This is a genomic window from Stenotrophomonas sp. 05N37, from assembly GCF_056397365.1.
This window is the reverse complement of record NZ_JBFTNG010000009.1, coordinates 55,832-110,501: the sequence shown is the minus strand read 5'-3', so window position 1 is coordinate 110,501 and position 54,670 is coordinate 55,832. Positions and strand designations below refer to the sequence as shown.

56 protein-coding genes and 1 tRNA gene (2 of these 57 cut by a window edge) are annotated in these 54,670 nt (G+C 68.6%); 32 read left to right on the top strand and 25 right to left on the bottom strand.

The annotated features are described in order from the left end of the window. The 4 genes in view from AC1DGC_RS18900 to AC1DGC_RS18885 are tightly spaced (at most 44 nt apart) and all read left to right on the top strand, a layout consistent with a single transcriptional unit that may run on beyond the window. A protein-coding gene (locus tag AC1DGC_RS18900; protein ID WP_478048583.1) for an MFS transporter crosses the window boundary here: on the top strand, positions 1-1,077 show its 3' portion. It extends 216 nt beyond the left edge of the window; the window shows 1,077 of its 1,293 coding nt (coding positions 217-1,293); its start codon lies beyond the left edge, outside the window; it ends in the stop codon at positions 1,075-1,077. 44 nt (positions 1,078-1,121) lie between these two features. Beyond that, entirely contained in the window at positions 1,122-1,877 is a 756-nt protein-coding gene (locus AC1DGC_RS18895) for an SDR family NAD(P)-dependent oxidoreductase (RefSeq protein WP_259206588.1), read from the top strand. 35 nt (positions 1,878-1,912) lie between these two features. Further along, on the top strand, positions 1,913-3,094 hold the full coding sequence (locus AC1DGC_RS18890; RefSeq protein WP_478048582.1) for a GDSL-type esterase/lipase family protein: 1,182 nt from the start codon (positions 1,913-1,915) through the stop codon (positions 3,092-3,094). Further along, complete coding sequence (locus AC1DGC_RS18885) at positions 3,091-4,194, top strand: sugar kinase (protein WP_478048581.1); 1,104 nt, start codon at positions 3,091-3,093, stop codon at positions 4,192-4,194. Before AC1DGC_RS18890 ends, AC1DGC_RS18885 begins: the two co-directional genes overlap by 4 nt. An 11-nt stretch (positions 4,195-4,205) precedes the next feature. Here the strand turns inward: AC1DGC_RS18885 and AC1DGC_RS18880 are convergent, their stop codons facing one another. Then, positions 4,206-4,796 (bottom strand): TetR/AcrR family transcriptional regulator, encoded by a 591-nt coding sequence (locus AC1DGC_RS18880; protein WP_259206591.1) that lies wholly within the window; start codon positions 4,794-4,796, stop codon positions 4,206-4,208. 112 nt (positions 4,797-4,908) lie between these two features. On the opposite strand from AC1DGC_RS18880, the gene AC1DGC_RS18875 reads away from it, so the two are divergent. The 3 genes from AC1DGC_RS18875 to AC1DGC_RS18865 are packed head-to-tail and all read left to right on the top strand — an operon-like array spanning position 4,909 to position 7,762. Further along, positions 4,909-5,964, top strand: a complete 1,056-nt coding sequence (locus AC1DGC_RS18875; RefSeq protein ID WP_478048580.1) for a sugar phosphate isomerase/epimerase family protein — start codon at positions 4,909-4,911, stop codon at positions 5,962-5,964. Next, a complete protein-coding gene (locus AC1DGC_RS18870) occupies positions 5,964-6,833 on the top strand; it encodes an alpha/beta fold hydrolase (RefSeq protein WP_478048579.1) in 870 nt (289 codons plus the stop codon). The genes AC1DGC_RS18875 and AC1DGC_RS18870 overlap by 1 nt, the downstream gene beginning before the upstream one ends. Then, positions 6,830-7,762, top strand: a complete 933-nt coding sequence (locus AC1DGC_RS18865; RefSeq protein WP_478048578.1) for an alpha/beta hydrolase — start codon at positions 6,830-6,832, stop codon at positions 7,760-7,762. Before AC1DGC_RS18870 ends, AC1DGC_RS18865 begins: the two co-directional genes overlap by 4 nt. A gap of 60 nt (positions 7,763-7,822) precedes the next feature. Here AC1DGC_RS18865 and AC1DGC_RS18860 read toward each other — a convergent pair whose 3' ends face one another. Together AC1DGC_RS18860 and AC1DGC_RS18855 are read right to left on the bottom strand one after the other, a co-directional pair. After that, entirely contained in the window at positions 7,823-8,251 is a 429-nt protein-coding gene (locus AC1DGC_RS18860; protein WP_478048577.1) for an NUDIX domain-containing protein, read from the bottom strand. Positions 8,252-8,383: 132 nt separating this feature from the next. Continuing rightward, complete coding sequence (locus AC1DGC_RS18855) at positions 8,384-8,956, bottom strand: OmpO family porin (RefSeq protein WP_394162950.1); 573 nt, start codon at positions 8,954-8,956, stop codon at positions 8,384-8,386. Between the two features lie 698 nt (positions 8,957-9,654). Between AC1DGC_RS18855 and AC1DGC_RS18850 the strand changes: the two genes are divergently transcribed. Further along, entirely contained in the window at positions 9,655-10,017 is a 363-nt protein-coding gene (locus tag AC1DGC_RS18850) for a DUF1428 domain-containing protein (RefSeq protein WP_394162948.1), read from the top strand. A gap of 88 nt (positions 10,018-10,105) precedes the next feature. Further along, on the top strand, positions 10,106-10,681 hold the full coding sequence (locus AC1DGC_RS18845; RefSeq protein WP_478048576.1) for a metal-dependent hydrolase: 576 nt from the start codon (positions 10,106-10,108) through the stop codon (positions 10,679-10,681). A gap of 51 nt (positions 10,682-10,732) precedes the next feature. Here AC1DGC_RS18845 and AC1DGC_RS18840 read toward each other — a convergent pair whose 3' ends face one another. From AC1DGC_RS18840 to AC1DGC_RS18825, 4 genes are all read right to left on the bottom strand, one after another. Further along, positions 10,733-11,407, bottom strand: coding sequence for a hypothetical protein (locus AC1DGC_RS18840; protein ID WP_394162944.1), 675 nt, complete (start codon positions 11,405-11,407; stop codon positions 10,733-10,735). A 96-nt stretch (positions 11,408-11,503) separates the two neighbouring features. Beyond that, positions 11,504-12,937: a DUF4932 domain-containing protein gene (locus AC1DGC_RS18835; protein WP_478048575.1), complete on the bottom strand. Its 1,434-nt coding sequence runs from the start codon at positions 12,935-12,937 to the stop codon at positions 11,504-11,506. Positions 12,938-13,445: 508 nt separating this feature from the next. Beyond that, positions 13,446-14,399 carry a histone gene (locus tag AC1DGC_RS18830; RefSeq protein ID WP_394162940.1) on the bottom strand — a complete coding sequence of 318 codons (954 nt, stop codon included), beginning with the start codon at positions 14,397-14,399 and terminating at the stop codon, positions 13,446-13,448. Positions 14,400-14,845: 446 nt separating this feature from the next. Further along, entirely contained in the window at positions 14,846-15,334 is a 489-nt protein-coding gene (locus AC1DGC_RS18825) for a hypothetical protein (RefSeq protein WP_478048574.1), read from the bottom strand. A gap of 420 nt (positions 15,335-15,754) precedes the next feature. Between AC1DGC_RS18825 and AC1DGC_RS18820 the strand changes: the two genes are divergently transcribed. The 10 genes from AC1DGC_RS18820 (at position 15,755) to AC1DGC_RS18775 (ending at position 24,414) form a co-directional block, all read left to right on the top strand. After that, positions 15,755-17,182, top strand: coding sequence for a Do family serine endopeptidase (locus AC1DGC_RS18820; protein ID WP_259206606.1), 1,428 nt, complete (start codon positions 15,755-15,757; stop codon positions 17,180-17,182). A 133-nt stretch (positions 17,183-17,315) separates the two neighbouring features. Then, a complete protein-coding gene (locus AC1DGC_RS18815) occupies positions 17,316-17,681 on the top strand; it encodes a hypothetical protein (protein ID WP_256777031.1) in 366 nt (121 codons plus the stop codon). Between the two features lie 6 nt (positions 17,682-17,687). Beyond that, positions 17,688-18,188 carry a phage holin family protein gene (locus tag AC1DGC_RS18810; protein WP_259206609.1) on the top strand — a complete coding sequence of 167 codons (501 nt, stop codon included), beginning with the start codon at positions 17,688-17,690 and terminating at the stop codon, positions 18,186-18,188. Beyond that, complete coding sequence (locus tag AC1DGC_RS18805) at positions 18,185-18,643, top strand: protein sip-5 (protein WP_394162935.1); 459 nt, start codon at positions 18,185-18,187, stop codon at positions 18,641-18,643. Before AC1DGC_RS18810 ends, AC1DGC_RS18805 begins: the two co-directional genes overlap by 4 nt. Before the next feature lie 116 nt (positions 18,644-18,759). Continuing rightward, entirely contained in the window at positions 18,760-19,851 is a 1,092-nt protein-coding gene (locus tag AC1DGC_RS18800; RefSeq protein ID WP_394162933.1) for an AI-2E family transporter, read from the top strand. A gap of 85 nt (positions 19,852-19,936) precedes the next feature. Continuing rightward, the gene (locus AC1DGC_RS18795; RefSeq protein WP_478048573.1) at positions 19,937-20,413 is read left to right on the top strand and encodes a hypothetical protein; all 477 of its coding nucleotides are present in this window, start codon (positions 19,937-19,939) and stop codon (positions 20,411-20,413) included. Positions 20,414-20,478: 65 nt separating this feature from the next. Further along, complete coding sequence (locus AC1DGC_RS18790; RefSeq protein ID WP_449335549.1) at positions 20,479-21,189, top strand: HAD family hydrolase; 711 nt, start codon at positions 20,479-20,481, stop codon at positions 21,187-21,189. 28 nt (positions 21,190-21,217) lie between these two features. After that, positions 21,218-22,588, top strand: a complete 1,371-nt coding sequence (locus AC1DGC_RS18785; protein ID WP_478048572.1) for a leucyl aminopeptidase family protein — start codon at positions 21,218-21,220, stop codon at positions 22,586-22,588. 156 nt (positions 22,589-22,744) lie between these two features. Further along, on the top strand, positions 22,745-23,857 hold the full coding sequence (locus tag AC1DGC_RS18780; protein ID WP_394162927.1) for a catalase family peroxidase: 1,113 nt from the start codon (positions 22,745-22,747) through the stop codon (positions 23,855-23,857). After that, positions 23,854-24,414, top strand: a complete 561-nt coding sequence (locus AC1DGC_RS18775) for a cytochrome b (RefSeq protein WP_259206617.1) — start codon at positions 23,854-23,856, stop codon at positions 24,412-24,414. The genes AC1DGC_RS18780 and AC1DGC_RS18775 overlap by 4 nt, the downstream gene beginning before the upstream one ends. A 19-nt stretch (positions 24,415-24,433) precedes the next feature. Here the strand turns inward: AC1DGC_RS18775 and AC1DGC_RS18770 are convergent, their stop codons facing one another. The 5 genes from AC1DGC_RS18770 to AC1DGC_RS18750 are packed head-to-tail and all read right to left on the bottom strand — an operon-like array spanning position 24,434 to position 28,953. Further along, on the bottom strand, positions 24,434-25,399 hold the full coding sequence (locus AC1DGC_RS18770; RefSeq protein ID WP_478048571.1) for a hypothetical protein: 966 nt from the start codon (positions 25,397-25,399) through the stop codon (positions 24,434-24,436). 40 nt (positions 25,400-25,439) lie between these two features. Next, positions 25,440-26,042, bottom strand: a complete 603-nt coding sequence (locus tag AC1DGC_RS18765; RefSeq protein WP_259206619.1) for a response regulator transcription factor — start codon at positions 26,040-26,042, stop codon at positions 25,440-25,442. Further along, the gene (locus tag AC1DGC_RS18760) at positions 26,039-27,265 is read right to left on the bottom strand and encodes a sensor histidine kinase (RefSeq protein ID WP_478048570.1); all 1,227 of its coding nucleotides are present in this window, start codon (positions 27,263-27,265) and stop codon (positions 26,039-26,041) included. Before AC1DGC_RS18760 ends, AC1DGC_RS18765 begins: the two co-directional genes overlap by 4 nt. 18 nt (positions 27,266-27,283) lie before the next feature. Continuing rightward, positions 27,284-28,057 carry an ABC transporter permease gene (locus tag AC1DGC_RS18755; protein WP_478048569.1) on the bottom strand — a complete coding sequence of 258 codons (774 nt, stop codon included), beginning with the start codon at positions 28,055-28,057 and terminating at the stop codon, positions 27,284-27,286. Further along, the gene (locus AC1DGC_RS18750; protein ID WP_394162917.1) at positions 28,054-28,953 is read right to left on the bottom strand and encodes an ABC transporter ATP-binding protein; all 900 of its coding nucleotides are present in this window, start codon (positions 28,951-28,953) and stop codon (positions 28,054-28,056) included. Before AC1DGC_RS18750 ends, AC1DGC_RS18755 begins: the two co-directional genes overlap by 4 nt. Before the next feature lie 206 nt (positions 28,954-29,159). Here AC1DGC_RS18750 and AC1DGC_RS18745 point away from each other — a divergent pair, with 206 nt between their 5' ends. From AC1DGC_RS18745 to AC1DGC_RS18725, 5 genes are all read left to right on the top strand, one after another. After that, positions 29,160-30,401, top strand: coding sequence for an efflux RND transporter periplasmic adaptor subunit (locus tag AC1DGC_RS18745; RefSeq protein WP_394162915.1), 1,242 nt, complete (start codon positions 29,160-29,162; stop codon positions 30,399-30,401). Positions 30,402-30,585: 184 nt separating this feature from the next. Then, on the top strand, positions 30,586-31,275 hold the full coding sequence (locus AC1DGC_RS18740; protein WP_259206624.1) for an ABC transporter ATP-binding protein: 690 nt from the start codon (positions 30,586-30,588) through the stop codon (positions 31,273-31,275). Positions 31,276-31,289: 14 nt separating this feature from the next. Next, entirely contained in the window at positions 31,290-32,450 is a 1,161-nt protein-coding gene (locus tag AC1DGC_RS18735) for an ABC transporter permease (protein WP_449335555.1), read from the top strand. Positions 32,451-32,460: 10 nt separating this feature from the next. After that, the gene (locus tag AC1DGC_RS18730) at positions 32,461-33,771 is read left to right on the top strand and encodes an ABC transporter permease (RefSeq protein WP_478048568.1); all 1,311 of its coding nucleotides are present in this window, start codon (positions 32,461-32,463) and stop codon (positions 33,769-33,771) included. A gap of 764 nt (positions 33,772-34,535) precedes the next feature. Beyond that, the gene (locus AC1DGC_RS18725; protein WP_478048567.1) at positions 34,536-37,358 is read left to right on the top strand and encodes a TonB-dependent receptor plug domain-containing protein; all 2,823 of its coding nucleotides are present in this window, start codon (positions 34,536-34,538) and stop codon (positions 37,356-37,358) included. A gap of 652 nt (positions 37,359-38,010) precedes the next feature. On the opposite strand, the gene rarD is transcribed toward AC1DGC_RS18725, so the two are convergent. Together rarD and yedA are read right to left on the bottom strand one after the other, a co-directional pair. Continuing rightward, positions 38,011-38,916, bottom strand: coding sequence for an EamA family transporter RarD (gene rarD / locus AC1DGC_RS18720; RefSeq protein WP_259206629.1), 906 nt, complete (start codon positions 38,914-38,916; stop codon positions 38,011-38,013). Beyond that, a complete protein-coding gene (yedA, locus tag AC1DGC_RS18715; RefSeq protein ID WP_259206631.1) occupies positions 38,913-39,818 on the bottom strand; it encodes a drug/metabolite exporter YedA in 906 nt (301 codons plus the stop codon). The genes rarD and yedA overlap by 4 nt, the downstream gene beginning before the upstream one ends. 213 nt (positions 39,819-40,031) lie before the next feature. Here yedA and AC1DGC_RS18710 point away from each other — a divergent pair, with 213 nt between their 5' ends. Beyond that, positions 40,032-41,372, top strand: a complete 1,341-nt coding sequence (locus AC1DGC_RS18710) for an MFS transporter (RefSeq protein WP_259206632.1) — start codon at positions 40,032-40,034, stop codon at positions 41,370-41,372. Positions 41,373-41,495: 123 nt separating this feature from the next. Next, positions 41,496-42,077 (top strand): hypothetical protein, encoded by a 582-nt coding sequence (locus AC1DGC_RS18705; RefSeq protein WP_478048566.1) that lies wholly within the window; start codon positions 41,496-41,498, stop codon positions 42,075-42,077. A 6-nt stretch (positions 42,078-42,083) separates the two neighbouring features. On the opposite strand, the gene AC1DGC_RS18700 is transcribed toward AC1DGC_RS18705, so the two are convergent. From AC1DGC_RS18700 to AC1DGC_RS18685, 4 genes are all read right to left on the bottom strand, one after another. Beyond that, entirely contained in the window at positions 42,084-43,736 is a 1,653-nt protein-coding gene (locus AC1DGC_RS18700; RefSeq protein WP_394163032.1) for a M28 family metallopeptidase, read from the bottom strand. Between the two features lie 89 nt (positions 43,737-43,825). Continuing rightward, the gene (locus tag AC1DGC_RS18695; RefSeq protein ID WP_259206634.1) at positions 43,826-44,758 is read right to left on the bottom strand and encodes an MBL fold metallo-hydrolase; all 933 of its coding nucleotides are present in this window, start codon (positions 44,756-44,758) and stop codon (positions 43,826-43,828) included. Positions 44,759-44,788: 30 nt separating this feature from the next. Continuing rightward, positions 44,789-45,127, bottom strand: a complete 339-nt coding sequence (locus AC1DGC_RS18690) for a hypothetical protein (protein ID WP_259206635.1) — start codon at positions 45,125-45,127, stop codon at positions 44,789-44,791. A 130-nt stretch (positions 45,128-45,257) separates the two neighbouring features. Continuing rightward, positions 45,258-46,547 carry a tryptophan--tRNA ligase gene (locus AC1DGC_RS18685; protein ID WP_259206636.1) on the bottom strand — a complete coding sequence of 430 codons (1,290 nt, stop codon included), beginning with the start codon at positions 46,545-46,547 and terminating at the stop codon, positions 45,258-45,260. Positions 46,548-46,655: 108 nt separating this feature from the next. Between AC1DGC_RS18685 and AC1DGC_RS18680 the strand changes: the two genes are divergently transcribed. After that, the gene (locus AC1DGC_RS18680) at positions 46,656-47,489 is read left to right on the top strand and encodes a hypothetical protein (RefSeq protein ID WP_478048565.1); all 834 of its coding nucleotides are present in this window, start codon (positions 46,656-46,658) and stop codon (positions 47,487-47,489) included. A 96-nt stretch (positions 47,490-47,585) separates the two neighbouring features. Here AC1DGC_RS18680 and AC1DGC_RS18675 read toward each other — a convergent pair whose 3' ends face one another. The 3 genes from AC1DGC_RS18675 to rocF all read right to left on the bottom strand — a co-directional run bounded on the left by AC1DGC_RS18675 (position 47,586) and on the right by rocF (position 49,294). Further along, on the bottom strand, positions 47,586-47,807 hold the full coding sequence (locus AC1DGC_RS18675; RefSeq protein WP_256775189.1) for a CsbD family protein: 222 nt from the start codon (positions 47,805-47,807) through the stop codon (positions 47,586-47,588). Between the two features lie 192 nt (positions 47,808-47,999). Next, positions 48,000-48,137: an entericidin A/B family lipoprotein gene (locus AC1DGC_RS18670; protein WP_038691079.1), complete on the bottom strand. Its 138-nt coding sequence runs from the start codon at positions 48,135-48,137 to the stop codon at positions 48,000-48,002. A 236-nt stretch (positions 48,138-48,373) separates the two neighbouring features. Then, positions 48,374-49,294, bottom strand: a complete 921-nt coding sequence (gene rocF, locus AC1DGC_RS18665) for an arginase (protein WP_394162899.1) — start codon at positions 49,292-49,294, stop codon at positions 48,374-48,376. 307 nt (positions 49,295-49,601) lie between these two features. Between rocF and AC1DGC_RS18660 the strand changes: the two genes are divergently transcribed. From AC1DGC_RS18660 to AC1DGC_RS18640, 5 genes are all read left to right on the top strand, one after another. Further along, the gene (locus AC1DGC_RS18660) at positions 49,602-50,054 is read left to right on the top strand and encodes a roadblock/LC7 domain-containing protein (RefSeq protein ID WP_478048564.1); all 453 of its coding nucleotides are present in this window, start codon (positions 49,602-49,604) and stop codon (positions 50,052-50,054) included. Between the two features lie 76 nt (positions 50,055-50,130). Continuing rightward, positions 50,131-50,490: a roadblock/LC7 domain-containing protein gene (locus AC1DGC_RS18655; RefSeq protein ID WP_259206647.1), complete on the top strand. Its 360-nt coding sequence runs from the start codon at positions 50,131-50,133 to the stop codon at positions 50,488-50,490. A 95-nt stretch (positions 50,491-50,585) separates the two neighbouring features. Further along, the gene (locus AC1DGC_RS18650) at positions 50,586-51,542 is read left to right on the top strand and encodes a hypothetical protein (RefSeq protein WP_478048563.1); all 957 of its coding nucleotides are present in this window, start codon (positions 50,586-50,588) and stop codon (positions 51,540-51,542) included. Further along, positions 51,539-52,078, top strand: coding sequence for a GTP-binding protein (locus AC1DGC_RS18645; RefSeq protein ID WP_259206649.1), 540 nt, complete (start codon positions 51,539-51,541; stop codon positions 52,076-52,078). Before AC1DGC_RS18650 ends, AC1DGC_RS18645 begins: the two co-directional genes overlap by 4 nt. 298 nt (positions 52,079-52,376) lie before the next feature. Beyond that, positions 52,377-52,685 carry a hypothetical protein gene (locus AC1DGC_RS18640; RefSeq protein WP_478048562.1) on the top strand — a complete coding sequence of 103 codons (309 nt, stop codon included), beginning with the start codon at positions 52,377-52,379 and terminating at the stop codon, positions 52,683-52,685. A gap of 82 nt (positions 52,686-52,767) precedes the next feature. On the opposite strand, the gene AC1DGC_RS18635 is transcribed toward AC1DGC_RS18640, so the two are convergent. The 4 genes from AC1DGC_RS18635 to birA form a co-directional block, all read right to left on the bottom strand. Then, positions 52,768-52,843, bottom strand: a tRNA-Thr gene (locus AC1DGC_RS18635). A 16-nt stretch (positions 52,844-52,859) separates the two neighbouring features. Next, a complete protein-coding gene (locus AC1DGC_RS18630) occupies positions 52,860-53,690 on the bottom strand; it encodes an SPOR domain-containing protein (protein WP_478048561.1) in 831 nt (276 codons plus the stop codon). A gap of 9 nt (positions 53,691-53,699) precedes the next feature. Next, entirely contained in the window at positions 53,700-54,437 is a 738-nt protein-coding gene (locus AC1DGC_RS18625; protein WP_478048560.1) for a type III pantothenate kinase, read from the bottom strand. After that, positions 54,434-54,670, bottom strand: the 3' end of a protein-coding gene (gene birA / locus AC1DGC_RS18620; RefSeq protein WP_478048559.1) for a bifunctional biotin--[acetyl-CoA-carboxylase] ligase/biotin operon repressor BirA. Its footprint extends 741 nt past the window's final position; the window shows 237 of its 978 coding nt (coding positions 742-978); the start codon falls outside the window, past its right edge — the gene reads right to left on this strand; it ends in the stop codon at positions 54,434-54,436. Before birA ends, AC1DGC_RS18625 begins: the two co-directional genes overlap by 4 nt.

The following is a 54,670-nucleotide window of genomic DNA, read 5'->3' as shown; positions in this document are numbered from 1 at the left end:
TTCGACATCATCGGCACGCGGCTGGGCTTCGCCCTGTCGATCGCGGTGTGGTCGATCTCCATCGCGCTGCATTCGGTCACCCACTCCATCCTGTCCTTCAGCCTGGTCCGGGCGATGCTCGGCATCAGCGAGGCCGGTGCATGGCCGGGGGCGGTGAAGGCCAACGCCGAGTGGTTCCCCGCCCGCGAACGGGCGCTGGCACAGGGCGTGTTCAATGCGGGCGCGTCGATCGGCGCGATCGTGTCGGCGCCGTTGATCGCGGTGCTGTTCCTCTGGCTGGGCTGGCGCGGCACGTTCATCCTGATCGGTGCGATCGGCTTCATCTGGCTGCTGCCGTGGCTGATCATCTACCGCGCGGGCCCGGACAAGCACCCCTGGGTGAGCGCGGCCGAGCGCGCGTTGATCCTGGACGCACCGAGCGAGCAGCCAGCCACGCCCAGGGCCGAGTACGTGCCCAGCATGCGCCAGCTGCTGGGCCATCGGCAGACCTGGGGCATCCTGATTTCGCGGTTCTTCCTGGACCCGATCTGGTGGCTGTTCGTGTCCTGGTTGCCGCTCTACCTGGCCGACACGTTCGGCTTTGACATCAAGCAGATCGGCATCTTCGCCTGGGTGCCCTACGTGGGCGCGATGATCGGCAGCCTCGGCGGCGGCTGGTTGTCCGGGCGCCTGATCGGGGCCGGCTGGAGCGTGGACAAGGCGCGCAAGGTGGTGATCACCCTGGGCGGGGCGATCATGGCCCCGGCCCTGCTCGGCGCGGTGCTGGCCACCGACCCGGTGTGGGCCGTGATCACCATTGCCTTCGTGCTGTTCGGCTTCCAGATCGCCATCGGCAACATCCAGACCCTGCCCGGCGACATCTTCAGCGGCAAGTCGGTGGGCTCGGTGGCAGGCCTGGGCGGCATGGCCGCCGTGGCCGGCACGCTGATCACCACCTGGCTGGTGCCGGCGATGACCCATGAATCCTATGCACCGATCTTCATCCTCGTGGCCGCCCTGGTGCCGGCCTCGTTGCTGGCGCTGTGGCTGGTGACCGGCCGCGTCGAAAAACTCGACGGCCCGGCCCGGCCGCGCTGAGCCCATCTCATTCCTTTTCCCCCAACGCACTACTGGAGCATTCCATGACCCAATTCAACGACAAGGTGGCCATCGTCACCGGTGGCGGCCGTGACATCGGCCGCGAGATCTCGCTCAAGCTGGCCGCCGCCGGTGCCAAGGTGTGCATCAACTACGCCAACGACGAGGCCAGCGCGCAGGACACCCTCAAGCAGATCGAAGCGGCCGGTGGCACCGCCATCGTGCACCGCGCCGACGTCACCGATGCCAAGGCGGTGGCCGGCATGGTCGCGGCCACCCAGGCCGCGTTCGGCCCGCAGATCGACGTGCTGGTGAACGTGGCCGGCGGCATGGTGCAGCGCCGGCCGCTGGCCGAGATCGACGAAGCGTTCTTCCACAAGGTGATGGACCTCAACATGAGCTCGGTCTACCTGACCACCCATGCGGTGGTGCCGCACATGCCCGACGGCGGTGCGATCGTGAACTTCGCCTCGCAGGCCGGCCGCGACGGCGGTGGCCCGGGCGCGGCCATCTATGCCACCGCCAAGGCCGCGGTGATGACCTTCACCCGTGCCATGGCCAAGGAACTGGGCCCGCGTGGCATCCGCGTCAACGCCCTGTGCTGCGGCATGATCGCCACCCGCTTCCATGACGAATTCACCAAGCCGGAAGTGCGCACCGCCGTGGCCGGCAACACCCCGCTGCGGCGCCAGGGCCGCCCGCAGGAAGCGGCCGACACGGCCGTGTACCTGGCCTCGGACGCGGCCGGTTTCATCACCGGTGCCAACGTGGACGTCAACGGCGGCACCTACTTCTCTTGATGGATATGTTCCGCTGACCGCCTGGGAGGGCTGCCATGCTGCGCTGGACCACTGCACTGTCGATTGCACTTGCCACCAGCGCCGCTGCGCTGCCCGCCCATGCCCAGGTCTGGGTGCCGGCATGGACCGCCTCGCCGGCACCAGACCGCCAGGATGGCACCCCGGAAGCGCCGGTACAGTTCGCGCACCAGACGGTGCGCCAGGACATGCGCCTGGCCAGCTCGGCCACGGCGCTGCGCTTCCGCATCAGCAATGAACTGGGCGATGCGCCGCTGACCATCGGCGGCGCATCGGCCCAACGCACCGGCACGGCCACCCCGGCCAAGCTGGTCACCTTCAATGGTCGCAGCGACGTGGTGGTGCCCGTGGGCGCCGCGCTGCTCAGCGACCCGGTGGCGATGACCGTGCCGGCACTGGCCGATGTATCGCTCACCGTGTATTTCCCCGAACCGACCAAGCCTGCCGTGCGGCGTACCGCGCTGCGCATCGTCGACGGCCGCCAGGCCGAGGTGGGCGACAAGGTCAAACTCGCCTACCGGCAGAACGTGGTATCGGCGGTGCTGGCCGAACGCGCCACCACGCCGGTGGTGGTGGTGGCCCTGGGCGATTCGATCACCGAGGGCGCCACCGCCACGCGCGGCAGCAACGGCGATTGGCCGGCACTGCTGTCCGCGCGCCTGCAGCAGGCCTGCCCGGACCGGGTGGTGGTGGTCAACGCCGGCATCAGCGGCAACAAGGTGATGGACCACGGCCGCAGCCACAGCGCGCTGGCGCGGCTGGACCGCGACGTGATCGCGCTGCCCCACGTGAGCAAGGTGATCGTGTTCGAAGGCATCAACGACATCCGCCACGACGGTGGCACCCCGCCCAAGGCCGGCCGCAACGCCGAGGACATGGTGCTGGGCTACCGGCAGATCGCCGAGCGCCTGCACGGCAACGGCATCGGCGCGATCGCGGCCACCATCACCCCGTTCGGGGGCTCGGACCGCTACGAGCCGACCGCCGCCGCCACCCGCACCCAGCTCAACAGCTGGATGCGCGGCGGCCGCAGCGGCTATGACGGCCTGATCGACTTCGACCAGATCCTGCGCGACCCGGCCAACCCGGAAAACCTGCCCGAGGCCATCACCCGCGACCACCTGCATCCCAACGATGAAGGTTACCGGCGCATGGCCGAGGGCATCGACCTGGGCCTGCTGGGGTGCAAGGCACGATGAGCACGCAGCAGTTCGCGCTGGCCGCATCGCACGGCCAGCGCTGGGATGCACTGGCGCTGGGCGAGGTGATGCTGCGCTTCGATCCCGGCGAAGGCCGGATCCGCAACGCACGCCAGTTCACCGTGTGGGAAGGCGGTGGCGAGTACAACGTCGCGCGTGGCCTGTGCAGCACCTTCGGGCACCGCAGCGGCGTGTTGACCGCGCTGCCGCGCAACGAGCTGGGTGCGTTGGTCCAGCAGTTGATCCAGGCGGGTGGCGTGGATGCCAGCCAGATCGTCTGGCGCGACTACGATGGCATCGGCCGCAACACGCGCATGGGCCTGAACTTCACCGAGCGCGGCTTCGGCGTGCGCGCCCCGCTGGGCATCTCCGACCGCGCCACCTCGGCCGCCTCGCAGTTGCAGCCGCACGAGTACGACTGGGACGCGCTGTTCGGCCGCGATGGCGTGCGCTGGCTGCATACCGGCGGCATCTTCGCCGCGTTGTCCGAACACAGCGCGCAGACCACCATCGCCGCGGTGCAGGCCGCACGCCGGCACGGGGTGGCGGTGTCCTACGACCTCAACTACCGCGCCAGTCTCTGGGACAGTCACCCCGATCCGGATGCGGCCCGGCATGCCAACTGCGCCATCGCCGCGGAATGCGACCTGCTGGTGGGCGATGAGTACTCGTTCGCGGCATGCCTGGGCATGGACCTGGCCGATCTGGGCCGGCGCGCGACGCCGATGGATGTCGGTCCGGCCGACGCCGCCGCGCAGCGCGCACTGCAGCGTTTCCCGACCCTGCAGGCGGTGGCGTTCACCCTGCGAGACGCCAGCAACGCCGCACGCAACGGCTGGGGCGGCGCGTTGCGTACCCGCGAAACCTTGTTCGTCTCGCGCACGCGCGAGGTGGACCTGCTCGACCGCGTGGGTGGCGGCGATGCGTTCGTGGCCGGCGTGGTGCATGCCCTGCTCAGTGGCAAGGGCGAGCAGGCCGCGGTGGAACTGGGCGCCGCACATGGTGCGCTGGCGATGTCCACGCCGGGGGACAACGCCTGTGCCAGCCTGGACGAAGTGGAAGCCGTGGCGCGCGGCGACAGCGCCGCCGCGAAACGCTGACCCTGCCGGGCTCAGTCCCGAGTCGGCAGTGCGCGCATCGCCTGCGCCACCGCTGCCAGCAACCGCGCCCGGCTCACACCATCGCGGGCCTGGGTTGAAATGCCATGCAGCACGGTGGCGTAGTAGTCGCCGAGCGCCTGGACATCCGCGCCGTCGGCCAGTTCGCCGGCGCCGGCGGCCTGTTGCAGGCGCGCGATGATCGATTGGGTGCGCTGGCGGCGATGTTCGGCCAGCCAGTCCATCACCGTTTCATTCTCCGGTGCGGTGGCGGTCGCCGCCGAGACCACCAGGCAGCCCTGCGCGCGACCGCGCCGGGTGTAGGTCAGGACCGCATCGTGCAGCATGCGCTCGATCGCCGGGCGCACGGCCTGATCGGCCAGCGCGCGGTCGGCAAAGCCACCGTCGCCGGCTTCGTACAACGCCACCGCCTCGCGGAACAGCTGTTCCTTGCTGCCAAAGGCGGCGTAAATGCGCGCCGAGGCAATGCCCAGTGCCTCCACCAGCGCCGACATCGAGGTGCCTTCATAACCCCGCGCCCAGAACAACAGCATCGCCTGCTTGAGGGCGTGGTCTTTGTCGAATTCGCGCGGGCGTCCGGCCATGGGGCATCACTACGGGAAAGAGCATTGCGGGAATTCTAACGATACCCGGCATTGACCGGGGACATCCGCGCGCCTATTCTTTGTCGCTCGACAAACAATAAGGCGACATTCGATGCGCACCCTCCAAGGCCCCAGCCTGCACCTGGCCCAGTTCAGTGCAGACCAGCCCCCGTTCAACGACCTGCCGTCCATCGCTGCCTGGGCGGCTGGCCAGGGCTTCAAGGCCCTTCAGATTCCGGCCTGGGACGAACGCCTGTTCGATGTGGAGAAGGCTGCGCACAGCCAGCAGTACTGCGATGACATGATCGCGATGCTGGCCGGCCACGGGCTGGTAATCAGCGAGCTCACCACGCATATCTTCGGCCAGCTGGTGGCCGTGCATCCGGCCTACGACGCGCTGTGCGACAGCTTCGCCCCGGCGCACCTGCGGGGCGATCCGGCCGCACGAAGCGCCTGGGCGGTGGAGCGCATCAAGCTGGCGGCCCAGGCGTCGCAGCGGCTGGGCCTGGACCGCATGGGCACCTTCTCCGGTTCATTCGCCTGGCCCTATCTGTTCCCGTTCCCGCAGCGTCCGGACGGTCTGATCGAGGCCGCGTTCGAGGAACTGGCGCAGCGCTGGCTGCCGATCCTGGAGGTGTGCGACGCGCACGGCGTGGACCTCTGCTATGAGATCCACCCCAGCGAAGACCTGCACGATGGCACCAGCTTCGAGCGCTTCCATGCCGCCGTAGGTGGGCATCCACGCTGCCGGATCCTGTTCGATCCCAGCCACTTCGTGCTGCAGCAGCTGGATTACCTGAGCTTCCTGGATATCTACCGCGACTTCATCGGCATGGTGCATATCAAGGACGCCGAGTTCAACCCCAGCGGGCGCCAGGGCATCTACGGCGGCTACAGCGGCTGGACCGAGCGGGCCGGGCGCTTCCGCTCGCTGGGTGACGGCCAGGTGGACTTCAAGGGCATCTTCTCAAAGCTGGCCCAGTACGACTACGACGGCTGGGCCACGCTGGAGTGGGAGTGCTGCCTGAAAAACCAGGAAGACGGCGCACGCGAGGGCGTGGCGTTCATCAACGCGCACATCATCAAGGTAACCGACCGCATCTTCGACGATTTCGCCGGGGCGCCGGTCAGCCGTGCGCAGATCCACGGCATGTTGGGGATCCTCTGATGGACCGGGAACTTGAAGGCGTCACCCATCGCCATGTTCGCATTGATGGGCGCAGCGTGCATTGCGCGCTCCTTGGCGAAGGCCGCCCGGTGCTGCTGATCCCTGGCTGGCCGCAGACCTGGTATGCCTGGCGCCACGTCATGCAGGCACTGGCCGCGCAGGGCTTCCAGACGATCGCCGTGGATCCACCGGGCACCGGCGATTCGGACACGCCCGCACACGGCTACGACACCGGCAACATCGCCGCCACGCTGCATGCGGTGATGCAGCATCTGGGCCACGCGCGTTACCAGGTGGTGGGCCATGACGTCGGCATGTGGGTGGCCTACGCGCTCGCCAGTGACCAGCCACAGGCGGTGCAACGCCTGGCCATCACCGAGGCGGTGATCCCCGGCCTGGCCGATGCACCGCCGGTGTTCGTGGCGCCGGAGGACAACATCTTCCTGTGGCACTTCATGTTCAACCAGGTGCGCGACCTGCCCGAGGCGCTGATCGCCGGCCGTGAGCGCGCCTACCTGACCTTCATGTTCGACCGCTGGGCGCATCGCCGTGAAGCGGTGGCCTGCGAGGTCTACATCCGCGCGTACGCCGCGCCGGGTGGGCTCAGCGGCGGCTTCGGCTATTACCGGGCGATCCCGGAAACCATCCGCCAGAACCGGCAGCGCGCGCTCACCCCGCTGGCCATGCCGGTGCTGGCGATCGGCGCCGAGCACGCCACCGCCGACATGCCGATAGCCACGATGCGCACACACGCCCGCGACCTGCGCGGCACGATGATTGCCGACTGCGGCCACTTCGTCATGGAGGAAGCACCGGAGGCGTTCCTGGCGCAGCTGCTGCCGTTCCTGTTGCCGGACGTCACCGCATGAGCCTGGACCCGGATATCGCCCGTTTCCTGTCCACCCTGCCACCGCCGGAGGCGGTGGCAGGGATGTCACTGCCGCAGCTACGTGGCGCAAGCGAGGTCGCGCTGCCCGCCCTGCACGGGCCGCTGGAGGCGGTCGCGTCGGTCCGCGATTTCAGCGTATATACCCGGGAGGGCCAGGCCATTGCCGTGCGCGCCTACTGGCCGGCGGGACATCGCCCCGGCGAGCCACGCCCTGGCATGGTGTTTGCCCATGGCGGTGGCTGGTTCCAGTGTTCGCTGGCGGTCTACGACAACCCCTGCCGGGCGCTGGCCAACGCGATCGGTTGCGTGGTGGTGTCGGTGGACTATCGGCTGGCGCCGGAACACCGCTTCCCGATCCCGTTGGAGGACGTGTACGCGGCTCTGTGCTGGGCCAGCCGCCACGCGGCGATGCTCGACATCGATCCGGCGCGGCTGGGGGTAGGCGGCGACAGCGCCGGCGGTAACCTGGCCGCGGCCGTGGCACTGCTTACCCGCGACCGCGATGGCCCGCCCCTCCACCACCAGCTGCTGCTGTATCCAGCGCTGGACACCGCCATCGACCACGACAGCCACCGCCGCTTCGGCCAAGGCCATTACCTCACCACCGCGCTGATGCAACGCTGCTGGGACGCCTACCTCAACCCGGGTGACGCGGCCAACGCTTACGCCGTACCCGCGCGCGCGCAGGACCTGTGCGGTCTGCCGCCGGCCACGGTGCTGGTGTGCGAATACGACCCGCTGCGCGATGAAGGCGAACAGTACGCCGCGCGCCTGGCGCAGGCCGGCGTAGCGGTGCACTGCGAACGCGTGCCCGGCATGGTCCATGCCTGCCTGCATCTGCTGGGCACGGCACCGGCCGCCCGCGGGCTGCTGGATCGCAGCGCGGCGTTGCTGGCCGAGGCGAGGTAGTGCGTTACCTGCAGCAATGAAACGGGCCCGGCATTGCCGGGCCTTGATACGGGCGTCGGGTCAATGCGCCATCGAAAGATGTCCCAGCGCGCGCAACGTGGACACCGTCAACGGCGTAGGCAACGCATCGGGGGTGAACCAGCCCAGGGCGAGCAACGCCTCCGGTTCCTTCACCGCCGCTACCTGCGTGGCATCCTCCGCATGCACGAGATAGACCGGGGCCACCCAATGCTGCCCCAATGCCGGCTCGAAGTGGTCGACCACGCAGAGCAGGCGCGTCACTGCGACGCGCAACCCGGTTTCTTCCTCCACCTCACGCACCACGGCATCTTCGACCTTCTCCATCCAGTCCACCTTGCCGCCGGGCAGCCCCCAATGCCCCTGCTCGGGCGGACGCCCGCGCTGGACCAGCAGGATCGCGCCATCGGCGCGCTGGATCACGGCACCACAGCCGAGGCGGGGGTGCTGCAGATCAGGGGACTGGGGCATCGGGCATCTCCATGGCGGTGCCTCATTATCCCTCGGGCCCCGCGCCTGAATCGCGCCCACGAAAAAGGCCCGGCATTGCCGGGCCTTTCCTGCCACGCCGATCAGGCGCGTGGCGATGCGGTCACGCCGGGATTACCAGCTGAAGCGCGGGCCGACCGACCATTCCTTGTCACCATGGCGATCCATCTTGATGTCGCCGTTGATGCCCCAGTTCTGGTTCAACTTCACCTGGCCACCCAGGCGGCCGTAGAACTCGCCATCCGGATTGACGCCGTGCTTCTTGCTGTAATCCTCGTAGCCGGCCATTGCATAGACTTCGGCGTGCTGGCCGAACGCGGTACGGATACCGGCTTCAGCGCTGTAGCCGTTGAAGTCCAGGCCTTCCTTCGGGTCGAACTTGTTGTAGGCAACGCGGCCCACGAAGTCGGTGCTGTTGCCGATTTCCTGGTTGTAGCCAACGCCGACGCGCCACTGGTCAACCTTGAAGTTGCCGATGTCGGTCTTCTGCTGGTTGTACTCACCGAAGGCGTGGAAGTTCGGCAGGAACGCGTAGGAACCCTTCACGCCCCAACCATCGGCCTTGCCGCCGTCTGCGTCGGTCTTGACGTAGTCGCCTTCGGCGTAGTTGTAGGACAGGCCTTCAGCAGCGGACGCGGCGAACGGCAGGGCGGCGGCGAGCGCCAGGGCAATCAACGAAGTCTTCATGGGGGTACACCTCTGTCTTGAACTGCTTGCAGCCAGCGCGTACGCCGCTCTGCATCGGGAATGTAAATTCTCCGTTATTCGCCACAACCCGCCCTGAAGTCGACACGTTTCATATCGGTGGATTTTTGGCGGGGGTTCAGTTGCGCTCTGGCATATACGCGCGCGCCGCGATTTCAGCGGTAAAACAGCGCTGCAACGTGCAGGCGGCGTGAGCGTGGGACGCCGGCAACGCGAGCATCAGGCAGGACAGGCGCGGGATGCGGCGACACGCCAGCATCGGCAAACAGCAAGATGGAATCTGGTCACGACGATGCCCTTGCGGGGCGTCACGCGTTGGGGAAGCCGCTCTTGGGGAGTAGTCGGCTAACGCGTCCATCCTCCGTAATACACCGGCGACGCGCCGTGGCGTCACTGCTCGGTAGCGCGTAGTGGCTTCCTTTCCGGCTCCCCATAGTCGGCGGAATAACCCGCGGCGGCTATCAGGATCTTCCTCGCCAGCGTTAGGACTTTTCTGACCCCCCGTACGCGAGGGGAGGTATTCGTATTGCGTAACCTATTGAAAGACTTATTCTTTCAACGTCGCGCCGGTCGGCCATCACACCGATGGGGCGGGGTCAGGGCACAGTGTCGATCTCCCCTCCCCCCGTTCGTCGTTTGCAATGAAGGCGCCCATCCCGGTGCGCCATCTGGAGCTGACCATGGCGTATATCGATGGCTTTGTGATTGCCGTCCCCACCGCGAACAGAGAGGCATTCCTCAAGCACGCGCAGATGGGCGATGCGATCTGTATCGAGCACGGGGCCACCCGCGTGGTGGAGTGCTGGGGCGACGACGTGCCACACGGCAAGCAGACCGACTTCTACCGTGCGGTGGAGGCCAAGGACGATGAGACCGTGCTGTTTTCCTGGATCGAATGGCCGGACAAGGCCACCCGCGATGCCGGCATGCAGAAGATGATGGAGGACCCGCGCATGAACCCGGAAAACAACCCGATGCCGTTCGACGGCAAGCGGATGATCTACGGCGGCTTCGTGCCGGTGGTGGAACTGGGCGGGAAGTAGGCACTTCATCCCGGCCACACCGTGGCCCCATCGTTCGCCCACGCGCAGGCAGGACCCTGACCCCTCCACGGTCATCGGTCCTGCCGCCATGTCTTCTTTCGCCGGCCACGCCCTCGCCGGGGTTACCGCCTACCTGTGCAGCAGCGGGCGCGCGCGGGCGCGGGCGCCATCGCGATGGGCGGTGGTGCCGTTCGTGTTCGTCGCGGTCTGTCCGGACCTGGACTATCTGGGGGTCTGGCTGCTCGGCTACGGCGCACACCCGCGCATCACCCACAGCCTGCTGTTCGCGCTGGTCGCGGCGGTGGCGGTGCAGTGCGTGGCGAAGGCCGCCGGCAACACGCAGCCGCTGCGGTGGCTGCTGCTGGCGAGCGTGTCGCACCCGTTGCTGGACCTGCTGGTGGGCGCGCATCCGGTGCCGCTGTTCTGGCCGCTGCAGGACGGGGTGGCGGTGCGCGGCGTGCTGCCCAGCGCAGGTGCGCTGAGGGTCGGCAACGCCTACCTGTGGCGCAACCTGCTGATCGAACTGGGGGTCTTGCTGCCGGTGTTCGCCGCGCTGGTCGCGCTGGCACGGGGCCATGCGTGGGGGCGCTGGCGCGCGTGGACGTGGTGCATCGCGCCGCTCTGGGCAGCGTTCGTCATCTGGTCGATCCGCCTGCCGCGTTGACGCCTGCGCGGCGCTGCACGCCGTGACAGCCACCAGCGTCGGCAGGCGCGCTCAGCGTGCGTGGCTGCCGTCGTCGTCCGCGCCGTGGCCCATGCCCATGCCACCGCCACCCATGCCGCCCATGCCACCACCACCACCGCCACCCGCCTTGCCGCCGGCCTTGTCGCCGTCGCCCTTGCCCTTCGCACCGGCGCTCGGTCGCGCCGGCCCCTGCTGCGGAATGCCCACGCTGGACGGGATCGGCGCCAGGTCGAGCGCACCGCGGATGAAGTCGCGCAGCGACACCACCAACGCGGCGGTCTGCACCGGCCGGCCCTGGGCCAGCTCGGTAGCCGCGTTGGCGGCCAGCCGCACCTGGTCATCGGTGCCGAGCAGGATGATGTCCGACAGCGCCGCCTCCACCGCATCACGGATGCGGCGCGCCCGATCGCTGCCGGCATCGATGCCCGCCGGCAACGCCACCCCGTCCTCGCCCGGCGCCGGGCGCAGGTCGCGCAGGTGGCGCGGGTCCACGTGCAACGCCCCGGTGAACGAGCCGCCGAGGGTCTTGTAGGCGGCGATCAGGGTACGCAGGCGCTCGTTGATCTGCCGGTTCTCGCGCTCGCGCCGCTGCTGCAGGGTCTGCATCACCAGCAGCCGGATACCGACGCCGATCAGGGTGATCACCGCCAGCCCGACCAGGGTGGACAGCATCGCCTGCCAGGAACTGAAGTCTAGACCGCGCATGCCTCCTCCTTCGTCATGTCGCGCAGCGTAGCAAGGGCGTCCTCCGCCTTCCGTCACGGCCCATGCCTACCCGTGCGCAGGCCCTCTTGCACCGCGTCACTGCGCAGGCGCATCCCGGGTGCGGAAGCGCCACACCTGCGCAGGCAGCACGGTCCCGTCCTTGCCGACAAAACCGCCTGGCATGCCGGGGCTGTTGAGCTCGATCACATACGCCGTGGCCGGTTGCAACGCCACGGGCAGGCGTAGCACGCGGCGATCGTCATCCCATTGCGGCGCCGCGGTGAACGTCGGGTTGCGATCACCGAAGATGCCCACCCCTCGCCCCATGGGGCGGTCGAAGTGCAGCTCCAGGTGCGCCAGCGCGGCATCCACCTGTGCCTCGCCCGCCGCGGGCACCTGCCTGGCCAGGGAAACCGTGGTGACGCCGGCACCGGCGCGGGCATGCAGCAACGACGCCTGGGCCTCGAACAGGGCGGCCATCGTGGCAGCCGTGCCTTCGTTGAGCCAGCGCCCACCGCGGGCATCGCCGCGCAGCTGGTCGGTGACCGCCGGCACCCAGTCGAAGCCGCGCGCGGCATCCTCCTGGAAGAGCAGTCCCACGCTGTCACTGTCACGGCGGTCCTGGAAATACCCCCGCGTCACGGCGCGCACGAGGCTTTCATAGGCCACGGCCTGCCAACTGCCGTAGGCCTGGGCGCGCATTTGTTCGATCCTGGCCTCCAGCAACGCAGTGGCGGCGGGCTGCAATGCCGCGCCCTGGCGGTCGACCCACGGATTCACCCAGGAATGGGCGAACTCATGCACCAGCAGGCGCTGCATGGCGGCAAACGGCCACGCCGTCGTTTCCCCCCGCGGCGTGGCCGGTACCCCCAGCACCGCATACATCTGCACCGAACCGTCGCCGCCGCGGAGTCGCGGTCCGTAGTTGCCACGCCCGTGCAACAGGCCGGCAATGATCTGTAACCGGAGCCCCGGCTGCGGCCCGAGCGTCTGTTCGAACCAGGCGATCTGCGGCCATCCCTGCAGGCCGGTCGCGAGCTCGGTCTCCACCCGGTGGTAGAAACGCTGCTGCCCGCGGAAGAAGCCCGCCGCGTCGGTATCCCGCTCGAAGGCGGCCATGGCGCGCAGGTAGGCGCGCGCCGTGTCCAGGGTCCAGTGGCCCGGCATGTCGCGCAGCCACTCGGGCAGGGGTTGGCGCGGCTGCCAGCGATGCGGCGTTGCCGCCAGGGCCAGCGCGACGGTGTCGCTGTAGCCGATGCCGTGCTGCTGGCGCAACGCCCGCAGCAGCTGCACCGCTGGATGATCCTGATAACGCCGGAAGTGGGTCTCCACCGCAGCGTCATAGTCGGCAATGCCGGGCGCGGAAAACTCCTCGAAGCCGGCAAGGCGATTCGCCACCGCGGCCAGCTCGACACTTGGATCCACCACCACCGGGCGAGGCGATGCCGCCAGCTGCTGGCTGCCAAACAGTCCAAGCACCACCAGCAACGCGGCCAACCACGGCCGATGGACGGGACGAAGATGATCCATGGCAGCCATCCTGTTGGCCTGGGTTGCAGGACACTATTCCACGCGGCATCCGCGGTCCGCATGGGACGCAAGTCATGGCCCGGCGGGCGGTCGCGCGAAAGCGGCTGACGCCCCTCATGGCCCGGGTCAGCGCGACGATCGGCTGGAATGGGCGGCGCAGCGCAGGTTGCGGGGATGGGAGCACGATGTCGTTGCTGGTCACGCAGCCGGCGTGCTCCACCAGCGGGCGTCGATCGTGCAGGTAGTACCGACCAACACGTCGGGGCGCCCGGTGCGCTCGTGCGTCTCACAATGGTGTCGGTGGCCGCGGTGGCGGCGGGTGGTAGGCGACGATGCTGCGCTGGCAGCGGCCTGGCGGGTCTACCCGGCGGGCGAAAGTGCGGAGAAGGCGGTGATCTTCTGGTCGGTCCTGACCGCCATGGCGCGGGTCCTCGCGCGCGTGCGCGGGTGTATCCGTCTGCGACCGCGTCACGACGCCTGCCCGGAGGCAGGCGCCGTGCTTACCGACTTACTTGCGGGCGCGCTTGGCCGGGGCCTTGCGGGCCACGGTCTTGGCGGCGCTGGCACGCTTGGCCGGTGCAGCCTTGCGGGCCACGGACTTCTTGGACACGGCCTTCTTGGCGGTCGCGGTCTTCTTGGCCACAGCCTTCTTGGCCACGGCGACCTTCTTGCCGACGGTCTTGCGGGCGACGGCGGTCTTCTTGCCGACGACCTTCTTGGCAGCCGCGGTCTTCTTGGTCACGCCCTTCTTGGCGGTGGCGACCTTCTTGCCGACGACCTTCTTGGCAGCGACGGTCTTCTTGCCGACGACCTTCTTGGCGGCGGCGGTCTTCTTGCCGACGGCCTTCTTGGCCACGGCCGACTTCTTGGCGACGGCCTTCTTGGCCACGGCGACCTTCTTGCCGACCGTCTTCTTGGCTACGGCAGTCTTCTTGCCGGCAACCTTCTTGGCGGTCGCGGTCTTCTTGGCGACGGCCTTCTTGGCCACGGCGACCTTCTTGCCGACGACCTTCTTGGCGGTCGCGGTCTTCTTGGTCACGGCCTTCTTGGCGGTGGCGACCTTCTTGCCGGCAACCTTCTTGGCAGCCTTGGTGGTCTTGGTCACGGCCTTTTCAGCGGCAACCTTCTTCTTGGCGACCTGCTTCTTCAGCGAGGCGGCTTCGGCCTTGGCGTTGCTCTTGGCCGCTTCCAGCTTCTTCTTGGTCGCAGCCAGGGTCTTGCCGACCGACTTGGCGGCCTTGTCAGCCTTCTTGGCGACGGTCTTCTCGGCCTTCTGCACGGCCTTCTTGACCTTGGCGACCTGGGTGGTGGCAGCCTTGCGCGCGCGCTTGACGGTCTTCTTCACCGAGGCAACTGCATCTTCAGCGGTGGTGGCGATGGTCTCGCCCACTTTGCCGGCCACTTCCTTCACTTCGTCGACGCCCTGCGACAGGGTCGCGGTCACACCATTACCGTTGCTCATGATTGCCTCCTAAGGGGCCTGGTTAGTCAAATCGCTGGCGATGCTATACCGGCGCGGTCCATCGTGGAACGGTCTTGTCGCACGCCATGAGCCGCATCTGTGCTTGGCGGGCCGGCGATGCGCGCGCCCGGCGAACCGGGCATCTGCACCAAACCCCTTCAAAACAGCTTCCGTACCTGTAACAGAACAGGCCGCAGCAGCCCTCCTTGAGGATGTCGAACAGAATGGCGGCGGTGTGCAATTGGCCGTCGTACTCGATCTGTTCGTTGCCCTTTATCTCCACAACTGCGCCGTCTTCGCGCTCGAAACGGCAGGGGGGTGTGCGCCGGATTTGCCTCCGCGACCCGTACGCCCTGGAACGCGGCGAGCTTGAAACCGACGGTGGTGCAGCCCTTCAACCTCTGCGTGTGGGCGTCGCGGTGGATGTCCTTGAACTGCTCGAACGGTCAGTCGATGGGGACGTTGGCCGTCTTCGGAATCGCGCTGTCCACCCGGTGATGCGCGGCGACCTGGATGTCGACATGGGCCATGGGTGACGTATCGTCGGCGGCGACGAAGCAGGCCGACAGCCGGGCCGGGGCCGGGGCGGCGAACGGCATCGCCTGCGGGTTGAACCGGTGCCGGTAGGCCGGCAGCGCGCAGGAAAACACGTCCACGTTTTCCCTGCGCTTGCGGCAGCCCAGCATCACGTTGCGGGATGACGCCGGGCTCGGCTCGCGTAGCAATCGGCCGTCCCTGCGCCTGCTCCGGATGAACTCGCCCGCGTCCGGGTGGATCATGTTGACGGTGCCGATCCGCGCGCCGCGGGGACCCTGGACCTTCGGCAGGATGCCGACCATCGCGTCGTCGACGGTGCAGGCCGCGGTGTAGTGGATGGTGCGGGTGGCAGGCTTGTGTGCCGGCGGCGCGCAGGCAGGCGGCGTCGCTATCGGCATCGAGCGGCTCGCCCTGCCGGGTCTTGAACCGGTAATGGCGGTCCCGGGTGTGCAGCGGGCCCGGCTGCGGCGGGACGCGGTCGGCGCGGGGCGCGTGGCGGATCACGACCAGCGGTGGCGTGCTCATCGATGCAGGCTCCATCGGGCAACCGGGGCTGCCCGAACGTGGTGGCGCGATGTGCTTGCCCCAGCCAGCAGACCCAACTCCTTGGGGCAGTCCCGATCGGCAACGCAACATCTTGTGGCCGATGCCCGGCCAGCTTACCCCGACCCAGGGCGCTGTCAACGCCGCCGGGAAGGGCGCTCGCGATCCCGCAGCGGACCGGATTTCATTCGCGGTTTAGGCGCGGGCGGACACACTCATTCAGCTTGCTTTACCGTATGCGTGCCTCTCCCTCTTCGTTACGGAACCGCCGGACCATGCGACCGCTCCCGACCCTGCTCACGCTCGCGCTTGCCGCCGCCTTCGGTGGCTTCGTGGCCTCGGCCATCAACGTGCACCTGGACAACCGCGCCGAAGCGGCGCCGGTGTCGCTGGCCATCCCGGCCACTGCCGCGCTGCCCGCTTCGGTGGCCGGGCAGGCGGTGCCTTCGCTGGCACCGATGCTGGACCGGGCGATGCCGGCGGTGGTCAGCGTGAACACCAAGCAGGTGGTGCGGGTGCGCAACCCGTACTTCAACGACCCGTTCTTCCGCCGGCTGTTCCCGGAAGTGCCGCAGGAACGCATCAACGAGTCGCTCGGCTCGGGTGTCATCATCGATGCCAGCGCCGGCCTTGTGCTGACCAACCACCACGTGATCGACAACGCCGACGACGTGCAGGTGACGCTGGCCGACGGGCGCACGGTCAAGGCCGAGTTCATCGGCTCGGACCGCGATACCGACATCGCGCTGATCCGCATCCCGGCCGACAAGCTCACCGCGTTGCCGCTGGGCAACAGCGACCAGCTGCGCGTGGGCGACTTCGTGGTGGCCATCGGCAACCCGTTCGGCTTCAGCCAGACGGTGACGTCGGGCATCGTCTCGGCCGTGGGCCGCAGCGGCATCCGCGGGCTCGGCTACCAGAACTTCATCCAGACCGACGCCTCGATCAACCCGGGCAACTCGGGCGGCGCGCTGGTCAACCTGCAGGGCCAGCTGGTGGGCATCAACACCGCCAGCTTCAACCCGCAGGGCAGCATGGCCGGCAACATCGGCCTGGGCCTGGCCATCCCCTCCAACCTGGCGCGCGACGTGGTCGACCAGCTGGTCAAGCATGGCGTGGTGGTGCGCGGCACGCTCGGCGTGGAAGCGCAGAACCTGACCCAGCAGATCGCCCAAGGCCTGGGCCTGAGCGAGGCACGCGGCGCGCTGGTGACGCGGGTGCTGGCCGGTTCCGGTGCCGCCGCCGCCGGGCTGCGCCCGGGCGACGTGGTGGTGTCGGCCAACGGCCAGCGCGTGGACAGCGCGCAGGCACTGCACAACATCGAGGGCCTGCAGCCGGTGGGCAGCGTGCTCAGCCTGGATATCCGCCGCGACGGCAAGCCGCTGCAGCTCAAGGCCACGCTGAAGGAACAGGCGCGCGCGGTGAGCGGCGATGCGCTGGACCCGCGCCTGACCGGCGCCACCTTCATCGACCTGCCCGAATCGCTGCGCCAGGCCGGCATCAGCGGCGTGCAGGTGAGCGAGGTCAAGCGTGGCAGCCGCGCGGCGACGTCGGGATTGGCCGCCGGCGACGTGATCATGGAAGCCAGCGTGGGCGAGTTCGCCGACCTGGCCAGCTGGCGCGCCAACTTCCAGCAGCGCCCACCGCAGCTGGTGCTGCGGATCATGCGCGGCAATACGCCGGGCGTACTGGTGATGCGCTGAACGGGTCAGGCGGTCTTCGCGCGCATCTCACGTGAGCTAACACCCCCTACACCCGGCCGATGCTATTACCTTGTGTTCGTTACCGCGGCACCGCCACGGTCACCTTCCCCATCGCACAAAACGGAGAGTCACGATGAGCCCCACCAATACCGAGAACCTGAAGGAACACCTGGGCGAAGCCGGTTCGCACCTGAAGTCCGCGGCTAGCGCCGCCGGCGGTGCGATCAAGGGCGCCACCGGCGCTGCCGGCGATGAACTGCGCATCGGCAAGGCCAACGTCAAGGCCGAGCTGTCCGATACCGCGCTGTCCGGCCTGGCCGCGGCCGAGTTTGGTGGCGCCGCCGCCAAGGAACAGGTGGATGCACTGATGGACAAGGGCAAGGACCTGGTCGACAGCGCCGCCGAACTCATCCGCGAGCGTCCGCTGGCCTCGTTCGGCGTGGCCTTCGCTGCCGGCTGGATCATCGCCAAGCTGGCCCGCAGCGGCGGCGACAAGTAAGTCGGCGTGAGCGATCAAGCCCAGTCGACCGCTACCGGTGGCGCGGAATCCCCGCCACCGGACAGCGGTGAAAAAGCGCCCCACCTGGACGAGAGCATCCGCCAGGTTGGCGCGGCCGGCCGCGATACCGTCGAGTCGGCCAAGCACACGCTACGCTCGCTGCGACGGTTGGCCTCGGCCGACTTCGCCCTCGCGCGCAGCGCCTTCGGGCGTGCGTTGGCGTGGAGCGGGGTAGCGATCGTGTTCGGCGCCTCGGCGTGGCTGCTGCTTGCCGGCACGCTGATCGCGCTGATGCAGCGCTGGGGAATGTCCTGGTTCCACTCGCTGCTGATCACCTCGATCCTCAGCCTGCTGGTGACCGGGTATGCAATGTGGCGGGTGTCGTTCTTCTTCCGCCATACCGGCATGCATGCCACCCGCCGCCAGTTGTCGCGGCTGGGCCTGTATGACGAACCGAGCGAGGACGATCCCGATGCCGACGTCGACACGACGGGGGCCAAGCGATGAACTTTGAAGCCTTGCGGCAACGCGTGCAGCGCGCCGAGCTGGTGGTGGCGGTGCGGGTGGAAAAGACCCGCACCAGCTGGTTCACCCTCAGCACCGCCTGGCGTGCCGGCTGGACGCCGCTGCGCATCATTACCGTGGGCCTGGCCGGCGGCTTCCTGGCCGGCAAGCTGGAGCCGACCGGTCTGGGGGCCAAGGTGCAGGGCGCACGCTGGCTGCAGATGATCGGCTCGGTGTCCAACCTGCTGGCCAGTACCCAGGCCGCGTTCGCCTCGATGCAGGCCAGCGAGGCGGCCGATACCGCCGAGCAGGCCGCCGACAAGGTGGACGAGGCGACCGACGACCTGCCCCGCGCGGCCGCGCCGAAACCGCGCGTGGCACCGGAAACCCGCGTGGACCCGGCCGCCCCGCGCCAGCCGCAGCCGGCCGAAGCGGCCACCGATCTTTCCGAACGCTGACCCGGCCCGGCCCCGTCGCATGCCGCGCCGGGGCCTCGCTTTTCGTGCACGTTCACAACACGCCACCCGCACCCGGCTTGCCCAATAATGGCGCTCCTTCCCTGCCCGGCGCCCGCATGAGCGTACCTGCCGCAACACCCGACGACGTTGTCGCCGCTCCGCCGCCGCCGCGTCCCCGGGCACCGATGTCACTGGTGGTGCTGGCCACGCTGGCCGTCGCGTTCACCCTCTGGGCGGCGCAGGAAGTGATCCTGCCGATCCTGCTGGCGATGTTCTTCGCGCTGGTCGGCAACCCGATCCTGCGGTTGCTCGGCAAGCTGTGGATTCCGCGCTTCCTCGGTGCGGTGCTGGTGATCGGCGCAGGCCTGAGCGCGGCCACGGCGCTGGGCGTGCAGCTGGTCGGCCCGGCCATGGAGTGGGCGCAGGAAGCGCCGCAGCAGCTGCGCAAGGTGGCGCGCCAGGTGCAGGACCTGACCAAGCCGGTGCAGCAGGCCAACCAGGCCGCGGAGAACTTCGCACGGGTGGCTGGCGGCGAAGGCAGCCGTCGCGTGCAGATCGTGCGCACCCAGCTGGACGACCCCTACAAGGTGCTCACCCGTGCGCCGCGGCTGGCCGCTTCGGTGCTGGCGGTGGTGCTGCTGACGCTGTTCTTCATGATCTACGGGCAGAGCCTGCAGAAGCATGCGATCGCGCTGTTCCCCAGCCGCCAGCAGCAGCGCTTCACCACCGATATCCTGCGCTCGATCGAGCGCGAGGTGTCGCGCTATGTCCTCACCATCACGGTGATCAACGCGCTGGTCGGACTGGTGTTTTCCGGGGTGTTGCTGCTGCTCGGGATCAGCCTGCAGGAAGCGCTGCTATGGGGCACGGTGGCCGCACTGTTGAACTTCGCGCCTTACGTGGGCCCGCTGATCGGCGTGGCGCTGATGCTGCTGATGGGCTTCGTCGAGTTCAGCGATCCGCTCAAGGCGTTGTTGCCGGCAGCCTGCTACCTGGCCCTGCACACGGTGGAGGGCCAGGTGGTGACGCCGATCGTGCTGGGCCGGCGCATGGCGATCTCGCCGCTGATCCTGATCCTGTCGCTGCTGGTGTTCGGCTGGCTGTGGGGCATGGTGGGCCTGCTGCTGGCGGTGCCGCTGCTGGTCTGTATCAAGCTGGTGCTGGCCCGGCTGGACGGGATGCAGGGCTGGGCACGCCTGCTGGAGTGAGCAGGCCGGGCCAGGGTCATGGCTGGCCGCGCAAGCGCCGATGCTGCCAGAATACCGGCCCTTTCTCGGATGGATCCCGGCCCTGATGTCTTCCTTCGCAGCCCGTTGCCTCGCCCTTGCCGGCCTCGTCACCCTCGCCGCGCCGGCGTTGGCCGCTCCCCAGCCCAGCGCCGAAGTGGCCAGCCGCCAACTGGTCGAGGCGGTCACCTGCAAGCGCCACCTGACCCCTGCGCAGTTTGCCGCCCTGGCGAAGGCGCTCAAGGCAACCGAGCTGCAGGCGTACGGCCCACTGTCCGATGGCGAGTATGCGTTGACCACGCCGCTGCTGGTGCTGGGCCAGCCGGTGAGCCGCCTGCACCTGTACGACGGCGCCAACGGCGAGGACGGTATCGACAGCTACACCGCGTACTTCACCACGGCCGGTATCGAGCAGATCGCCGCCCTCGCCGGGACCCCGCGCAACGCTGCCGGCGACTACACCCGGGAGGTGGGCCGGCATGACCTGAGCGTGCGGCAGGACGATGGCCAGACATCCATCGACTGTTCCTACGACCTGCGCTGAAGGCACTGCACTGCGCTGCCGGCGCGCGCCATGAAAGCCCGCGCGGGCAGGCGTAGAATGGCGGGGTGAATTTCCCCATCCAAGCCATCACCCTCGATCTCGACGACACCCTGTGGCCGTTCGCCCCCATCGGCGCGCGGATCGACCAGGTGTTGTACGACTGGATGCTGCAGCACAGCCCCGCCACCGCCGCGATGTACCCGGTGGCGGCGATGCGGGAACTGCGCGAGCGCTCCTTCCATGCCAACCCGCAGCTGCACCACGATCTGAGCGCGCTGCGCCGGCTGACCCTGCACGAGGCGCTGGAAAACAGCGGCGCCGACCTGTCCCTGGTGGAGCCGGCCTACGAGGCCTTCTACGCCGCGCGCAACCAGGTGGAGTTCTACCCGGACGCACTCGACGCGCTGGCGCGTATCGCGGCCAAGGTGCCGGTGGCCGCGCTCAGCAACGGCAATGCCGACCTGCAGCGGATCGGCCTGGCCCACCATTTCAGCTTCCAGCTGGGCTCGCGCGAGCATGGCGCGGCCAAGCCCGCGGCGAGCATCTTCCACGCCGCCTGCGAGCGCCTGGGCGTAGCCCCCAGCCACGTGCTGCACGTGGGCGACCACGCCGAGATGGACGTGGTCGGGGCGATGCAGGCCGGCCTGCGCGGCTGCTGGATCAACCGCGAGGCGCACGCCTGGCACCATCCTTCGCTGCAGCCCGACCTGCAGTTCGACACCCTGACCGGGCTGGCCGACTGGCTGGATGCCAACGCATCCGCCGGGCGTCCCTGAGCCGGCCGCGAACGGAGCACGACCCCGCATGACCCAGATCACCGGTTTCACCGCCGACTCCTCCAAGGCACTGCCGCTGCACGTGATGAACCGCGAGCAGTTCGCCACGTGGCGCGCGCGGCAGAGCGCCGCGCTGGGCGCCTGGATCGACGCGCAGCACTTCAATGGCAGTGGCGGCAGCGTGGTGCTGTTGCCCGGCGAGCACGGCCTGGCCGGCGCGATCGTCGGGGTGGGCGATGCCGGTGATGCCTATGCCTACGCGCATGCGCCCTTCGCACTGCCCGAGGGCAGCGTGTGGCAGCTGGCCGATGCCCTGCCGGTGGAGATCGAAACCCTGCTGCACCTCGGCTGGGGCCTGGGCAGCTACCGTTTTGCCCGCTACCGCACCCCCAACCGTGCGCCGGCGCAGCTGCTGGCCACGCCGTCGGCCGAAGTGCGCGACGTGGTGACCGCCAGCCTGCGCGTGCGCGACTGGGTCAACACGCCCACCGAAGACATGGGCCCGCAGCAGCTGGAAGACGCGGCGCGCGAACTGGCCGCCGCACACGGCGCGCAGATCGAGGTGATCACCGGCGATGCGCTGCTGGAGCAGAACTTCCCGTCCATCCATGCGGTAGGCCGCGCCTCGCACCGCGCGCCGCGGCTGATCGCGCTGCGCTGGGGTACGGTCGGCCAGCCGCACGTGGCGCTGGTCGGCAAGGGCGTGTGCTTCGACACCGGCGGGCTGGACATCAAGCCGGGCGACGGCATGCGCAACATGAAGAAGGACATGGGCGGCGCCGCGCACGCGCTGGCCCTGGCCGGGCTGGTCATGGCCCAGCAGCTGCCGGTGCAGCTGACGCTGTTGATCGCGGCGGTGGAAAACGCGATCGGTCCCGATGCGTTCCGCCCCGGCGAAGTGATCGCCACCCGCAAGGGCCTCAGCATCGAGATCGACAACACCGACGCCGAGGGCCGGGTGATCCTGGCCGATGCGCTGACCTACGCCAGCGAACAGAAGCCGGAGATCGTGCTCGACTTCGCCACGCTCACCGGCGCGGCCCGCATCGCGCTCGGCCCGGACCTGCCGGCGCTGTTCAGCAACGACGACACCCTGGCCCAGCAGTGGCTGCAGGCCGGCGAGCAGACCCGCGACCCGGTCTGGCGCATGCCGTTGTGGCGCCCGTACCTGCGCTACCTGCACAGCAACATCGCCGACCTGGCCAATGCCGGTTCGCGCATGGCCGGCTCGGTCACCGCGGCGCTGTACCTGGAGCGTTTCATCGCCGACGGCCAGGCCTGGGCGCACCTGGACGTGTATGCCTGGAACGATGGCGAACGCCCGGGCCGTCCGGCCGGTGGCGAAGCCCTGGCGCTGCGCTCGGCGTGGGCGATGCTGAAGGCGCGATACGCCGGCTGAGCCTGCGCGCGCCACGCGGTTGCCGACAGATCCCCGCGCCGGCGGGGATCTGCGTATTGAACAGTTGTCGAAAATGTGAATATCGGTGCCGGCGCCGTTCTGACACCATGCGTCCTGTCGCCCACCCACACGCATCGTGAAGGCAGGATTCCGGACATGTCGCTCTTCGGTTACACCCGCGCCGGCCAGGAGCCGGGCGCCCCGCGGCCGCCGTCGCCGCTGCTGTGGATCGCGCTGATCGCGCTCATCGCCGGCCTGCTGGTGCTGGCCTTCGCCTGGCTGGCCGGCTGGATCGGCCGCGACCGCGTCACCGCGCAGGCCTTCACCGACAGCATCGAGGCCACCGGCCCACCGCACCCCGGGTTCCGCCGCGCGCACACCAAGGGCGTGTGCGTCAGTGGCAGTTTCCAGGGCACGCCGGAGGGCGTGGCGCTGAGTTCGGCGCGCGTGTTCGCCCAGCGCCAGGTGCCGGTGCTGGGCCGGTTGTCGATCGGTGGCGGCGACCCGCATGGGCCTGACGCCAACGCACGGGTGCGCAGCATGGCGCTGCAGCTGGTGAGCGACGATGGCCAGGAATGGCGCACGGCGATGAACAGCTTCCCGTTCTTCGCGGTGCCCACGGCCGAGGCCTTCCTCGAACAGACCCGCGCCGGCATCCCCGACCCGGCTACCGGCAAGCCGGACCCGGCGAAGATGGCCGCGGTGCTGGAAAAGTACCCCAGCGCGCGCGCCTTCCAGCAGTGGGCCAAGACCGCGCCGTGGTCCAACAGCTGGGCCAATACCGCCTATAACGGGGTCAACAGCTTCCGCTTCACCGCTGCCGATGGCCGCAGCCGCGACGTGCGCTGGAGCATGCGGCCACAGGCTGAATTCGTGGAGATGACCGCCGACCAGCGCGCACAGGCCGGGCTGGACTACCTGGCCGACGAGTTCCAGCAGCGGCTGGCGCAGGGCCCGGTGCGCTGGGACATGTGGGTGACCATCGCCGAAGAGGGCGACCCGGTCGATGATCCCTCGCAGGTGTGGCCGATGCAGCGTCGCCAGGTCAAGGTGGGCACGCTCAGCCTGGCCGCCATGCAGCCGCAGGCCGACGGCGCCTGCCGCGACCTCAACTATGACCCGTTGATCCTGCCCAGCGGCATCGCCGGCTCCGGCGACCCCATTCTGGCGGCACGTTCGGCGGTGTATTCGCAGTCGTTCAACCGTCGCGAGCGCGAGATCGCCAACGGCACCGGCGCCGCTGCCACCGGCAAGGAAGGTGCGAAATGAAGCGTGATGCCGGCCACTTCAACCTTACCGCGCGGGTGCTGCACTGGCTGATGGCGGCGATGATCCTGACCATGCTGTTCGTCGGCGTGGGCATGGTGGCCGCCCTGCACTGGCGACCGATGCTGGTGGACCTGCACCGCCCGCTGGGCATCGCGATCCTGCTGCTGGTGATCGTGCGCCTGTACAACCGCCTGCGGCATCGCCCGCCGCCGCTGCCGGCCGACCTGCCGGCCTGGCAGGCCGCTGCCGCGCATGCCTCGCACTGGGTGTTGTATGGGGCGATGCTGGCGATGCCGCTGGTGGGCTGGTCGATGCTGTCCGCTGGCGGTTACCCGATCGTGATGTGGTCCGGCTTCAACCTGCCGCCGATCGTGCCGCATGATCCGGCGCTGTACGCGGCACTGCGTAGCGCGCACAGCCTGCTGGCCTATGTGTTGTTCGCCACGGTGGTGGTGCACTTGTCCGCCGCGCTGTTCCACCTGTGGGTGCGCCGCGACGGGGTATTCCAGGCGATGGCGAAGGGCCCGGGGAACACCCGCGACGACCCCACCCGGTAGCGCCGGCCAACGCTCGGTACTACCGGGTGGCGAGGAAGCCGTCGACCAGCGCGCGGTAGCGCTGCCGGTGCTGCTCGCAGCGGGCCCGCACGGTGTCCGGCTTGCCGGTCGCCATGCGTTCGCCCTTGCCCAGCAGCAGGGCGTCGTACTGTGCGCTCTCGTAGCGCTTGCCCTGGTGGCCCACGAACACGTCGGGCAACTGGTAGAACGCGGCCAACGGCAGCGCAGCGCGTGGATCGCGGGCGGGAAGCTCGCGGTTGTTGCCATCGGTCGGCACCGCGGCCGGCCGCAGCGCGCCCTCCACGTGCGGGAGGTTGGCCTCGATCCAGGCGAAGTCTTCCAGCGGCAGCGCGTTCATGCCCAGCTCCAGCGTCCGCAGCTGCGCCAACCCCTGCAGCGCGCCCAGCACGGGAAACGTCTTCGGCGCGCGGAACCAGGTCAAGCGCAACCGCTCCAGGGCGGGCAACGTGGCCAGGAAGCCGAGGTCCTGCACCGGCTGGTCCCAATCCAGGGTGCCGACGATGGCCAGGTCGCGCAACGTGCGCGAACCGCCCAGCCCGGCGAAGTCGCTCACCCGGCGCAGGTTCTCCAGGTGCAGCGCCTGCAAGGCGGGCAGGCGGCCCAGCGGCGACAGGTCGGCCACGCCGGAGACGTACTCCAGCACCAGCTCGCGCAGCCCGGTCATGCCCTCCAGCATCGCCAGCGTCGTCGGCCGGGCGTGGCTGATCCGCAGCGCCGTGAGCTGCGGCAACTGCGCCAGCGCCTGCAACTGTGCCGCGTCGGGCTCGTGCAGGGTCAGCTCGCGCAACTGCGTGAGCTGCAGCACGCGGGTCCAGTGGCGGTCGCGACGGGTCAGCGTCAGCCGGGTGGCGTCGTCGGGCACGTCGGCCACGTCCTCGCTATGGCATGCCCAACGCTGCGCGTTCGGGGTGATGGTCCACACGCCCTCGGCGCGGTCGAGCAGGTCGGCGAAGTGGTGTTTCATCGGCGGCGCATCCGGTCCATGGAGCGCACAGGATACCGGCCTACAACCAGCCTTTCTGCCGCGCCAGCCGATACGCCTCGATCCGGTTGGCCACGCCCAGCTTGCCGATGCATTCGGACAGGTAGTTGCGAACCGTGCCATGCGACAGCCCGAGCTGGGCGGCAATCTCGCTGGCCGAGCGGCCGTCGCCGGACAGGCGCAGCACCTGGCGTTCGCGGTCGTTGAGCGGGTCGGCCTGCGACCAGGCATCCAGCGCCAGCTGCGGGTCGATCGCACGGCCGCCATGCTGCACCTGGCGCAAGGCATCGGCCAGGCGTTCGGCCGGGGCATCCTTGAGCAGGTAGCCGCACACGCCGGCGTCCAGCGCGCGGCGCAGGAAGCCCGAGCGCGCGAACGTGGTCACGATCACGACCTTGATCGGCAGCTGCTGGCGCGCGATGCGCTGGGCCAGCTCCAGGCCGGACAGCCCGGGCATTTCAATGTCGGTGACCAGGATGTCCGGCTGCAGCTGCTGCAACATGCGCCACGCGGTTTCGCCATCGGCCGCGCTGCCCAGCACCTCGATGTCCGGCTCCAGCCCCAGCAGCGCCGACAACGCGCCGCGCACCATCGCCTGGTCTTCGGCCAATACGATGCGGATCATGGCGCGGCTCCGCCCGGGACGGCATCGGCGGCAAGTACCGGCAGTACCGGCGCGGTCGCCGCCGGCAGGGTGACCCGCACCGTGAGGCAGGTGCCCTCGCCCTTCGCCGACTGCAGGGCCAGCGTGCCACGCAGCGCGCTGACGCGTTCGCGCATGCCGCTCAGGCCGTTGCCATCGACGTGGACACCGCCGCGGCCGTCGTCGCGGATCTGCATCAACAGGCTGCGTCCGTCCTGTTCGAAGCTGACCCATGCCTGCCGCGCCTGGGCGTGGCGGGCGACGTTGGTGACCGCCTCGCGCAGGACCAGCGACAGCGCGCGTTCGATATCGACCGGCATCGGCGGCGGCGGTGCGTAGTGCAGGTGCACGTGCTGGTACTCCAGCAGCAACCGCGCCGAGGCCAGCTCGGCGGCCAGATCGCTGGCGCGGATGCCGGTGACCGCACTGCGCACTTCGGCCAGGGCCTGCCGCGCGATGGTCTCGGCCTCGGCCACTTCGCGGCGCGAGCCCAGCGGATCTCGCTCGGCCAGCTTGCGCGAGAGCTCCAGCTTCAGGGTGATCAGGGACAGGGTATGCCCCAACAGGTCGTGCAGGTCGCGGCCGATGCGCTCGCGTTCGGCAGTGGCGGCCAGCCGCCGCACTTCCTCCTGCGACAGCTGCAACGCCGCATCGCGGTCCTTGTTGAGGCGCTCGACGTTGACGATGATGCCGATGATCAGCGCCATCGACGGGATCCACACCACCAGTTGCCACTGGTAGCCCACCCAGAGCGCGATGCCGACGAACAGGCCATTGACCGCCAGCAGCTGCAGCATGTGCCGCCACATCGAGGTGTTGCGGCACACCCGCAACATCACGCAGCCGAAGATGAAGTAGCTGATGCCCGACGGGTACCACGGCAGCAGGACCAGGCCCATCGCCAGCATCGCCATCGCATAGCGCGGCCCATGGTGGCGCGGCGCCAGCAGCAGGCGGACGTACAACGCCAGGAACAGCGGGTAGGTCAGCAGGGTCAGCCACAGCCAGCGCAGCGTGTAGCCATTGCTGAAGATCGGGGTGAAGAACACCCAGCCGGTCCACAGCAGGTGCACCGCGTCGGCCCAGGCCGGCTTGCCACGGCGCAGGTTGTCGGCCACGGACGAATCCGGTGCAGGGCGCAGCAGCGAGGCGATCCAGCGCGATGACACGGGCGGTTCCAGGGCGGGGCGGTCAGGCGCGATCATGCCAGTTTCCTCCGCCGCTCACCCGACCCGGCGCAGCCGGCGCCGGGCCAGCCCCAACGCCGCGGCAGTGACCGCCAGCAACACCGCGACATGCGCCGCCGCGCTGCCCTGCGCGGGCATGCCGACCGCCGGCAGGGCCAACTGGGCCAGGTGCCAGGTCGGCCACAGCGGGGCCAGCGTACCGAAGACCGGGGGCAACCCGGACAACGGCAGCCACAGCCCGGACAGCAGCGCCAGCGGCAGGTAGACCAGGTTGACCACCGCCGGCGCCGCACTGGCGCTGACGTGGCTGCCGATCCACAGGCCGATCGCACCGAGCGGCAACGCGGCGAAGGCGGCCACGGCGAGCAGGTGCACCAGCATCCGCGGCGACAGCGCCACCCCGGCCAGCGCCGCCACGCCGATCAGCACCGTAGCCACCAGCAGCGCGAACAGTACCGCCATCAGCAGCCGTGCCAGCAGCGGTGCCATCGGCGGCATCGGCAATGCACGTTTCAACGTGAGCAGCCCGCCCTCGCGGTCCAGCGCCAACTGCACGCCAAAGCCGAACAACGCCGGTGCCATCGCGCCGAACACGCAGTAGGTGGCGAGCAGGTACTGCGCGGCGTGGCCGCGGCCCAGCAACAGGCCGAACAGCGAATAGAACAGCACCGGGAACAGCAGCGAGGGCAGCATGAAGGCCGGCGTGCGCCAGGCGCGGCGCAGTTCGCACAGCGCTTCGGCACGGTAGATGCGCAGGCGCGACGCGCGCGGGTGGATCGCGGAGATCGCAGGAGGGGTCAAGGTGTTCATGCGGCTTCCCGGGTCAGTTCGACGAAGGCGTCGGCCAGGCCGCCGCCATGCACTTCCAGTTCCTGCAGGTCCGGGTCTTCGGCGAGCAGGCGGGCGACCACCGGCTCGGCCGGTTCGGCCAGCAGCTGCAGGCGCAGCCCATCGCGCTGCACCTCGCGCACGCCCGGCCAGGTCCTGACAAGCGCCGCATCCAACTCGCTGCGGCAGCGGATCCGGCGCGGCGCCAACTGCTGGCGGAACTGCGCCAGCGGGCCGTCGGCGAGCACGCGACCGTGCTCGATCACCACCACCCGCTGGGCCAGCGCTTCAGCTTCTTCCAGATAGTGGGTGGTGAGCAGCACCCCGCAGCCCTCGCCGGCCAGTTGCCGGATCGCCTGCCACAGCCCCTGCCGCGCCTGGATATCCAGGCCGGTGGTGGGCTCGTCCAGGAACAGCAGCTGCGGCCGCCCGCACAGCGCGATGGCGAACTGCACCCGGCGCTGCTGGCCGCCGGACAAGCGGCCGTAGCGGCGCGTGGCCAGGTCGGTCAGCCCGGCCAGGGCCAGGCACTCCTGCAGCGGGCGCGGGTCGTCGTAGCACGCACGGGCCAGGTCGATCAGCTCGCCCACCTGCAGCACCGGCGGCAACGCGGTGCTCTGCAGCATCACGCCGATGCCGCGCCGGCTGGCCCGCTGCTGCGGGTCGCCACCGAGCAGCTCGGCCCGACCGGCATCCACCGCGCGCAGCCCCAGCAACACCGATATCGCGGTGCTCTTGCCCGCGCCGTTGCGGCCGAGCAGGGCCAGCACCTCGCCGCGCTGGAGCGCGATGCTCACGCCCTGCAGCGCGGCCACGGCACCGTAGCGCACCTGCACGTCCTGCAGGCTGGCCAGGGGAAGAAGGGAGGGATCGGACATCGGGGCGCGCTCCGTGACGGGATGGGCACAGACTGGCGCCCTGCCGGCCCCGGTCCCAGTGGCCGGCGTCAGCGCAAGCAGGTGACAGCTGTCACTGCCGGGCCGCCCGGGCGGCAGGCATGCTGTGCACCACCCGGCCCAATGCCGGTTTGCCCCGCCAGCACCGTTGCGGTCACACTCGGCCCGATTCCCCGTCCAGACTCACGATGAACACATCCGCTGAACTGCTCAAGGAACTTCGCATCGACCGCAAGGCGGCCACGCCGCCGCCGTCCTCGCCCCGCCGTGGGCGCTGGATCGGGCTGGCGATCCTCATCGTGCTGCTGCTCGCCGGCATCGGCTGGTTCGTGTTCGGCCGGCAACGCGCCATCGAGGTGACCACCGCGCCGGTGGTGGCCATCCAGCAGGGCAGCGCCAGCAGCTCGGTCCTGGATGCCAGCGGCTATGTCGTCGCGCGGCGCATGGCCACCGTCTCGGCCAAGATCACCGGCAAGGTCCGCGAGGTGATGATCGAAGAAGGCATGCGGGTGGAAGAAGGCCAGGTGATGGCCACGCTTGACCCGATCGATGCCAATGCCCAGCGCAGCCTGTCGGCCTCGCAGCTGGAGGCCGCGCGCAGCCAGCTGGCCGGACTGCAGGCGCAGGTGGCCCAGGCCAATGCCGAGGCCGGCCGCCTGCAGACGCTGGTGGGCCAGCAGCTGGTCTCGCGGTCGCAGTACGACCTGGCCATTTCCCAGCGTGACAGCCTGCGTGCACAGCTGCGCACGGCCGAACGCAACACCAAGGTGGCCAACGACGCACTGGCCATCGCCGACCTCGGCGTGGACAACAACACCGTGCGCGCCCCGTTCTCCGGCGTGGTCACCGCCAAGGCCGCGCAGCCGGGCGAGATCGTATCGCCGCTGTCGGCCGGCGGCGGCTTCACCCGCACCGGCATCGGCACCATCGTGGACATGGAATCGCTGGAGATCGAGGTGGACGTGGGCGAGTCGTTCATCGGCCGCGTGCAGCCGAAGATGCCGGTGGAAGCCACCCTCAACGCCTACCCTGACTGGAAGATCCCGGCCGAGGTGATCGCCATCATCCCCACCGCCGACCGCGGCAAGGCCACGGTCAAGGTGCGCGTGGCACTGAAAGTGAAAGACCCGCGGATTGTGCCGGAGATGGGCGTGCGGGTGAGCTTCCTGGAAGCCGCGCAACCGGCCCGGGCGGCCGCGCCCAAGGGCGTGCGCGTACCTGCCGCGGCGATCGTGGAGCGTGACCAGAAGACGGTCGCCTTCGTGGTCGGGGACGACAGCCACGTCGAACAGCGCGCGGTCGTTGCCGGCGCCACGCTCAACACCGATCGCCAGGTCAACCAGGGGCTGAGCGCCGGCGAGGTGGTGGTACTGGACCCGCCGGCGGACCTGCACGACGGCAGCAAGGTCGTGGAAAAACAGCAGCAATAGCGCGCCGCGCCGGAACGGCGCGGCGATGCCATGCAAGTGCGCTACCCGTGCCGTGCCGGCGCGCAGGCAGGCTGCTGTCCGCCACTGCGCCCTGCCCGGCCACGGCCCCCCTCGTCGCATGCAGGCGCGTGCCGCTGCATGCCGTTGCGTTTTTCGATCCGCCTTGATCCACGGAGAACCGCTCATGTCGACCCTGGTTTCGCTCCGCAACATCACCAAGACCTACCAGCGCGGCCCCGAGAAGGTGCAGGTGCTGCACGGCATCGACCTGGACATCCAGCGCGGCGATTTCGTCGCCCTGATGGGGCCATCCGGCTCGGGCAAGACCACCCTGCTCAACCTGATCGGCGGGCTGGACACCCCCAGCGCCGGCGAAATCGAGATCGAAGGCGAGCGCATCGACCGCATGAGCGGCGGGCAGCTGTCGACGTGGCGCAGCCACCACGTCGGCTTCGTGTTCCAGTTCTACAACCTGATGCCGATGCTGACCGCGCAGAAGAACGTCGAGTTGCCCCTGCTGCTCACCCACCTGGGTGCTGCCCAGCGCAAGCGCAATGCCGAGATCGCGCTGACCCTGGTGGGCCTGGCCGACCGTCGCAGCCACCGCCCGAATGAACTGTCCGGCGGCCAGCAGCAGCGCGTGGCCATCGCCCGCGCGATCGTCTCCGACCCGACCTTCCTGATCTGCGACGAACCCACCGGCGACCTGGACCGGCAGTCCGCCGAGGAAATCCTGGGTCTGCTGCAGCAGCTCAACCGCGAGCACGGCAAGACCATCATCATGGTCACCCATGATCCCAAGGCGGCCGAGTACGCCACCCATACCGTGCACCTGGACAAGGGCGAACTGGCCACCGCGCCAGCGGCCCACTGACGGAGGCTGCCGCGATGAAGTATTTCTCGCTGATCTGGGCGCAGTTGTTCCGCAGCAAGACACGCACGCTGCTGACGCTGCTCTCGGTAGTGGCCGCCTTCCTGCTGTTCGGCATGCTCGACTCGGTGCGGGTGGCGTTCAACTCCGGCGGCGACACCATCGAGGGCGCCAAGCGGCTGGTGGTGTCCTCCAAGCTGTCGATCACCCAGAGCCTGCCGTTGCGCCTGCTGCGCGATATCGAAGCCACGCCCGGCGTGCGCCAGGTGAACTACGCGATGTGGTTCGGCGGCATCTACCAGGACCAGAAGAATTTCTTCCCGAGCTTCTCGGTCTCGGACAACTACATGGACCTGTACCCGGAGCTGGAGCTGCCACCCGCCCAGGCCGAGGCATTCAAGAACACGCGCACCGGCGCGCTGGTGGGGGAGTCGCTGGCCAAGCGCTTCGGCTGGAAGATCGGCGACACCATCCCGATGCAGGCCACCATCTTCCCGCGCCAGGGCAGCAACGACTGGCCGCTGCAACTGGTGGGGATCTACCGGGCCAGGGACCGCAAGAACGCCGCGGCGGAGGGCCAGCTGCTGCTGCACTGGAGTTACTTCGACGAGTCCAACGACTACATCAAGAACCAGGTGAGCTTCTACACCGTGCAACTGGACGACCCGGCGCATGCCTCGCGCGTGGCCCAGGCGATCGATGCGCTGTCGCTGAACTCCGACCGCGAAACCAAGTCGCAGACCGAAGCGGCCTTCTCGCAGGCATTTGCCAAGCAGTTCGCCGATATCGGCCTGATCGTCACCGGCATCATGGCCGCGGTGTTCTTCACCCTGGTGCTGCTGACCGGCAACACCATGGCCCAGGCGGTACGCGAGCGCATCCCGGAACTGGCGATCCTCAAGACGCTGGGCTTCAAGGATGGCACCGTGCTGGTGCTGGTCATGGTCGAATCGGTGCTGCTGATCGTGCTCGGGGGGCTGCTCGGCATGGGTCTGGCATCGGTGGTGATGCCGGTGGTCAGCGCCAGCAGCAACGGGATCATCAACCTGCCCGGCGTGCCTGCGCAGACCTGGGCGATGGCACTGGGGCTGATGGTGGTGATCGGGATCGTGGTGGGGCTGCTGCCGGCCCTGCGCGCGCAGCGGTTGAAGATCGTCGATGCACTGGCCGGACGCTGAGGAGACCCGCATGAACAAGCAATGGATGTGGAACATACTGACCGTGCTGGGGCTGCTGGTCGCGCTGGTGGTATGGATCGTGCTGCCGTGGTCGGCGGTCCTGGGGCTGGCGGTGGCCGTGGCGGGCTGGCTGCTGTTCACCCGCAGCGGGCGACTGTCGCTGGAGGCGGCCAGGATCGGCATCGCCAGCCTGCCGCAGCGCTGGGGCGCATCCTCGGTGATCGTGGTCGGCATTGCCGGCGTGGTCGGCGTGCTGGTGGCGATGCTGGCGATGGGCGATGGCTTCAAGGCCACCCTGGAACGCAGCGGCAGCGACGACGTCGCGATCGTGCTGCGTGGTGGCTCGCAGGCCGAAACCAACTCGGTGATCATGCGTGACCAGCTGCCGCTGATCCAAAGCCTGCCGGGCATCGCGCGGGGCGAGGACGGCAAGCCGCTGGTGTCGGCCGAACTGTCGCAGGTGATCAGCCTGCCGTCGCGCAGCGACCATACCGATACCAACGTGCAGTTCCGCGGCGTCGGCGAGCAAGCCTGGGCGGTGCGTCGCCAGGTGCGCATGGTCGAGGGCCGCCGCTTCACGCCGGGCCTGCGCGAGATCGTGGTCGGCAAGGGGGCCAAGGCCCAGTTCGAGGGCCTGAAGGTAGGCAAGACGCTGGCGCTCGGCAAACAGGACTGGACGGTGGTGGGCGTGTTCGCGTCCAACGACGTGCACGAGTCCGAGCTGTGGGCCGACACCCAGACCCTGTCCACCACCTACAACCGCAGCGCCTATCAGTCGGTCAACGTGCGCACCGCGGGCGCCGACGGGTTCAAGCAGTTCAAGGCGGCGATGGAGGCGGACCCGCGGCTGAAGCTGGACGTGGACACGACGCGCAACTACTACAGCAAGCAGTCGGGTGGGCTGAGCAAGCTGATCAGCGTGCTGGGCACGGTGATCGGCGGGATCATGGCCATTGGCGCGGTGTTCGGGGCACTCAATACCATGTATGCCGCAGTGGCCACGCGGGCGCGCGAGATCGCCACGATGCGGGCCATCGGTTTCCGCGGCCTGCCGGTGGTTACCGCGGTGATGCTGGAGACCATGTTGCTGGCGCTGCTCGGTGGCGTGCTCGGCGGCCTGCTGGCCTGGCTGGTGTTCAACAACTACACGGTGTCCACGCTGGGCAACAACTTCAGCCAGGTGGTGTTCCAGTTCCGGGTTTCGCCGCAGCTGTTGTGGACGGGGCTGAAGTGGGCGCTGGGAATTGGGCTGGTCGGTGGTCTGTTCCCGGCACTGCGTGCGGCGCGCCTGCCGATCACCACGGCGTTGCGCGAGACCTGAGGCGTCGCGGTGCACTGATAGGAGCATGCGCGCGCGGGGGCGCGCACGAGATAGCAGACCACGAACCGCATCCGCAAGGGTGCGGTTTTTTTTGTGGTTCTCCAAACGGAGCGGAGCGTCTTGTTCGAATGGCCGTATCTGGTGGCTTATGGCTGTGCGTGTGGTCGAGTGATCCTGGCGTTGTGTGGATCGGGGGATTTCTTCGCTTGGGTCTGTCGCGAGTGTGGGGGCCCCGTAGCAGCCGGTAGGCCCCTGGTGCAAATGTCCCCCGGCCGCAAGCGGCCTCCTCCTTTATTTTGCCCAGGGGCCTACCGGCTGCTACGAGGCTCGGCTTGCGGTGCGTAGGCGGCAGAGCGGGTTCTTCTGACGGCCGTTGGTGGGTCGGCCGCACCAGGGAAAGTCACAGCGCACTTCATGCGGCCACGCGGAAGAGAGAAGCGATTTCTTCGCACACCGTCGGCACACACTGAACGCTTCCCGTCGATGCACATCCGCGTGTACTCAAGTTGACGGGACCATCGCCGTTATCGGTGCCTCTGCCTGCATCGGCGCGGTGTGCATCGCACGTACTGCAGCGCATTGAAAAAAGATTGTTCGCCGACCCGCGAATTTGTCAGCGAGCGTTCATTTTTAGCGGTTTTTATGCTTTCAGATGAAAGTAAAAAATTTGAAAAGTCATTAGACTCCCGCCCCCCGCGTCGTGATGTTGTCCCCACGCCGCCCGCAAGGGCGCTTGTTTTTACCGAGAAAGAGAAATCGCACGGATGTATTTGAAGACCCACCCGCTGCGCAACGCGATTGCCATCGCGCTTGTCGCCAGCTGCAGTGCCCCTGCCTTCGCCCAGACCGCCAATGACGGCACCACCAATCTGGATCGCATTGAAATCACCGGCTCGCGCATCCGCCAGGCCAGCGTCGAGAGCGCCCAGCCGGTCGTCGCGCTGAACCGCGCCGAGATCGAAAAGAAGGGCTACGTCAACGTCGCCGACATCCTGCAGGACGTCACCGCGGCCGGCGCGCCGAGCATGAGCCGCGCCAACTCGCTGGAGTCCGGCCGCGACTTCGGTGGCATGTACGTGAGCCTGCGCAACCTGGGCCCGGAACGCAGCCTGGTGCTGATTGATGGCCGCCGCATGGGCGTGTCCGCCGCCGGCTACTCCGACCTGGCCTCGATCCCGTCCTCGATCGTGGACCGCGTGGAAGTGCTGACCGACGGCGCCTCCGCGCTGTACGGCTCGGACGCCATCGCCGGCGTGGTCAACATCATCACCCGCAAGAATTTCGACGGCGCGGAAGTCAACGCCTACGTCGGCCAGTACAGCGAAGGCGACGGCCAGAAGACCAGCTACAGCGCCACCTTCGGCAAGACCTTCGACCGTGGCTGGGTCACCGTCGGCGGCGAGTACTCCGACGAGGATCCGATCCTGGGCGGCGCACGTGAATTCACCGCCTACCCGAACGGCCCGCGCCACCCGACCGACGGCCTGAGCGGCGTCACCCCGTGGGGCTACGCCACTGTCGATGGCAAGAACCTCAGCGTGGGCCCGGGCGGCGACCCGACCGTGCTGGGCAACTTCGTGCCGGCCGACAAGGCCAACGATGCCAACACCAAGACCAACATGAGCCTGCTCACCGGCCTGCAGCGCAAGTCGGTGTTCGCCAACGGTGGTTTCTCGATCAACGACAACCTGCGCCTGGTGGCCGACGCGCTGTACACCGAGCGCGAGTCGACCAAGCAGCTGGCCGGCTACCCGTACCAGAGCACCGGCGGGCGTGCGCTGCTGTCCAAGGACAGCGCGTTCAATCCGTTCGGCCGTGACGTTGCCTTTGCGCACCGCACCGAAGAACTGCCGCGCGGCACCGAGAACAACCTGACCACCAAGCGCGCCAGCGTGGGCGTGGAAGGCAGCTTCGAGACCGGTTCGCGGTACTGGGACTGGAACGTCAGCTACATGTACAACCGCAACGAAGGCGAGCGCATCGGCACGGGCAGCATGTACCAGCCGAACGTGAACCAGTCCGTCGGTCCGTCGTTCATCGATGGCCAGGGCGTCGCGCATTGCGGCAGCGTCGGCAACGTGATCGCCGGCTGCACGCCGTGGAATCCGCTGGCCCCGATGGGCTACACCGGCCCGGGCGCACTGGGCAACCAGGACGTGCAGGACTACCTGTTCACCCGTTTCACCGACAAGATGCAGAGCACCACCAAGGTGGCCAGCGCGAACATCTCCGGCTCGCTGTTCAGTCTGTCGGCCGGTGACATCATGGGCGCGATGGGCATCGAGCACCGCAGCGAAGAAGCCAGCTACGACCCGGACCTGATGGTGCGCAACGGCCAGATCGCCGGCACGAGCGGCCAGCCGACGCGTGGCGACTACGCGCTCAACGAAGCCTACCTGGAACTGCAGGTGCCGCTGCTGGCGGACATGGCCTTCGCCCGCGAGCTGTCGCTGGACGTGGCCGGTCGTTACTCGGACTACAACAACTTCGGTTCGACCACCAACACCAAGTTCGGCCTGAAGTGGAAGCCGATCGACAGCCTGCTGGTGCGCGCCACCTACGGCACCGGCTTCCGCGCCCCGACGGTGGAAAACCTCTACGGCGGCACGGTCACCACGCGTGATTCGTACACCGATCCGTGCGACACCACCTTCGGTGCGGCGGCCAACAACGCGCAGGTGCAGGCACGTTGCCGCGCCGGCGGCGTGCCGGCCAACTTCCGCCAGCTGGCGGCCGATGGCAATCCGGCGACGGTGCCGGGCCAGCAGGGTGGCACCGACTTCACCTCCGGCTCGAACGAGGCACTGAAGCCGGAAACCGCCAAGACCTGGACGGTGGGCCTGGTGTACAGCCCGGAGTTCGTGTCGGGCCTGGACCTGAGCCTGGACTGGTGGAAGATCCGCATCAACGACGTGATCGTGGGCGAATCGGCCACGGACATGCTCAACCAGTGCTATGTGCAGGGCGTGGATGCGGCATGCAACCGCTTCACCCGTTCCAGGTCGGGCAAGACGATCGGCCAGGTCAGCGCGCTGGACCGCACGCTGCTCAACGCCGGCTACCAGGAAACCGCGGGCTACGACATCGCGGTGCGTTACCGTCTGCCGGAGCTGGCGATCGGCAAGTTCTCCGTGTCCTGGAACACCACCTACGTGGATTACCTGGAGCGCAAGAACGACAACGCCGAGACCACGCCGGTGCGCCAGTACGCCGGCTGGGAAGGCAACTTCCGCGTGCGTTCCAATCTGAACCTGGATTGGCAGTATGGCAACTTGGGCCTGGGCTGGACGGCACGCTACTACTCGAGCATGCAGGAAAACTGCGCCTATGCGACCGAGTGCAGCAACCCGGGCTTCAGCTCGCCGTACACCGGTAACCAGGGCATCAACAAGGTGGGTTCGAACACCTTCCACGATATCCAGATGCGCTACATCCTGCCGTGGAACGGCACGGTGTCGATGGGTATCAACAATGTGTTCGACCACCAGGGTCCGATCATGTACAGCCAGCCGAACAGCAGCTTCACCTATTACGGTGGCTTCGACATCGGCCGTTACATGTACATGAAGTACCAGCAGCGTTTCTGATCAGGCCCGCCTGATCCACCTGTTCTGATCCACGGCTTACTCTCTCCAAGCCGTAGAGTGGAAGGAAGACGGCGCCCTCGGGCGCCGTCTTTTTTTGTGCATCAGGCAGATCGACAGCCGCGAGTGCGTGCCTGTACGGGCCGGGCGGGTACGGGCGGGGGTGCGGGACACGCCGTGAACCCATCCATGGGGGCTCGACGTGCGCCATCCATGGCGCACGACGGTCCCGCACCCCCACCCGTACCCGCCCCTGGACAGTTCATCGGCGCGCAACGAACCACAATCCGCAACACATACAGGCAACGAACCACCCAACAGACATCGCTTTGCGTTGCGTTGCGTTGCGTTGCCAAGGCAACCAGCCAACTGTCCAGGGCGGGGGTGTGTGGGTTCGCGGGACCGTCGTACGCCATGGATGGCGTACGCGAGCCTACATGGGTGAAGGCGCATTGCTTGCGAGGCACTGCCTCGCATGCGACTGAACGGCCAGCCGCCAGCGGCTGGACCGGGCCGCGGAGCGGGACTTGCGGCGTGTCCCGCGAACCCACACACCCCCGCCCATCCAGATGCGCGCGCCAACCAAGGCTTCGCGCTCTCAAGCTCTTCAGCTCTTCAGCTCTTCAGCTCTTCAGCTTCTAAAAGAAACCACCCCTCACCCCCGCCGCGACCGCCACACACTGTCACCAATGAACAGCAGCAGCCCGGTCCAGATCGCGGCGAAACCCACCGCCTTGGCCGTATCGAACGGCTCGCGGAAGAAGAACACCCCCAGCAACAACCCCAGGCTCGGCGCGATGTACTGGAGAATGCCCACCAGCGACAGCGGAATCCGCTTCACCCCGTAGGCAAACCCGATCAACGGCAGCGCCGTCACCGCACCGCCCAGGATCAGCAGCGCATCGTTCTTCCAGCCCCACCCCCCGAAGAACCCACCGCCGTGCCCGTTCTCGCTCCAGAGCGCAAACCCGATCGCCGGCAGGAACAGATACAGACTCTCCACCCCAAGCCCCGCCACCGGGTCCACTGAAATCAGCTTGCGCAACAACCCGTACAACCCGAACGAACAGGCCAGCCCCAACGCGATCCACGGCGGCGTCCCCGCATCGATCGTCAGCCACGCCACCCCCACGGCCGCGCAGCCCACCGCCAGCCACTGCAGCCCGCGCAGGCGCTCTTTCAGCACCACCACGCCCAGCAGCACGCTCACCAGCGGATTGATGAAATAGCCCAGGCTCGTCTCGATCACATGCCCGGCGTTGATCGCCCAGATGTACAGGCCCCAGTTGAACGCGATCGCCAGACTGCTCAGCGCCAGCGTCGGCAGCGCGCGCTTCTGCGCCGCGATCTGCTTCCACCAGCCCGTGCCGGCGCTCAACAGCAACCAGGCCACCACCAGCACCGTGCTCCAGATGATCCGGTGCGCGATGATCTGCTGCGACGGTACCGCCTTGAGCAGGTGCCAGTACACCGGCACCAGCCCCCACAGGGTGAAGGTGAAGGCGGTGATCGCAAAGCCGCGGCGCTGCTCCTGCAGGCTGTGGTTCGGCAGCGTGCTCATTTCGCGCGTGTCCGGGTCCGTGCCAGGGTCAGCACCACCACGCCGGCCAGGATCACCGCCATCGCCAGCAGGTCATGCCCACCGAAGTGTTCGTGGCCGATGATCGCGCCCAGGATCACCGCGATCACCGGGTTCACATAGGCGTAGCTCGCCGCCAGCGCCGGGCGCACGTTGTGCAGCAGCCACACGTAGGCGGTGAACGCCACGATCGAGCCGAACACGCACAGGTAGGCCACCGCCAGCAGCCCGTCCATGCTCGGCCAGGTGGTCGGCCGCTCGCCGGTCGCCAGCCCCAGCGCCACCAGCATGACCCCGCCGCACAGCATCTGCCCCGCCGCGGTCATGAAGGGATTGGGCAGGTCCAGCCCACGCGCCCACACCGAGCCGAATGCCCAGCCGATCGGCGCCACCAGCAGCAGGATCAGCCCCTGTGGCGAGGCCGTCAGGCTGCTGCCGGCGTTGAGCCAGACCACGCCGAGGAAGCCGATCGCGATGCCCAGCCATTCACCGCGGCTGGCGTGCTGGCCGCGCAGTGCGCCAAACAGTGCCATCCACAGCGGCACCGAGGCCACCGCCGTGGCGGCCAGCCCCGAGGACACCGTGCGCTCGGCCAGCACCACCATGCCGTTGCCCAGCACCAGCATGGTCAGGCCCATGATCGCCAGGTTGCGCCACTGGCGTCGGGTCGGCGCGGCCATCCCGCGCCAGCGCAGCACCGCATACATCAGCGTGCCGGCGATGATGAAACGCGCGCCGGACACCATCGTCAACGGTAGCGCGCCGCCTTCCAGCGCCAGCCGGATACCCAGGTAGGTGGACCCCCAGACCACGTACACCAGCAACAGGGCCAGTACGACAAGGCCGCTCCGGGGAGCAGCCGCTGAGGGTTCGGGCGAAGACATGGCACACCACCATCCGGGGGAACCGCGATTCTAGGCCACGATGGTGTCGGGATCACCTCGACGGGCGGCACGCTGTTTCCGCTCACGTTTTCTGCGCCGGGAAATGGTTACCCTCTGGGCCATGCGCCGTGGTGCCAGGAGGGTACCCGGCGTCAGGGCGCCCCCGGGCACCTTCCCCACCCGCAACGACTCCCGTGAGGACACCCTCCCAGCATGAGCACTTCCCCCCCTTCCGCCGCCGCCCATCCCGAGCGTGCCGCGCTGCGGCGCTCGATCTCCAACACCCTCAAAGGCTCGGCCGGCAACCTGGTCGAGTGGTATGACGTCTACGTCTACTCGGTGTTCGCGGTCTACTTCGAATCGCAGTTCTTCTCGGCCGCCGACAAGAACTCCACCATGTATGTCTGGGCGATCTTCGCCGCCACCTTCCTGATGCGCCCGATCGGGGCGTGGTACTTCGGCCGCTTCGCCGACCGCTACGGCCGGCGCCTGGCGCTGACCGTGTCGGTGACGGTGATGGCCGGCTGTTCGTTCCTCATCGCCATCACCCCCACCGCCTCGCAGATCGGCATCTGGGCGGCGGTGATCCTGCTGTTCGCGCGCCTGCTGCAGGGCTTCGCCACCGGCGGCGAGTACGGCACCAGCGCCACCTACATGTCCGAGGCGGCCATCCCGGGCCGGCGAGGGTTCCTGTCCTCGTTCCACTACGTCACCCTGGTCGGCGGCCACGTGCTGGCCCAGCTGACCCTGCTGGGCATGCTCAGCTTCTGGGACAAGCCGCAGATTTCCGAGTGGGGCTGGCGCATCGCCTTCGGCATCGGCGGCATCGCGGCCATCGTGGTGTTCTGGCTGCGCCGCACCATGGACGAGTCGCTGGGCGAGGACTCCATCGAGGCAGCCAAGGAAGGACGCGCCAAGGCGTCCGGGTCCATGTACGAGCTGTTCGTGCACCAGTGGCGGCCGCTGCTGCTGTGCTTCCTGATCACTGCCGGCGGCACCGTGGCCTTCTACACCTATTCGGTCAACGGGCCGAAGATGATCCAGAGCGCCTTCGCCGGCGATGACGTGATGACCGGCACCCTGCTCAACCTGGGCGTGCTGACCTTCCTGATGGTGCTGCAGCCGATCGGCGGCTGGCTGTCGGATATCGTCGGGCGCAAGAGCCTGCTGGTGTTCTTCGGCGTCGGTGGCGTGCTCTACAGCTACTACCTGGTCACGGCCCTGCCCAACCAGCACGATCCGCTGATGGCCTTCGTGGTGCTGGCCATCGGTTTTGTCATCCTCACCGGTTACACCTCGATCAACGCCGTGGTGAAGGCCGAGCTGTTCCCCACCCACGTGCGCGCGCTGGGCGTGGGCTTCGGCTACGCGGTGGCCAACTCGCTGTTCGGTGGCACCGCGCCGCTGCTGTACCAGGCCGCGCTGAAGACCGGGCACGTCAACTCGTTCGCGATCTACGTCACCGCGGTGATCGCGGTGTCGCTGCTGGTCTACGTGTTCTTCCTGAAGAACAAGGGCCCGAACTGGCTGGACGGTACCCGTACCCATCCGTAAACACGGCCATGATGCGGGCCGCACACGCGGCCCGCAGTTCCGTCGCAGCGTCTGTATCACCTACCCTTGCAGCAGATCCTGCGGCGTTGCGCCACGGGACGATGCAGCACGAGGAAGCAGCCGGTGCGGGGATGGATCCTGATGATGGTGTTGATGCTGGGCGTGGCAGTGCCGGCCATGGGGTCCGCACGCGAATGTCGTGCCGGGCAGCCGGTCCCCGATCGCCAGCCCAGCCGCGTGGCCGCGCCGCCCACCGCAGCGGCGATGCAGGCCCATGTGCTGGCCTGCCAGCGGCTGGCCCAACGCAACCAGGCGCTGCGCCCGTGGCTGGCGCCGCTGAAACGAACGCTCGGCCTGGGCATGGTGGGCGGCGCATTGCTTGCCGTGCTGGCGCTGCTGCACGCATGGCGCTCCCGGCGTCGCAGCTACGCGCATGTGCCTGCCTTCGTGGCGCTGCACTGCCTGGCCCTCTGGCTGCTGCTGGACAACGCGCTGGCGCTGTATCGCGGGGTCATGCGGCACAGCATGCGCGGGCGAACGCATTGGATCTGGTACGACCTGTCGCCGGCGACCTTCACCGTGCAGCAGTGCGTGAACCTCGTCCTCGCGATCACCGCGCTGGTGATCGCCTGGGTAGTGGTGCGCGGCAACCGGCCGCCGCGGGCCGCCAACCCGCTGCCACGGCGCGGCCCGCGCCGGCGCTGAGCAGGCTCAGCGGCGCGCGGATTCGGTCTTCTGGCGTTCGGCGCGGAACTCCGAACCCTCTTCCCACGTGGGCCAGCGCCGGCTGTTGGCCAGTTCCGCGCCCAGGTCGTAGACCAGCAGGGTGTCGGCGGCATGGCCGCTGGCATCCCAGCTCGGCGTCCAGGCGTCGCAGGCTTGGTGGTAGCACGCGGCGAAGTAGGCCTCGCGCAGTTCACGCCCCTTCTCCAGCCCGCCCTCGCGCATGTCCAGCCCCGGCCCGATGGTGATCGCCGGCACGCCCAGGCGGGCGAAGGCGAAGTGGTCGGCGCGGTAGAAGAAGCCGGCCTCCAGGTTCGGGTCGGGCGAGTAGCTGCGGCCCCGGGCCTTGGCCACGCGCTCCAGGTCACCTTCCAGCGATACCCGGCCCTTGCCCCAGGAGGCGATGTCGCGGGTGGGGCCGTCCGGGCTGAACATCTCGATGTTGATCACCGCCGCGGTCTTGTCCAGCGGCGCCAGCGGATGGGCGGCGTAGTAGCTGGCGCCCAGCAGCCCCTTCTCCTCGGCGGTCAGCGCCACGAAGTACAGGGTGCGTTGCGGTTGCGGGCCGGCGGCGAACACCCGGCCCAGTTCCAGTACGGTAGCCACGCCGGTGGCGTTGTCGATCGCGCCACGGCGGATGCGGTCGCCCTTGGCATCGGGCTGGCCGATCCCGAACGCATCCCAGTGCGCGGAGAAGATCACCGCTTCGTCGGCATGCGCGCCGCCGGGCAGCTTGGCCACCACGTTGCGGGTGACCACCTGCTCGCGCTTGAGCTTGAAGGCGACCGACAGCTGCGCGTCGCCCAGCGCCACCGGGGTGAATGCCGGGGTCATCGCCTTGCGCTTCTCGGCGTCGAAATCCAGGCCGGCATCGCGGAACAGCTGCTCGGCCACGCTGCGCTGCAGCCAGCCGCGCACCGGCACGTGCTGGGCCAGCGCCTGCTCGGGGGTGCGTTCGATGTCGAACAGCGGCGAGGTGCCCGAGCTCTTCACCGTCGCCCAGCCGTAGGCGGCCGGCGCGGTCTCGTGCACGATCAGCACGCCCTGCGCGCCACGTCGCGCGGCTTCCTCGAACTTGTAGGTCCAGCGGCCGTAATAGGTGACCGCCTTGCCATCGAAGGCACCGGGCTGGTCGGCCTCGAAGTCGGCATCGTTGATCAGCACCACGGCGATCTTGCCGTGCAGGTCCACGTCCTTGTAGTCATTCCAGTGGCGCTCGGGGGCGTCGATGCCATAGCCGACGAACACCAGCGGTGCATTGCGGATGTCCACCGCCTGCTGCGGGCGCAGGCTCTGCAGGGTCACGTCCTCGCCATTGACCAGCGCGCGTGCCTTGCCCTTCTGGCGCAGCTGCGCGCGTACCGGGCCGTCCACCTGCGCGCGCACCATCGGCACCGGCTGCACCCAGCTGCCATCCACGCCACCGGGCTGCAGGCCGTAGGTCTTGAACTCTTCGATGAGGTACTGGACGGTACGTTCCTCGCCCGCGGTGGCCGGGGCACGGCCCTCGAATTCGTCCGAGGCCAGGATGCGCACATGCCGCGACAGTGCCTGCGGGTCGATGCCGCCGCCGGGCAGGTCATTGGCCGCGTGGGCCAGGCCGCCCACGAACAGGCAGGACGACAGCAGCAGCATGCGCATCGGATTCACGGCAGACACCAGGACGGAAAGCAGGGGCCTGCGAGTGTAACGTGACACCTGCATGACCGCGTACTGCATGCACGGCCGCGCTAGCGGCGGTCGCGATCCAGCCAGCACGCCAGGCCCTGGGCATTGAGTTCGATATCCATCGCCAGCACCTGGGTCACCGCGGCATCATCCAGCGGACAGCCATGTGCCTGTGCGCGCTCCAGATACAGCGCGGTGAGCGCAGCCACCAGGCAGCGGTGCCGGTCCGGACGCGCATCGCACTGCCGCCCGATCTCCACCATCGCATCGATCTGTTCGACCAGGTCCGCGGCCAGCTTGGCGACATCACCCACCCGGCCGTAATGGGTGAGAAACATCGCCTGCGGCGCATGGGCCAGCATGCGTGCGATGGACTGCTTCAGCGCATCCGGCTCGAACTGCACCGGCGAGGAGGTGGGCACGATGAAGGCACCACGCGCACTGTCCAGCTCGCGGTAGGACAGCCCGAAGGTATCGCCGGTGAACCAGGCGCGGCTGCGTTCGTCCCACACGCACAGGTGGTGGCGGGCGTGCCCCGGGGTATGCAGGCACAGCAGGCTGCGCCCGGCCAGGTCGACGCGGTGGCCATCCTCGGCGATCACGACGCGCTCGGCCGCCACCGGCAATACCGGCCCGTAGCTACGCGCGATCTCGGCTTCGCCATACACCTCGGTGGCCCCGGCGATCAGCCGCGCGGGGTCGACCATGTGCGGCGCGCCGCGCGGGTGCACCAGCAGGCGTGCGTCCGGCAACTGCTGCATCAACAACCCGGCGCCACCGGCGTGGTCCAGGTGCACATGGGTGAGAATCAGCCAGTCGACCGCATCGGGCGACAGGCCCGCACGGGTCAGCGCTGCCAGCATGGCCGGCACGGCCAGGCCGGTGCCGCAATCGATGAACGCGGCCCGGCCGTTTTCCACTACCAGGTAGGCCGCGTCGAAATCCTCGCGCTGGAACGCGGTGTCGATGGTGTGGATGCTGGGGTCGACGAACATCGGTTCATCCCTGGCGAAGTACGCCCCAGTTTAGGACGATCCGCGCATCGGCTTCGATGCGGCTTTGGTCGCACGCTGGGCCAGCCACGCCCCGCGCAGCAGGATCGCGGCGACCAGCACGGCCAGGAACGCGCCGTAGGCGTACAGCACCGCCAGCACCTGGCGCCAGATCGGCCCGGCATCGGCCTGCACCACGCCGATGTGGTGGCCCCACAGCATCGCCACGATGCTCAGCACGAAGGCCAGCAGCAGCGCGACGCCATCGAACCAGCGCCGGGCCGCATCGCGCGGCTGCCGCGGGAACAGCCAGTACAGCGCACCGAGCAGCACGAACCAGGGCAGGAACAACAACAACGACAACCAGGCCATCGCAGTCTCCCTTCAGGATGCCCGCATCATGCCATGCGGCCTCGCCGACCGCGCCGGGCCACGCCAATGCCGGCCGTTGGCCGGCGTCACGCAACGCCATGCTTCAGGCAACGCCGGCCACGGGCCGGCGCTAGGCGCGCAGTTCCTGCAGCGCCGCCAGCACCACGTCCACCTCGGCCTCGATCTTGAACAGCTCACTCTGCAGCCCGTCGCCGTGCGCGGTCTGCTTGAGCACGCCGATCAACTGCCCCGCATCGCGCGGCGAATCGAAGCCTTCGCTCTGGATCAGCAGCGTGCCATCGCCGGCCAGCAGCTTGAAGTAGAAGCGGCCATCGGCCTCGCGGTACTGCTTGAACAGCGGCGGCGCCGCGCGCGCCTCGGTGGCGGCATCGCCGGCGATGTCACCGGCACTGGACAGGTCGCGCAGGCCCACCGCATGGCGCAGCTCCTTCAACAGCGGCATCGCATACTGCTCGCGCAACTGCTGGCCGCGGCGGCGCAACAGCGCCTCGATCTTCTCCGGCTCGGCCATCAGCGCGTCATAACGCTCGCGCAGCGGGGTCAGTTCGGCATCGATGCGCTCGAACAGCTGCTGCTTGGCATCGCCCCAGCTGATGCCGTCGGCAAACGCCTGCGCGAACGCGGCGGTCTGCTCGGCACTGGCAAAGGCCTGGTACATCTGGAACAGCGCCGAGCCCTCGGTGCTCTTCGGCTCGCCCGGTGCGCGCGAATCGGTCAGGATGGAGAACACCAGCTTCTTCAGCTCCGCACGCGGGGCGAACAGCGGAATGGTGTTCTGGTAGCTCTTGCTCATCTTGCGGCCGTCCAGGCCGGCCAGGGTGGCCACCTGTTCGTCGATCACCACCTCCGGCAGCGGGAAGTACTCCTTGCCGTAGACATGGTTGAAGCGCTGGGCGAAATCGCGCGCCATCTCGATGTGCTGGATCTGGTCGCGGCCCACCGGCACGCGGTTGGCCTTGAAGATCAGGATGTCGGCGGCCATCAGCACCGGGTACATGAACAGCCCGGCGCTGATCCCGGCGTCTTCGTCCAGCTGCTCCTCGCGGTTCTTGTCCACCGCCGCCTTGTAGGCGTGGGCACGGTTGAGGATGCCCTTGCTGGCGATGGCGGTCAGGAACCACATCAGCTCGGTGGTTTCGGGGATGTCGCTCTGCCGGTAGAACCACACCTTGTCCGGGTCCAGGCCGCACGCCAGCCAGCTGGCGGCGATTTCCAGGGTCGAGCGCTGGGTCCGCGCCGGCTCCTGCGCCTTGATCAGGCTGTGCAGGTCGGCCAGGAAGAAGAAGCTCTCGATGCCTGCCGCCTGGCTGGCCGCGATGGCCGGACGGATGGCGCCAACGTAGTTGCCCAGGTGGGGCGTGCCGGAGGGGGTGATGCCGGTAAGAACGCGGGTGGTCATGTGGGGGATCATTACGGACAGGTGAACCGCCCCAGTTTACCTGCCCCGGCGCAACCCCGTTGCACCCCCCGGGCCGTTGAACGGATCACCCCATCGCGGAGCGCTGCCATGAAACGCCTGATCCTGCCCTTGTTCGCCGTGCTGGCCCTGTGCGGCTTCCGCCCGGCCCCGCTGCCACCCCAGCCGAGCGGCCCGGTCTACCTCACCGTGATCGACCGCGACGGAGACGGCGCGCTGGCGCAGTACCGCGACGGTGCCCAGCGCTGGATTGCCGGCGAGAAGGGCCACCGCTACAGCGTGCGGCTGCGCAACCGCAGTGCCGAGCGCGTGCTGGTCGTGGTCTCGGTGGACGGCCTGAACGCGATCACCGGCGAGGTGGCCGCGCCCGGCCAGACCGGCTACGTGCTCAACCCCTGGCAGACCGCCGACATCAGCGGCTGGCGCAAGTCCGACGAGGAGGTGGCGCAGTTCGTGTTCACTTCTCCCGGGCGCAGCTACGCCGGCCGCACCGGCCGGCCGGACAACATCGGGGTGATCGGGATCGCGGTGTTCCGCGAGGCCGGCGCGATCCCGCGCGACCTGTCCCCGACCGTCGAGCGGCGCATGACCACCGTACCGCGTGGTCGCGTCCAGGCGCCGGCCGCGGCCGAGTCGGCCATGGCCGACAGCGTCCAGGCCACGTCCGCCGCCGCGCCGGCCGCACCGGCGCCGGCCCAGCGCCTGGGCACCGGCCACGGCGCGCGCGAGACCTCGCGCGTGCGCGACACCGCCTTCGAGCGTGCCAGCGTGGCCCCCGTCCAGCAGGTCGAGGTGCGCTACGACAGCGCGCAGAACCTGCGTGCGCGCGGCATCCTGCCCGGGCCGACGCCGCGCGATGCCACCCCGCGCGCATTCCCGTCGCAGTACGTACCGGACCCGCCGCAGGACAGCCGCTGGCGCTGAAGCGGTCGCGCAGACAGACGAAGGGCCGCTTGCGCGGCCCCTCGTGTGTTTCATACGCCCGATGAAGCGGCCGCGCTTACGCGGCGCCGGCCCGCATCAATGGAAGTCCGGATAATCCTTGTGCATGGCCTTCTCGAAGTCCTTGACTTCCGATTCGGCGCGGTCGCGCGCCCAGCCGTAGCGCTCCTGCAGGCGGCCGGCCAGGTATTCGGCATTGCCTTCGGCCACCTTGAAATCGTCGTCGGTAAGGTCGCCCCACTTGGCCTGGGCCTTGCCCTTGAGCTGCGTCCACTTCCCGGAAATGATGTCTTTGTTCATGGGTTGGCATCCTTGGTTGCAACGGCACCTTCGCCGCACGTACAGAGTGCCGCGGCGGACGTTCGGTGGCGGTCAAGCGCGCATGAAACGGATGCTCACCTGCTTGAATGAAGGCCATGCGCCGCCCCCGGCCGCGCAAACGAAAAAGGCCGGGAGATCCCGGCCTTTTCCGTCGCCACCTGATCGCGTGGATCAGTTGGTCTTGGCGGCGTCTTCGACCTTCTCGCCAGCCTTCTGCACGTCCTTGCCAGCACCGGCAACGGTGTTGCAGCCGGACAGCATGGCCACCGAGAACATCGACAACAGCATCAGTGCAATAACACGCTTCATGGGGTTCTCCTGTTTGATCTACGTCGACACCGGCAATCCGGTCCCACCTGTCAGATGGGCCCGCCAGCGCGCCCTGCGCGCCGCGGCCCTTCTTCCTGATCGCGGTGACGTCGTGGCTGTTTCCAGCACCGCCGCCGCGTGGATGCAATCTGGCGGCTGGCGCGTGCAGCGAATGTGAACGCACCACGGCGGCGTTCAGCCACCCGCAGGAAAGCCCCGGTAACGCGGGGTCGTGCTCAGTCGCGCATCAGGGTGGACTTGCCGAACAGACTCTCCACCAGGTCCACTGCCAGCACCGCGGTGCTGTTGCGGTTGTCCAGCAGCGGGTTGAGTTCCACGATGTCCAGCGAGCCCATGCGGCCGGTGTCGGCGATCATCTCCATCACCAGCTGCGCCTCACGGTAATTGACCCCGCCCGGCACGGTGGTGCCCACGCCCGGCGCGATGCTGGGGTCGAGGAAATCGACATCGAAGCTGACATGCAGGTGGGTGTTGGCATCGATACCCGCCAGCGCCGCTTCCATGGTGCGCTTCATGCCCGCCTCGTCGATGTAGCGCATGTCGTACACATCCACCTGGTGCTGCTTGATCAGGCGCTTCTCTTCCTGGTCCACCGAGCGGATGCCGATCTGGTGCACCTGCTGCGGGCGGATCGCCGGCGCGTCGCCGCCGAGCCGGGTCAGCGCATCCGGGCCCAGCCCGCACAGGCAGGCCACCGGCATGCCATGTACGTTGCCCGACGGGGTCACCTCGCTGGTGTTGAAGTCCGAGTGCGCATCCAGCCACAGCACGCGCAGCGTCTTGCCCTGCTCGCGGCACCAGCGCGCCACCGCGGTGATCGAGCCGATGCCCAGGCAGTGGTCGCCGCCGAGCATGATCGGCATGCGCCCGGCCTGCAGCTCGGCGTAAGTGGCGTCCATCAGCGCGCGATTCCAGGCCACCACTTCGTCCAGGTGGCGATAGCCCTGCACCGGCGGCGTCCACGGATTGCGCGGACCGTCCAGGTTGCCCAGGTCGCGCACGTCCACGCCACGGGCAACCAACGCGTCGGACAGCCCGGCGATGCGCAGCGCATCCGGACCCAGGCCCGCGCCGCGATGGCCGGCCCCGATGTCGGTGGGAACGCCGATCAGGGATACGGGGGGATACGTGGCCATGGGGTGCCTCCTGCAATGACGAAAAAGAGCCACAGTCTAGCCAGCCCCGTGCAGGCCCACTCGCGGCGGTGCAGCAGGCAGCGCGATTGACTGCACGCGGCATTCCCTGCCCGCCCGCGTCCGATCTCGACGCGGAGCGAAACCCCTTGCCCGTCAAGCATTTGACGCATACGCAAGACACGCGGCGGTTCATCTTGCGTTGTCCGTGAAGGCAAAATTTCCGTGCTACATTTCACACTTCGACGCAGTACTGATTGACTAATCCAAACGGGTTGGTCGTTTTTCGTTGTGTGCCAGGGGGCAGTACGTGCAGCGCAGTGCCATTTACCAGATCGTCCGCAGTGCCAGCGGCGAGAGCCAGCCGGCCCGCCAGTTGCATGACATCGACGGCATCGACGCCGTGTTCGGCCAGGCGCGCGAACGCGAGCGCGGCCTCAAGCTGCTGATGCTTTCCACCGCCGACGGCCGCGCCGTCGCCGAGAGTTCGGCGCTGGATGTGGATGGACGCCGCCTGGCCGCGATGGCCAATTCGTTCCTTACCCTCGGCGAAACCGTCTCGCGCGAGCTGTCGCTCAGCGAAGCCGACTACGCCACCATCTGCACCAAGCAGGGCAACGTGGTGCTGATCCGCATCCAGAGCGACAAGCCGCTCACCCTCACCGCCGTGGCCGGCCACGAGCTCAACATGGCCGTGCTGCTGTTCCATGCGCGCGAGTGCGCCACCCGCCTCGAGCCCGTGCTGCGCCCGCGCGCAGGCTGATCCGCCTTCCCTTTCGTTGTGCCCTTCCGGCAGGCCCCTGGCCTGCCCTCCCACTGCCTGAAGCAAAAGGATTTACGTGCCCAATCTCAATCTGGAAAAGCTCAATTCGCTGGCGGGTTTCGTCGGTGCCGCCCTGGTCGACGGTGACAGCGGCATGGCCCTGGCCATGGTCGGCGGCGGCAACATCAACCTGGAACTGGCGGCAGCCGGCAACACCGAAGTGGTCCGCGCCAAGCGCCGCGTCGCCGAGCAGCTGGGCCTGTCGGACACGCTGGAAGACCTGCTGATCACGCTGAGCACCCAGTACCACCTGATCCGCCCGCTGGAAAGCAACCCGCTGCTGTTCCTGTACGTGGTGATGGACCGCAGCAAGGCCAACCTGGCGATGTCGCGGCATGAACTGAAGGCCTTCGAGAAGACCCTGGACTTCAGCTGATCGCACCATGTCCCGCGCGGCTCGCGCCGTGCGGGACGCTCGCGCCCCGGCGTGCGCCCCGCGCGCGCCGAGCGGCCGCCTTGTGGCACGCCCCCATGAAAACCCCCATCCGCTCCTTCCAGATCGCCGCGACAGGCCTCGACCTGCTGCACCAGACCCGGCTCAAGCTGGCCAGTTCGCTGCTGCTGGCCGAGCGCATGGACGTGGCCCTGCAGCCGTGGTCCGGGCAGGCCGTGGACCTGCTGGTGATCGGGCTGGACCATCCGGCCAGCGCCGCTGCACTGCACCAGGCGCATGCGCTGGGCGTGCCGACGTTGCTGGTCGCGCGGCGCTTCGGCGCCATCGCATGCGGCGAACTGCCGCACGGCGCCACCGTGCGCGACCTCAACGAACAGCTCTCCACGCTGCTGCTGGCCACGCCGGACGCGGCCGACGTCGTGCAGGGCACGCCGCTGCTGATGCAGCTGGCCCGCCACGATGCGCAGCCAGCGGGCATGCACCTGCTGCAGCGGGGGGCGATGACGCTGCTGGTCGACCCCGCCACGCGCAGCATTGCCCTGCCCGCCAGCACCACGCTGGCCGAGGTGGCAGCGCAACTGGACGATGCGACATGGTCGTTGACCCCGATCGACGTCGAGACCTTCCAGCACCAGTACGCCTACCGCCTGCCGCAGCGGCACTCGTTCGAAGCCCTGTTCTTCTGCATTGCCCACCATCGCCCCGAACTGATGCCCGCGCCGGCCGCGCAGGCCTCGCTGCAGCTGCGCCAGTGGCCCGACCTGAGCGCCGATGACGTGCCCGGCCACTGGCTGCTGGCCATCGCCCGCCTGCATGCGCGGCCCTGGCGCGCCACCGCGCTGGCCACCGCCTGCCGGATCCCGCAGGACGCCGCGCAGAGCCTGTTCTCCGCCGCGCTGGCCAGCGGCCTCGCCTTGAACCAGGATGCCCCCGTGACGCCTTCCCAACGCCGTGGCGATACCCACGATTCGCGCTTCTTCTCGTGGGTGGCGCGGCGCTTCGGCCTCAGCCTGTTCCAGGGAGCGGCATCATGAGCCTGCCCGCCAACAAGCTGGTCTTCGTCGGTGGCATGGGCGCAGGCAAGACCACGGCCGTGCGTGCGATCTCCGACGTGGAGCCGGTCAGCACCGAAATGCCGTTGAGCGAGGATGCCTACGGTGACAAGGTCGAAACCACGGTCGCGCTGGATTACAGCTCAATCGAGCTGGATGACGGCGAGCTGCTGCATGTCTATGGCGTGCCCGGCCAGCGCTACCTGGACTTCATGTGGCCGATGGTCTGCGAGGGTGCGCTCGGCGTGATCGTACTGGTCAGCGCGCGCCACCCCGAGCCGATCGCCTCCACGGTCGAGCTGCTGCAGGAGTTTTCGCGGATCGCCCCGGAGGCGAGCCTCGCGGTGGGCATCACCCGTACCGACGAATACCCCGAACTGTTGATCCCCGATGTACGCCAGGCGCTGTTCGATGCCGGCTTCCGCCTGCCGGTGATGCGCGTGGACGCGCGCTCGGCCACGCAGGTGACCTTCCTGGTGAAGTCGCTGTTGTCGTATCGGTTTGCCGAGACGCAGTAAGGCGTCGTTGCGCACGGATGAATCTGACCCGTGGACCGTCCGGCCACGGGTCGTCGGCGCTTGCACGATGCGTCCGCGCCCGCGGCCATGTTTGTCCGTGCCGCCCCACCGGCGTTCGTAGAATGGTGGGTCGTGGTCCATGCTCCGCTGCCGGTCCGCATGTTAGGTTGGACATGGAGATGGTGCGGAAAACCGGAGTTCCAGCATGCCGTCCAGATCGCGCAAGCCGTACGAAAGCACAGCGTTGCCGCTGTTGTTGCTCTTGTCTTCTGCCCTGGCTGCATGCACGGGCGCAAGGATGGATCCCACCTACTCACAGGCGATGGTCGAGCCGGTGAGTGTGGAAAAGCGGTCGGATACCGAAATTTCCGTCCGCTACAAGGTTCGCCCTGAAAGTCGCCATTACGCCGGAGGCGTCGACTTTGAACGTGTGGGCGACACGCTCCGCATCAGCATCCGTCGCTGCGCAGTGGGGTCCCCCTGCGAGCCGATGGCGAAATCGGTCATTCCTCTGGATGATACCTGGCAGGCGGAAGTGCACCTCCCCTTTGATGGCAAGCGCGTCGTCGTGGTGCATGCCGATGGCGAGAAGCAGGTATACCCGTGAACACCCCGCGCAATGAGCACGACACGGATGAATGACGTCGATCTGCACCGGGGACATCCGTGGATGCCAGCGGAGCGGAGAGTGGTGCCGCTTATCCGAATCGAACGGATGACCTACTGTTTACAAGACAGTTGCTCTACCAACTGAGCTAAAGCGGCATGGCGCGCGGCGATTCTAACGCACCCGTGCGCAGTCCAGCGAGCGCTGCTGCGCCGCGCCGCTGCGCTGGCGGGCGGCGGCGGGGTCGGCCTGCTCGGCCAGGGTCGCATCCAGCCACCACTGCGCACTGCCATCGCCGCCGCTGGCGATCAGGCGGGCGTTGAAGCCGGCGGCGCTGAGCGCGGCCAGGCGGCGGTCGGCGCCTTCACGGTTGCGGTACTGGCCCAGGGCGATGGCATTGGCCTCCTCGCCCTGGCCGATGATGTAGTAATCGCTCAGGCCGGCCGCGACGATCCGCTTGACCGTGGCCTGCGCGTCCTCCCGGCTGGCTGCGGGCGGCAGGATCACCCGGTAGCGGGTGGCGCCGGCATCGGCGACTTCGCGCAGGCGCACACCGCGCAGCAGCGGTCCGGCCTTGCCCTGCGCCGCCTGCGCGGCGGCACGGTCGGCGAACGGCCCCAGGCTCAGGCATTGCGCGGGCGCGGCCGGCGGGATGGGGGCTGCTGCCACCGCTGCGGTCGGCGCTGGTGCGGGCGTTGCCGCAGCGGGAGGCGGCACCGGGGCGACCGCTTCGGGTGCCGCCACCGTAGCGGCCGGCGTCGGCTCGGGTGCGACGCGGGTGGCCGCGCTGGGCGCTGCCGGCGCCGGGGTCACGTCATCCAGGGCCTGGGTTGGCGTGGCCGCGGCGGCGGGTGCCGGCGTGGCGGTGCCCGGCAACAGCTGCAACTGGGCCACGCCGGTACTCGGCGCAGGCGGCGCCGGCACCGGTTCGCCACGCAACATCCACCACAACGCCACCCCCAGGTTGAGGATGGCCAGCACGACGATCAGGGCACGGGTCAGCATGCGGGGATCCTACCCTGCGTCCGCAGGCTGGTGCACGGCCCAGCGTGCCAGGCCATCGAGCACCAGCGACGGCTGGAAGTGGGCGTGCCCCAGCAGCGGCAGCAGCGCGGGTGCGCCGCCGCCATGCAGCAGCAACGTCGGCGTGCCACCGAGGCGTTGCGCGGCCTGTGCAACGCTGCGCTCGATCAGCGCCACCGCAGCGCCATCGCAGCCGGAGGCCAGCGCATCGGCGGTGTCGTTGGCGAACTCGCTGTAGGCCCCGCCACTGGCCGGCAACTGCACCGCGCGCGCATGCAGCGCTTCGCGCATGGTGGTGGGCGAGGCGGCGATGCGGCCGCCGTGGTGCAGGCCGCCGGCGTCCAGCAGGTCGATGGTCAGCGCGGTGCCCACGCCCGCCACCACCACGCTTTCGGCGCGCTCGGCCGCCGCCAGTAGCGCGAGGAAACGGTCGACGCCGAACTTGCCCGGGTCGGCGTAGGCCACGCGCACACCGGCGTAGCGCGCCTCGGTATGGGCCACGCGCACGCTGCGGAAACGGCCCTGCAGGATCGCCAGCATGCTGCGGGTCAGGGTGGGCGCGGCGACGCTGGCCACGTAGGCGACATCACCACTGGGCAGCGCCTGCAGCTGCTCGGCGGGCATGGTTTCGGCGCCGTGCGGCCAGGCCTGCACGGCACCTGCCTGCACGCCCTGCAGCGGGGCGAACTTGAACCGCGAATTGCCCAGGTCGAACAACCAGTCGCTCATTGCGCCCTCACGCTGACTTCGCCCGCATGCACATGCTGTTCGACACCATCGATGCGCACGCGCAGCGCGCCATCGTCGGCCAGGCCCAGCGCGGTGCCCTCGCGCCATTGCCCCCCCTGCTCCACGCGAACGGTCTTGCCGCGCAACAGGTCCAGTTCTGCATAGCGCGGCAGGAACGGTGCCAGGCCGTCGGCATCGAAGGCCTCCAGCGCCGGCAACAGCCGTGCCAGTAC

What these genes read in the sequence shown, in the direction of transcription:
- AC1DGC_RS18895 (WP_259206588.1), top strand. Translation starts at nt 1,122, where the DNA reads ATGACCCAATTCAACGACAAGGTGGCCATCGTCACCGGTGGCGGCCGT.
- AC1DGC_RS18890 (WP_478048582.1), top strand. Translation starts at nt 1,913, where the DNA reads ATGCTGCGCTGGACCACTGCACTGTCGATTGCACTTGCCACCAGCGCC.
- AC1DGC_RS18885 (WP_478048581.1), top strand. Translation starts at nt 3,091, where the DNA reads ATGAGCACGCAGCAGTTCGCGCTGGCCGCATCGCACGGCCAGCGCTGG.
- AC1DGC_RS18880 (WP_259206591.1), bottom strand. Translation starts at nt 4,796, where the DNA reads ATGGCCGGACGCCCGCGCGAATTCGACAAAGACCACGCCCTCAAGCAG.
- AC1DGC_RS18875 (WP_478048580.1), top strand. Translation starts at nt 4,909, where the DNA reads ATGCGCACCCTCCAAGGCCCCAGCCTGCACCTGGCCCAGTTCAGTGCA.
- AC1DGC_RS18870 (WP_478048579.1), top strand. Translation starts at nt 5,964, where the DNA reads ATGGACCGGGAACTTGAAGGCGTCACCCATCGCCATGTTCGCATTGAT.
- AC1DGC_RS18865 (WP_478048578.1), top strand. Translation starts at nt 6,830, where the DNA reads ATGAGCCTGGACCCGGATATCGCCCGTTTCCTGTCCACCCTGCCACCG.
- AC1DGC_RS18860 (WP_478048577.1), bottom strand. Translation starts at nt 8,251, where the DNA reads ATGCCCCAGTCCCCTGATCTGCAGCACCCCCGCCTCGGCTGTGGTGCC.
- AC1DGC_RS18855 (WP_394162950.1), bottom strand. Translation starts at nt 8,956, where the DNA reads ATGAAGACTTCGTTGATTGCCCTGGCGCTCGCCGCCGCCCTGCCGTTC.
- AC1DGC_RS18850 (WP_394162948.1), top strand. Translation starts at nt 9,655, where the DNA reads ATGGCGTATATCGATGGCTTTGTGATTGCCGTCCCCACCGCGAACAGA.
- AC1DGC_RS18845 (WP_478048576.1), top strand. Translation starts at nt 10,106, where the DNA reads ATGTCTTCTTTCGCCGGCCACGCCCTCGCCGGGGTTACCGCCTACCTG.
- AC1DGC_RS18840 (WP_394162944.1), bottom strand. Translation starts at nt 11,407, where the DNA reads ATGCGCGGTCTAGACTTCAGTTCCTGGCAGGCGATGCTGTCCACCCTG.
- AC1DGC_RS18835 (WP_478048575.1), bottom strand. Translation starts at nt 12,937, where the DNA reads ATGGATCATCTTCGTCCCGTCCATCGGCCGTGGTTGGCCGCGTTGCTG.
- AC1DGC_RS18830 (WP_394162940.1), bottom strand. Translation starts at nt 14,399, where the DNA reads ATGAGCAACGGTAATGGTGTGACCGCGACCCTGTCGCAGGGCGTCGAC.
- AC1DGC_RS18825 (WP_478048574.1), bottom strand. Translation starts at nt 15,334, where the DNA reads ATGCCGATAGCGACGCCGCCTGCCTGCGCGCCGCCGGCACACAAGCCT.
- AC1DGC_RS18820 (WP_259206606.1), top strand. Translation starts at nt 15,755, where the DNA reads ATGCGACCGCTCCCGACCCTGCTCACGCTCGCGCTTGCCGCCGCCTTC.
- AC1DGC_RS18815 (WP_256777031.1), top strand. Translation starts at nt 17,316, where the DNA reads ATGAGCCCCACCAATACCGAGAACCTGAAGGAACACCTGGGCGAAGCC.
- AC1DGC_RS18805 (WP_394162935.1), top strand. Translation starts at nt 18,185, where the DNA reads ATGAACTTTGAAGCCTTGCGGCAACGCGTGCAGCGCGCCGAGCTGGTG.
- AC1DGC_RS18800 (WP_394162933.1), top strand. Translation starts at nt 18,760, where the DNA reads ATGAGCGTACCTGCCGCAACACCCGACGACGTTGTCGCCGCTCCGCCG.
- AC1DGC_RS18795 (WP_478048573.1), top strand. Translation starts at nt 19,937, where the DNA reads ATGTCTTCCTTCGCAGCCCGTTGCCTCGCCCTTGCCGGCCTCGTCACC.
- AC1DGC_RS18785 (WP_478048572.1), top strand. Translation starts at nt 21,218, where the DNA reads ATGACCCAGATCACCGGTTTCACCGCCGACTCCTCCAAGGCACTGCCG.
- AC1DGC_RS18780 (WP_394162927.1), top strand. Translation starts at nt 22,745, where the DNA reads ATGTCGCTCTTCGGTTACACCCGCGCCGGCCAGGAGCCGGGCGCCCCG.
- AC1DGC_RS18775 (WP_259206617.1), top strand. Translation starts at nt 23,854, where the DNA reads ATGAAGCGTGATGCCGGCCACTTCAACCTTACCGCGCGGGTGCTGCAC.
- AC1DGC_RS18770 (WP_478048571.1), bottom strand. Translation starts at nt 25,399, where the DNA reads ATGAAACACCACTTCGCCGACCTGCTCGACCGCGCCGAGGGCGTGTGG.
- AC1DGC_RS18765 (WP_259206619.1), bottom strand. Translation starts at nt 26,042, where the DNA reads ATGATCCGCATCGTATTGGCCGAAGACCAGGCGATGGTGCGCGGCGCG.
- AC1DGC_RS18760 (WP_478048570.1), bottom strand. Translation starts at nt 27,265, where the DNA reads ATGATCGCGCCTGACCGCCCCGCCCTGGAACCGCCCGTGTCATCGCGC.
- AC1DGC_RS18755 (WP_478048569.1), bottom strand. Translation starts at nt 28,057, where the DNA reads ATGAACACCTTGACCCCTCCTGCGATCTCCGCGATCCACCCGCGCGCG.
- AC1DGC_RS18750 (WP_394162917.1), bottom strand. Translation starts at nt 28,953, where the DNA reads ATGTCCGATCCCTCCCTTCTTCCCCTGGCCAGCCTGCAGGACGTGCAG.
- AC1DGC_RS18745 (WP_394162915.1), top strand. Translation starts at nt 29,160, where the DNA reads ATGAACACATCCGCTGAACTGCTCAAGGAACTTCGCATCGACCGCAAG.
- AC1DGC_RS18740 (WP_259206624.1), top strand. Translation starts at nt 30,586, where the DNA reads ATGTCGACCCTGGTTTCGCTCCGCAACATCACCAAGACCTACCAGCGC.
- AC1DGC_RS18735 (WP_449335555.1), top strand. Translation starts at nt 31,290, where the DNA reads ATGAAGTATTTCTCGCTGATCTGGGCGCAGTTGTTCCGCAGCAAGACA.
- AC1DGC_RS18730 (WP_478048568.1), top strand. Translation starts at nt 32,461, where the DNA reads ATGAACAAGCAATGGATGTGGAACATACTGACCGTGCTGGGGCTGCTG.
- AC1DGC_RS18725 (WP_478048567.1), top strand. Translation starts at nt 34,536, where the DNA reads ATGTATTTGAAGACCCACCCGCTGCGCAACGCGATTGCCATCGCGCTT.
- rarD (WP_259206629.1), bottom strand. Translation starts at nt 38,916, where the DNA reads ATGAGCACGCTGCCGAACCACAGCCTGCAGGAGCAGCGCCGCGGCTTT.
- yedA (WP_259206631.1), bottom strand. Translation starts at nt 39,818, where the DNA reads ATGTCTTCGCCCGAACCCTCAGCGGCTGCTCCCCGGAGCGGCCTTGTC.
- AC1DGC_RS18710 (WP_259206632.1), top strand. Translation starts at nt 40,032, where the DNA reads ATGAGCACTTCCCCCCCTTCCGCCGCCGCCCATCCCGAGCGTGCCGCG.
- AC1DGC_RS18700 (WP_394163032.1), bottom strand. Translation starts at nt 43,736, where the DNA reads ATGCGCATGCTGCTGCTGTCGTCCTGCCTGTTCGTGGGCGGCCTGGCC.
- AC1DGC_RS18695 (WP_259206634.1), bottom strand. Translation starts at nt 44,758, where the DNA reads ATGTTCGTCGACCCCAGCATCCACACCATCGACACCGCGTTCCAGCGC.
- AC1DGC_RS18690 (WP_259206635.1), bottom strand. Translation starts at nt 45,127, where the DNA reads ATGGCCTGGTTGTCGTTGTTGTTGTTCCTGCCCTGGTTCGTGCTGCTC.
- AC1DGC_RS18685 (WP_259206636.1), bottom strand. Translation starts at nt 46,547, where the DNA reads ATGACCACCCGCGTTCTTACCGGCATCACCCCCTCCGGCACGCCCCAC.
- AC1DGC_RS18680 (WP_478048565.1), top strand. Translation starts at nt 46,656, where the DNA reads ATGAAACGCCTGATCCTGCCCTTGTTCGCCGTGCTGGCCCTGTGCGGC.
- AC1DGC_RS18675 (WP_256775189.1), bottom strand. Translation starts at nt 47,807, where the DNA reads ATGAACAAAGACATCATTTCCGGGAAGTGGACGCAGCTCAAGGGCAAG.
- AC1DGC_RS18670 (WP_038691079.1), bottom strand. Translation starts at nt 48,137, where the DNA reads ATGAAGCGTGTTATTGCACTGATGCTGTTGTCGATGTTCTCGGTGGCC.
- rocF (WP_394162899.1), bottom strand. Translation starts at nt 49,294, where the DNA reads ATGGCCACGTATCCCCCCGTATCCCTGATCGGCGTTCCCACCGACATC.
- AC1DGC_RS18650 (WP_478048563.1), top strand. Translation starts at nt 50,586, where the DNA reads ATGAAAACCCCCATCCGCTCCTTCCAGATCGCCGCGACAGGCCTCGAC.
- AC1DGC_RS18645 (WP_259206649.1), top strand. Translation starts at nt 51,539, where the DNA reads ATGAGCCTGCCCGCCAACAAGCTGGTCTTCGTCGGTGGCATGGGCGCA.
- AC1DGC_RS18640 (WP_478048562.1), top strand. Translation starts at nt 52,377, where the DNA reads ATGGATCCCACCTACTCACAGGCGATGGTCGAGCCGGTGAGTGTGGAA.
- AC1DGC_RS18630 (WP_478048561.1), bottom strand. Translation starts at nt 53,690, where the DNA reads ATGCTGACCCGTGCCCTGATCGTCGTGCTGGCCATCCTCAACCTGGGG.
- AC1DGC_RS18625 (WP_478048560.1), bottom strand. Translation starts at nt 54,437, where the DNA reads ATGAGCGACTGGTTGTTCGACCTGGGCAATTCGCGGTTCAAGTTCGCC.